Raw genomic sequence first — 57,671 nt, forward strand, 5'->3', positions numbered from 1 at the left:
GGGTGACCTCACGTCCACCGGGATGGATGCCGCCGGTCATCCGATGCTCGCGGCGTCGGTCGAGTTGGGTGACGGACGAGGAGCCGTCTTCACCGGAGTGCTCTCACCGATGCGGATTCCGTGGTTGAACGACCACGCGGTCGACGGCACCGTCATTCTGCCAGGGACAGCGTTCGTCGAACTCGCGCTCCACGCCGGGCATCGAATCGGTTCGAACCGGCTGGAAGACTTCGCCATTGCCGTTCCACTGAGAATCCCTGCCGAAGGTGAGACGGCCCTGCAGGTGAGCGTGCTCGACGACGCGGCCACCGGGCGCACGGCCGTCTCGATACATTCGCGTCCTGTCGATGGGTCCTCGGACACGCCCTGGACGGCACACGCGAGTGGAACCCTCACGGCTGCCGAGAGTGTGGACCCGACGATATCGGCGCAGTGGCCACCGGAGGGCTGCGAATCCATCGACGTCGGTGGACTCTACGACGTACTCGACGACGCCGGATACGAGTACGGGCCCACGTTCCGGGGTCTGCGGTCCGCGTGGCGACGCGACGGGGAGTTGTTCGGCGACGTCCGGCTGGAAGCGGACGATCCCGCCGCGGCCGTGGCAGGGTATGGGATCCATCCCGCGTTGCTGGACGCTGCACTGCACCTGATTTCGCTCGGTGCAGCTGATTCCGCGTCACGAGGAATCCAGTTGCCGTTCGCGTGGAGCGGAGTGCAACTGCACACCGAGGGTGCCACTGCTGTCCGGGTCCGTGTCACCGAGGAGCGACCAGGCCGTTACGCGGTGTCGACCTACGACGCCGCAGGCACACCGGTGCTGACCGTCGGCGCCCTCACCTTGCGGCCGCTGGATGCGGCCGATTCCGCCGCCCTCGTGGGCCGCAACCTCTTTCGGGTGGAGTGGATTCCGGTGGGTCTGTCGACGTCGGCGACACAGGAGTTCGTCTCCCTCGCCGACGCGCTCGCAGGCGCGGACATCGGCGATCGGGTAGTGCACGTGCATCTGCGGCCGGCGGAGGAATCGACGATGCCTGCACGCGCGCACGCCGCAGCGACTACTGCGCTCGGCGCGGTGCAATCCTGGATTCGCGACGACCGAATCTCCGACGCTCGGCTGGTCGTCACCACTCGATATGCAGTCGGCGTCCGCGACACCGAACCGATCGACGATCTCGCGGCAACACCGGCCTGGGGACTGATCAGCGCTGTGCAGCACGAACACCCCGACCGAATCACGCTGGTGGATCTGGATTTCGACCTCGACGACACCATCGACGCCCAGCCGTCGACAGATGCGCCGTCGACAGATGCGCCGTCGACCGAAGCGCCGTCGACAGATGCGACGTGGACGGATGTGCTGTCGGCCGCGGTGTCGTGCACCGAGCCTCAGCTCGCGGTCCGAGACGGTGTGCTGCTGGCACCGATGCTGGCCACCGTGCCCCCTGTGCCCCCTGTTGTCCAGAGCAGTGGTCCTGGTGGCGATGTACCTCCGTTCGGTGCTGAGGGGACGGTGCTGATCACGGGCGGGACCGGGACCATCGGCTCGTTGGTCGCCCGTCACCTCGTGGACAGGTACGGCGTGCGGCGGCTCGTGCTGACCGGCCGCCGCGACGTCGACCCGGATCGGGCAGCAGCACTGGCGACGGAATACGCCGCGACCGGAGCGCAGGTACGCCTCGCGGCCTGCGACGTCGCCGACCGCGAGGCACTCGCCGTTCTGCTGGAGACCATCCCGGACCTCGTCGCGGTGATTCACGCGGCAGGGGTGCTCGACGACTCCACCGCGAGCGCACTGACAGCGGATCAACTCGACACCGTGCTGCGTCCGAAAGTGGACGGCGCGTGGAATCTGCACGAGCTGACGGCGGAACGGTCGCTGACCGCATTTGTCCTGTTCTCCTCTGCAGCAGGAGTTCTCGGCGCTGCGGGGCAGTCCAATTATGCTGCCGCGAACGTGTTCCTCGACGCGCTCGCGCAGCACCGGCGCGTGCGCGACCTCCCCGCGACGTCGATCGCGTGGGGATTGTGGGACATCCCCAGCGGAATGACATCGCACCTGAGCGTCGCAGATCTGGACAGACTGCAGCGCAGCGGTATCGAGACCATCGACAAGGAGACCGGACTCGCACTGTTCGATGCGGCAGTCGCCGCCGACCGCGCGGTGGTCGTGCCCGTTCGGTTGTCCAGGCGTCCGGCCGAATCCGAGTCCGCCTCACTGCCGCCGATTCTGAGGCGTGTGCTGGGCGTGCGTCGTCGTCGGGCCGCCCCTGCAGGTTCGACGGGACTGGCCGACGAGCTGCGTGCCCTCGATTCCGACGCCCGCGAGAGCAGAGTGCTCGACATCGTCACGAGCCACATCGCTGCCGTCCTGGGACACGGCGCGGGAGCCGACATCGATCCGGAACGTGCGTTCAAGAATTTGGGCTTCGATTCACTCACCGCGGTCCAACTCCGGAACGATCTGGCATCCGCGACGGGCGTCGCGCTCGCGGCGACAGTGGTGTTCGACCATCCCACGGCGCAGGCACTCGCCCGCGAGTTGCAGACGCGGATACTGGGTACCGACAGGGTTGCCGAGTCCTCGGACACCGTGCGGGTGCGACGGGAGACGGACCCGATCGTCATCGTCGGAATGTCGTGCCGATATCCAGGGCACGTGTCCGATCCGGAGGATCTGTGGCGACTCACGCTCGATGGCAAGGACACCGTCGGCCCGTACCCGGGCAACCGCGGCTGGAATCTCGAGCAGGTGTACGACCCCGATCCGTCCAAGGCCGGTACCACCTACATGAAGCAGGGTGGATTCCTTTACGATGCCGACGAATTCGATGCTGCATTCTTCGGTATCGGCCCGCGCGAGGCCGTTGCGATGGATCCGCAGCACCGGCTGTTGCTCGAACGGGCATGGGAGGCATTGGAGAACGCGGGCATCGCGCCGGATGCGCCTGGTCTGACCGATACCGGTGTGTTCGTCGGAATGATGGGCGGCGACTACGGATTTCACCTGATGGGCCAGCGCAACGTCGACGCCGAAGGTTACCTGATGACCGGTACCAGCAACAGCGTCGCGTCGGGACGGATCTCGTATTCGCTGGGATTCACCGGGCCTGCCGTCACGGTCGACACGGCGTGTTCGTCCTCGCTGGTGGCGATGCATCTGGCGGCGCGAGCGCTGCGCGACGGCGAGTGCACGCTCGCCCTCGCGGGAGGCGCGACGGTGATGGCCACCCCGGGGGTGCTGGTGGAGTTCAGCCGCCAGCGCGGGCTCGCGTCGGACGGGCGGTGCAAGCCGTTCTCCGATCGCGCCGACGGGACAGGGCTGAGCGAGGGTTCGGCAATGGTGGTACTCGAGCGGTTGAGCGACGCCAGACGCCATGGGCACCATGTGCTTGCGGTGGTTCGTGGGTCGGCGGTGAACCAGGACGGCGCGTCCAACGGGTTGACTGCGCCGAACGGGCCGTCGCAGGAGCGAGTGATCCGTCGAGCCCTCGCCGACGCGTCACTGGAACCCGCCGACATCGACGCAGTGGAAGCGCACGGCACCGGCACGACGCTCGGCGACCCGATCGAAGCGCAGGCGCTGCTCGCCACCTACGGCCAGGGTCGTGATGGAAGTCCGCTGTGGCTCGGATCCATCAAATCCAACATCGGCCACACGCAAGCGGCAGCGGGCATCGCCGGTGTCATCAAGATGGTGATGGCGATGCGGCACGGAGTGTTGCCGCCGAGCCTGCACGGAGATGCGCCGACCCGCCACGTCGATTGGACCGCCGGAGACGTCCGGCTGCTCGGAGACGCGGTCGAGTGGCCCGATACCGGCAGGCCGCGGCGCGCAGGGGTGTCGTCGTTCGGCATCAGCGGCACGAACGCGCACATGATTCTGGAGCAACCACCGAGCGAAGCCGTCACGGTGGTACCGACGCGACATCCTCTGGTGTGGGTGGTCTCGGGCAAGACGGATGCCGCGCTGCGGGCTCAGGCCAAGCGACTGGCCGAGTTCCTCGACACCGACGACGCCCGCCTGCCCGAACCGGCCGACGTGGCGTACACGCTGGCGTCGGGCAGGCCCGCATTCGATCACCGGGCGGCAGTGATCGGGGAGAGCCTCGACGACTTGCGCGACGGACTCGGCCGAATCGCAGACGGCCGAACAGGTGAGAACATCGTCGTTGGAACCGTCGTGCGAGGCAGGACGGCGTTTCTGTTCACGGGTCAGGGAGCTCAGCGGGTCGGTATGGCCCGGGGGTTGTACGAGGCGTTCCCGGTGTTCGCCGCAGCGCTGGACGAGGTGAGCGCGGCCCTCGACGAGCATCTCGAAACCCCTGTGCGCGAGGTTCTCTGGGGAGAAACGGACGGACGAATCGACAGTACCGAATACACCCAACCCGCGTTGTTCGCCATCGAGGTCGCGCTCTGTGCGCTACTGCGCGAGTGGGGCATCACCCCGGACTACCTCGCCGGTCATTCGATCGGTGAGCTCACCGCAGCGTACATCGCAGGCGTGTTCAGCCTTCCCGACGCGGCCGCCCTCGTCGCTGCGCGTGGACGCCTCATGCAACAAACCGAGGCGGGTTCGATGATCGCCGTCCAGGCCGGCGAGGAACGTATCAGGGGGATGATCGACGACCGCGTCGACATCGCCGCGGTCAACGGAGCCGAATCGGTTGTACTGTCCGGCAGCGTATCCGAGATTCGAACGCTCGACGCGGAACTGAAGGCAGCAGGACTGCGCACGACGAACCTCCGCGTCGAGCGTGCGTTCCATTCCTCGCTGATGGAGCCCGTTCTCGGCCGTTTCACCGACGTCGTCTCCCGCTCGAATGCCGCGCCGCCGACCAGTCCGATCGTGTCCAATGTCAGCGGAAAACTTGGCACTGCAGACGATTTCACGGCACCCGACTACTGGTCGAGGCACGTGCGTATGCCGGTCAGATTCGCCGACGGTGTGCAGTCTCTGAGCGAGCTCGGCGTCAGCCGTGCTCTCGAGATCGGGCCAGGAGCAGTTCTGGCTGCACTCGCGGCCGAGACCCTTCCGGTCGTCACCCCCTGCCTGCCTTCTCGTGATGGCGCAGTTCCTGGCCGGGATGTTCACGACATCATGGGGGCGCTGGCCTCCGCACACGTGCACGGCACGTCGATCGAGTGGAATCACGTTTATCCCGGGCGTCGTCGAGTGGATCTGCCCACCTACGTATTTCAGCACAGATCGTTCTGGCCTGCGGCTCCGCGACCGCAAGCCGGTGAGCCCGCCGATCTGGGCCTGAGTTCGGCCGAACATCCGCTTCTCGGCGGCGTCCTCGAACTCGACGACTCTGCCATCCTGTTCACCGGGCAACTGTCACTGCTGCGGGACCCATGGCTGGCGGTGAGCTGCGACGACGAGGGCGATCCGGTCGACGAAAGCGTGCTGCTGCCTTCGGTGTTCGTCGAGCTGGCACTGCACGCTGCGCATTACATCGGGCTTCCCCGGATTCGGGAACTCACCCTGTACGACCCACTCGTCTTCCCGCCCGGCGGCGTCGCGGTAGTTCGAATGCTCGTCCACCCTCCCGGCGACGCCGGAGTGCGACGCATCGTTGTGTCGTCGAACACGGCGGGCGCGGACGGGGTCGGGGCATGGACGACGCACGCCTCCGCGGAAATAGCAGATGTAGTGGAACCTACTGTTCTGCAGGGTGATACGAGGATCGAGGACTTCTCCGTCTCGCTGGACGAGGGGATGGATTCGAGTGGGTACGGGATACATCCGATGCTTCTGCACAGGGCCCTCGACCCGATCGTGGGCTCCGGCGATCTTCCGCGAACCTTCACCGGAATCGAGGTGCACGTCGCCGGTTCGTCCGCGATGGGGATCCGCATGGACGACCTCCCCGACGGCAGACGACGGATACTCGCCACGGGTGCCGACGGTGATCCGGTCTTGACCGTGGACGCGGTGGACGTGGTGTCAGGCTCGGTGTCGGGCAGTGGGGTGTCGGGGAGCGGGGTGTCGGGTAGTAGTGGGGCTCTGCATCACACCGTGTGGATCCCGGTTGCCGTGAACGTGCCGGGACAGGAGCCGGAGCCCGGTCGCCGACTCGTCGAGGTCGAGGGCGCAGCACGTGCCACCGAGGGTGCGAAGGCAGTGCACGACACATGTGCGCGCGTGCTGGCCCTGCTGCAGGAATGGTTGGAGGAAGACACTTTTGCCGATGGCCCGCTCGTGATCGTGACACGGGGCGCGGTTGCCGTGAACGGCGGCTCCGCATCGGATCTCGCGTCAGCGGCGGCATGGGGACTGATCGGTTCCGCGCAGAACGAGAACCCGGGTCGCATCGTGTTGATCGACATCGACGAGGGCTCGGCACTCGACCCTGTGCTCGACGCGGCGGTAGCAAGCGGAGAACCGCAACTTGCGCTGAGAGGTGATGCATTGTTCGCGCCGCGGTTGCGCCGGCTGGCCGAAGGCGGTGACGGCGCGCCCGAGACGGCGATCCCGCCGTTCGAACACGGTGGGACCGTGCTCGTCACGGGCGGAACCGGAACGCTCGGCGGACATGTGGCGCGACACCTCGTCGCCCGGCACGGCGTGCGGCATCTACTGCTGGTGAGCAGGCGAGGCGCGGCAGCGGACGGATGCGACGAGCTGCGCCGCGACCTGACGAATGCAGGGGCGAGCGTCGACATCGGTGCATGCGACCTCGCCGACGAAGAGGCAACCGCCGAACTGCTGGCCCGCGTGCCGTCCGAGCATCCGCTGACCGGCGTCGTGCATGCCGCAGGGGTCATCGATGACGGCACCATCGCATCGCTCACCGAGGAGAGGCTGGAGACGGTACTGCGGCCCAAGGTGGACGCGGTGTGGAACCTTCATCGGTTGACGTCGGGGCTGGGGTCGGGGCTGAGGTCCTTCGTGATGTTCTCCTCGCTCGCTGGTGTCCTGGGTGCACCCGGTCAAGGCAACTACGCCGCAGCCAACATGTTTCTCGACGCCTTTGCCCGGCACCGCCGGGGCCTCGGGCTTCCTGCGTCGTCGATCGAATGGGGAATGTGGGCACCGCTCAGCGCCATGACATCGGGCCTCGGTGACATCGACACTGCTCGAACGCGTCGCACCGGAATGATTCCGTTGTCCGCGGCCGAGGGATCGGCGCTGCTCGACGCGGCGTTGGCGAGCAACGAGGCGGTAGTGGTTGCCTCCCGGTTCGAGCGCTCGGTCGCGGCCGTTCCCGCTCCTCTGCGGGGCTTGATGAGAGAGATACGCACCCGTGTTCCGGGACTCGTCGGTGTGCAGGGCGAACGCGGTTCGTCGAGTTGGGCCGAACGCCTTGCCGATCGGTCGATCTCGGAGCAACGACATCTGATGCTCGACCTGGTTCGAACCAGTGCTGCGACCGTGCTCGGATACGACGGGTCGGATTCGGTGGAACCGGATCAGGCATTCAAGGACCTCGGTTTCGATTCGCTCGCTGCGGTCGCCTTACGCAATCAGCTCGGGGCTGCGACCGGACTGCGTTTGCCGCCGACATTGGTGTTCGATCAACCGAATTCCCGTGAGGTTGCGGAGTTCCTGCGTGCCGCACTGATGCCTGATCCGATGTCGGTCGTGATGGCTGATCTGGAGCGGCTGCGCACAGCGGTGGCCGGGATCGGCGACGACGAGGAGTCGCGGGCCGCGATCGCGCAACGGATGTCCACTCTGCTGACCGAGCTCGGACGGCCACGGAACAGCTCGGCTGACACCGTCGACAAGATTCATGCGGCGACCAGTCAGGAAATCCTCGATCTCATCGATCGCGGTCTCTGACACCGCTCGACAGGCTTGCGTACTTCGCGAGTCTGCCTTGCAGATCGCACCACACGATCTTCGTGCGAAGCGTCGCTGCGGTAGTTCGGACTCCTGTTGACTGTCCGGACGTTCATCTTCGCGTCGAGTGATGTTCATCTCGAACGTCACTGTCGACGTTCGCCGAGATCGTCGAGTGAACACCAGGGAGGGCCGGGGTAGATGTCCATGGTCAACACAGCATTGAAGGAGTGGTTTGCTGAGCACATCATCGGCGCGCGTGAGGTCGATCTGTTGTCGGACGTGTCGAAACTTGCGTTCGGGTTCTCCAACGAAACCTTCGTAGTCGGAGTCGGATGGACCGATGACGCGGGTGCGCGGCACGAGAAGGAGTACGTACTGCGTCTTCCGCCGCCGGGGGAGAACGGATTGTTGGCGCCCTACGACATCGGAAAGCAATACCAGATCATGGGGGCGCTGAAGGATTCCCCGATCCCGGTTCCCGCCGTTCTCTGGTACGAGGAGGGGACGGAGATCTTCGGCCGACCGTTCTTCGTCATGGAGAAGCTCGACGGAACCGCGTTCGAGAAAGCAGTCCCCTCCGCCTTCGCGAACTTCGCACCCGACGACGCCCGCGACATGGCGCGTCGAGCAGTCACGATGATCGCCCATGTGGCACAGGTCGATTGGAAGTCGAGCGGAATCGACTGCCTCGGAGACACAGCAGACCCGACCGGCCCGGAGCTCGACCGATGGGTCACGTATTTCGAAGGGTCGAGGGTGGGGGAGATGCCGGCCTTCGGCTTGATCATCGACTGGCTGCGCGCGAACAAGCCGCAACCGAGCGGTCGAATCGGCCTGCTGCACGGGGATGCGAAGTGGGGCAATTTCATGTGGGCCGACGACGGTCAGGTCGTCTCGTTCAACGACTGGGAAATGGCGAGCCTCGGCGACCCGCTGATCGATCTGTCCTATTTTCTCTGCACCACCTTCATCGGTGGAAGCGAGAACCCGTTCCCGATGAAGACCGGGCTGTCGCGTCTGGAGGTGATCGCACTCTATTCGGAACTGACAGGCATCGACGTGAAAGACGACGACCTGCGCTGGTACGAAGTTCTCAACTATTTCAAACTCGCGTCGATCATCTACCGAATGCAGTACCTGTTCGCCATCGGCGCATCCGACGACCTCCGCTTCGCATTCAGCAAGATTGGACTGAATCTATGGCTGGGATCGGCACTTCGGTTGATCGGAGCCGATCCCGCAACCGACCCGGGGATTCCGCCCATCGACTCGGAGAAGCTCTCGGCCGCAGCGCAGAAGACCCTACGAGACAGCGTGATTCCCGCGCTCGACTCGCCGCAGATCGCAGAGCAGGCCGCGCTGGTGGCCGCGGCACTGGGACATCTCACAGTGTCGGTCTGAACAACTGCCGTACCTGAAGCACTGCCGTACCTGAACCACTGCCGTACCTGAACAACTGCCGTACCTGAACCACTGCCGTATTTGAAGCACTGACACAAGTTCGAAAGGAACAACGCATTGGCTATCCACGATATCGGTAACCTCACCGCCGCCGACGAGTCGCTGACCCACCAGATTGTCGATACCTTCGCCGTCGTCCAGCAGTCCGACCGCGGGTGGACCGAGAAGCTGTGGTGCGCGATGGCCAGCAAGGACGGATCGGTGTCGATGGATCTCGGCATCGGAAAATACACCAACCGCAACGTGATGGACGCGTTCGGCGGAGTGTCGCGTGGATACGAGCAGTGGACGGTTCGGGCAAGTCGCGAACTCTCCTCTGCCCCAGACGATACCGAGGTCGGACCGATCAAGTGGGAGGTTCTCGAGCCGCTGAAGAAGGTCCGGTTGACGCTGGAGGAGAACGAGCACCAGCCGATCTCGTTCGACGTCGTGTTCGAGGGACAACTCCAGCCGTTCTTCGAGGAACGCAACCGGCATCGAATCCACTCCCGGATCGAGAACGACGTCATCCGATACCACCAGGGCGGTGGAGTCACCGGTTGGCTGTCACTCGAAGGTGAGCGGATCGAGATCTCGGACTGGATTGCGGTACGAGATCACTCGTGGGGAGTACGTCAGCAGGTCGGTGTGTCGCCATCCGATCTCCAACCGATCCCCCGACCCGACGTCAGGAAGGGATCTTTTCATTGGACGCCATGGCTTTTCACCAATCCCGACGGCTCCAAGTACGAGATCATGCAATTCATCAGCAACAACCCGGTGCAGCCCTTCCATTCGGCACACATCGGCTACGAGGACGGCACACAGGAGAAGATCGTATCGACCGAAGTCACCCCGACCTTCGACCCGGGCACTCGTGAACTACGCACCGCCACACATCGTCTGGTGCTGGAGTCCGGCGAAGTACGCATCATCGAAGAGGAGCTGCTCGGCCACTCCGGATTCCATCTCAGCACTGCAGGCTACGGCGGATGGGCAGGTTCGGTCCACGGATCGTGGAAGGGTGATCTTCACGTCGACGGCGACTACGTGAAGGACTGCCTCAATCATCCCGACATCGGAATGGTGCGCGACCGTCCAACGAAGCTCCGCGACGGCGATGCCATCGGCTACGGCATCCACGAGTCCTTCTACGTCGGTCAATGGCCCGAGTTCGGGATCGACGCGAGCGTCCCCGAGCGCAGGGTCACCTAGAACCCGTCACTCGGCACTCGGCCCCAAGAAAAACCCAGAAAAAAAGACCCCGACCTCGATGTCCCGAGGCCGGGGTCTTTTCTGTGCAACTGTCGGGGTGGCGGGATTCGAACCCACGACCTCTTCGTCCCGAACGAAGCGCGCTACCAAGCTGCGCCACACCCCGTGTACCGCGAGCAGAAGTCTAGCTTACGACTGCCTCGGAACGCGAAACGCCCTCGTCGGAACCTTCCTTCGGGCCTTTTCGGGGTGCCGGAGTGAGCGTCAACAGGGTGGCTTCGGGGCGGCAGCAGAACCGTGCGGGCGCCCACGGCGACGTTCCGATACCCGCGGACACGTGCAGCTGAGTGTGCGCACCCCACTTCGACGGACCCTTCACGCGCGAGCGATCGAGCTCACAATTGGTGACGAGTGCGCCGTAGAACGGCAGGCACAATTGTCCGCCGTGAGTGTGGCCCGCGAGCACGAGGTCGTATCCGTCGCCCGCGAAATTGTCGAGCACACGAGGCTCTGGCGAGTGAGTGATACCGAGCCGCAGATCTGCCAACGGGTTGGGCTGCCCAGCAATGGTGTCGTAGCGGTCGCGTTGGAGATGCGGATCGTCGACGCCCGCTGCTGCGATCCGGACGCCCGCAACCTCCAGTTCCCGGCGCACATGCGTCACATCGAGCCAACCGCGCTCGGTGAACGCCGCGCGGAGGTCACGCCACGGCAGTGACTCGCCCAGGATGCGCTTGTGTTCCTTCTTGAAGTACAGAAGCGGGTTCTTCGGCTTCGGCGCGAAATAGTCGTTGCTTCCGAAGACGAACAAGCCCGGTCGTGACAGCAGGGGCCCGAGCGACTGCACGACGGCAGGTACCGACCGCATGTGCGAAAGGTTGTCTCCGGTGTTGACCACCAGATCGGGTTCGAGACGATCGAGTTCGCGTAGCCAATTCTGTTTCAGCCGCTGCCCCGGCATCATGTGAAGGTCGCTGATGTGCAGCACACGCAGCGACGACGATCCGGGTTCGAGGACGGCCATCGAGGTCTCACGCAGTGTGAATGCATTGCGCTCGATGAGCGTCGCGTACCCAACACCCAACGCCGCGGCGCCCGCTGTGGCCAGGGCCGCGCTTCGTACCGGAGCCCCGGCTGCGGCGTCACGAACGCGTGTTGCTGCATCGAGGATTGTGGAGGTCGAAGCTCTGTTATTCGCGAACACGGATTCAACGATACGTCAGCACACCGAATCGACGTGCGGCGTCGGGGTCGCCCCGCGTAGCGTTCTGTGTCATGTCCGAACTAAAGTCCCAGCTCCGATCCGATCTGACTGCCTCGATGAAGGCAAAGGACAAACTCCGTACGGCGACCATTCGCATGCTCCTCGCCGCGATTCAGACCGAGGAGGTCTCCGGCAAGGAGGCGCACGAGCTCACCGACGAGCAGGTGCTCAAGGTGCTCGCGAAGGAATCCAAGAAGCGCGGCGAATCTGCCGAGATCTACACACAGAACGGGCGAGGTGAACTCGCGGCGACCGAGCATGCGGAAGCGCAGATCATCGACCAGTATCTGCCGACTCCGCTGACCGATGCCGAACTCGCCGATGTCGCGGACACCGCGATCGCGCAGATCGCCGAGCAGCTGGGCGAGCGTCCGGCGATCCGTCAGATGGGCCAGGTCATGAAGGTGGCCACCGAGTTGGCGGCGGGCAAAGCCGATGGCTCACGCATCTCGAAGGCAGTCAAGGATCGTCTGTAGGTGCCTGCGGCGCCCGTGCCCGCGCAGTCACGTTCCGACGTAGCTGCGCGGGCCCCGCGGCCGCCTCTACCGAGGCGCGGTGATACCGGGTATCGCCGGAATCTGAATGTTCGGCGGTAGCGCGGGTATCGGGATGTTCGGCAACGCCGGAATCGCGGGCGCTACCGGGGCTTGGCGTACCGAACCGTCGCTGACGTAGATCGTGATGGTCGAGCCGGGCACCGCCGATCCCGACGGTGACACCGCCGTCACCGTGCCACGGGCAGCGGCGCTCTCGCTCGTCGCGGTGGTCACCTGGAAGCCCGCGCCCTGCAACGTTGCCGTCGCCGAGCTCTGGCTCTGGCCCGTGACGTCGGGGACCTGGCCGTTGGCCGAGCCGCGCACGTATTTCTGATCGATCGGCGGAAGCTCGACCGAACCGAAGTTGTTCGCGACGGGATCGATCGCCCCGTACCAGGTACGGGCAGGCTCGTTACCGCCGTAGAGGTTGCCGGAGCCACACGGACGAAGCGGGAACGAGCAGATCTCGCCGGGCGTCGGCGAGTCACCGTAGGTGTAGACCGCGGCGGCGTATCGGTTGGTGAAACCGAGGAATCCCGAGGACATGTGCGACTCGGTGGTTCCCGTCTTGCCCGACATCGGCAACGTCCAGCCGACCGACCCTGCCGCACCTGCCGAGGTGCCGCCTGCCTGATCGTCCTTGCTCATCGCATTGGCGAGAGTATTGGCCAAACCGGGTTCCACGACCTGCTCGCATGCCTGCTGAGTGACCGGAACCTGCTTGCCCTCGCGGTCGAACACCGAGTCGATCGGAGTCGGCGGGCACCACTTGCCACTCGATGCAAGCGTGGCGGCGACGTTCGACAGTTCGAGCGGATTGACCCACGTGGGTCCGAGCGTGAACGAACCGAGATTCTGCGACTTCTGGAAGTCCGCCATGGACTGCTCGTCGAAGCCGGACGTATTCGGGTCGGCGTACGAGCGCAGCCCGAGCCGCACCGCCATGTCCACCGTCGGCGTGACACCGACGGACTCGATGAGCTTGACGAACGCGGTGTTCGGCGACTGGGCGAGCGCGTCGGTGACCGACAGCGACGCCGGATAGTTTCCTGCGTTCTCGACGCAGTACGTGTTGGCGGGGCACCCGCGGGCACCACCGTCGCCGAGGCCTTTGACCTCAGCGCGTCGTGGCACCTGCAGCGTCGCGCTCGTGCCGAGACCACGCTCCATCGCCGCAGCGGTGGTGAAGACCTTGAAGATCGAGCCTGCGCCGTGTCCGACGAGCGAATAGGGCTGAGCCTGAACGGTCTCGTCGGCGTCGGCGTCGAGGCCGTACGTGCGAGAGCTGCCCATTGCCAGAACCCGGTGATTGTCCTGACCCGGCGCGATGACGTTCATGACCGTCGCGACGCCGTCGAGCGTCGGGCTCGTGTTGGCGGCGAGCGATGCCTTGGTGGAGTTCTGCACGGCGGGATCGAGCGTCGTGCGAATCAGATATCCGCCCTTGTCGAGCTGCTCGCGGCTGATTCCGGCGTTGGCGAGGTATTGCAGCGCGTAGTCGCAGAAGAACCCGCGGTCACCTGCAGCGATGCATCCACGGGGAAGAGTGTTGGGCACCGGGAGCACCCCGAGCGGCTCGGCCTTGGCGGCACGGAACTCGTCGGCGCGTTCGGGGATGTTCTGGATCATCGTGTCCAGCACGGTGTTCCGTCGATCGACGACACCCTGCTCGTTGGTGTACGGGTTCAGCGCCGAACTCGACTGCACCATGCCCGCGAGCATCGCCGATTGTTTGGCGTCGAGCTGGCTGGCGTCGATGCCGAAGTAGGTCTGCGCCGCGTCCTGGATTCCGAAGGAGGCGTTGCCGAACGGCACGAGATTGAGATACCTAGTGAGGATCTCGTCCTTGGTCAGTTCCTTGTCCAGCGTCAGCGCCATCCGGATCTCGCGGATCTTGCGGGCGGGCGTGGTCTCGATGGCGGCGCGGCGCTCGGCGTCGGTCTTGGCCACCACGAGCAGTTGGTAGTTCTTGACGTACTGCTGATCGAGCGTCGACGCACCCTGCTGGACCTGACCGCTCGTGGTGTTGGTCAGGAACGCACGAAGCGTGCCCTGCCAGTCCACACCCTGATGCTCGGCGAAGCGCTTGTCCTCGATCGAGACGATGGCGAGCTTCATCTCGTTGGAGATCTTGTCGCTCGGGACCTCGAAACGCCGCTGCTCGTACAGCCACGCAATCGGATTGCCCGCGGAGTCGACCATGGTCGAGACAGCGGGAACCGCGCCCTCGACCAACTCGGCCGACACGTTGTCGACGGTGTCGGCGGCGCGATTGGACGCGAATCCGAACCCGCCGGCAAGGGGGAACATGACTCCGGCCAACAGCGCACCCGCGAGTGCAGAACATCCGGCGAGCTTCGCCACGGTTTTTCCAACTGACACGAAGCACAGCGTACGTGTGTCCGAGCTCCGGTCCCAGGTGCCGCCCTGTACCGGAGAGCCGGGAGGATCGCGGAAGCCCTGGTCGGGACGCGCGTACCAGAAATTTGCCCCCGTCGTCTTGCGTTCGACGCTGACTTTACCTAAATTATGAGCACGGTGTGATTCACATAACACTTGTATATGAATGTGGGGCAGCTCCCAGATCGGTGTGCTTCGAGCAGTGGAGTCGACGGGTCTAAGAGCTTCTGGAACGTCCAGCAAGGGCGTTCGAACTGCAAAGGGGTATCCGCAAATGCACACGACAGCAGCACCGACGCGGTTGGACGTAGAAGAAGCAGAGGCTCGAATTGCGTGGGTGGCACAGGCCAGGTGCTCCGGAATGGATCCTGACCAGCTTTTCGTGAGGGGGGCCGCGCAGCGTAAAGCTGCGACGATCTGCAGGCATTGTCCTGTACTGATGCAGTGCGGCGCCGACGCACTGGACAATCGTGTGGAGTTCGGCGTCTGGGGTGGGATGACCGAGCGTCAGCGACGTGCATTGCTCAAACAGCACCCCGAGGTCGACTCGTGGTCGGAATTCTTCGAGTCGCAGCGTCAGCAGCAGGCCGCTATCTGACGTCTCAGGCCGATCGGGTGAGTTGATCGGCCACGGCTCGGAGGGCGTGCAGATCCGAGACCTCGAACGGCAGCGACGGAACGCCGACGATCGGGACTCGCGGATGGGCCGAGGTGAACCGTCGAAGCAGACGGAGCTCACGGGAGGCCGTCACCGCACGCGCGGCGTGGATCCGTAGGACCGCAGCAGTCAGTGCCGCGGCCGAGTCGCCTACCTCGTCGAGCTGATCGGCCGCTGTGGCCGCGTGATCGGCAGGCAGTGTTGTCAGCGTGGGATGAGTTCGGTTGAGAACCAACCCGGCCAGCGGCATGCCCTCACCGCTCAAGCGGTCCACGAAGAACGCTGCCTCGCGCAACGCGTCGGGCTCGGCTGCGGCGACCACGATGAAACTCGTGCCGCTCTCGCGCAGCAGCTGGTAGGTGCGCGTCGCACGTTCGCGGAACCCGCCGAACATCGAATCCAGTGATTGCACGAATGCCGACGCGTCGGTGAGCATCTGGCTCCCGATCACCGTCGAGACACCGCGCAGCGCAAGACTCATCGCGCCCGTCACCATGCGGGTCAGACCGCGACCAGGAGCCATCAACAGCCGGATGAACCTGCCGTCGAGGAACGAGCCGAGCCGCTGCGGCGCGTCGAGGAAATCGAGTGCGTTACGCGACGGGGGAGTGTCGACGACGATCAGATCCCACGTCGAATCAGCCGCGAGCTGACCGAGCTTCTCCATCGCCATGTACTCCTGCGTGCCCGAGAACGACGACGCAACAGTCTGATAGAACGGATTGGCCAGCACCTGCTGCGCCTTCTCCGGTGTCGAATGCTCGATCACCATCTCGTCGAACGTCCGGCGCATGTTCAGCATCATCGCGTGCAACTCACCCGTCGCACCCTCGGGCAGTGCGACGGGTTGAGGAGAATTGTCCAACTCGCCGACGCCGAGTGCCTGCGCGAGCCGACGCGCGGGATCGATGGTGAGCACGACGACCTTGCGGCCCTGTTCGGCGGCCCTCAGAGCCATGGAGGCGGCCGTCGTCGTCTTTCCGACGCCGCCTGCTCCGCACACGACGACGATGCGTGAGGACTTGTCGAGCAGGATCTTCTCGATGTCGAGGATCGGCGCCGACTTGGTCGTCGCTCCGCTGGGTCGCGTCATTTCACACCCTGTTCCGTGAGCTCGGCCGCCAATTCGTACAGGCCGCCGAGGTCGACGCCGTCGGCGAGCATGGGTAGCTGCATGCGAGCGGTGTCGAGCTCGTCCAATTGAGCCGCACTGTCCACCTGCGCCGACAGTGTCGACGCGTGTTCGATCGTCTCGGTCAGCAATCCGGCGAAATCGCTGTCCGACAGTGCGATCCCGGTCTTCTCCAGCCCCCTGCGTACAGCGGCTGCGTCGACGGTCCCCGTCGCTGCATCCTGCAGCGCCTCCGCCGGGAGATACGACGGTTCGGTTCGGTTGACGATGACCGTCCCGAGCCGTAGGTCCGCTGCTTCCAGCTCACGAACCGCGTCCGTCGTCTCCTGCACCGGAAGCGCTTCGAGCAATGTGACGAGATGGACGACCGTGTCGGCGGAATGAAGGAGCCGGACGACGCCCTCGCTCTGCGAACGCACCGGACCGCCCTTCGCCAGATCCGCCATTGCCTTGGTCACGTCGAGGAAGTTTCCGATACGACCCGTCGGCGGCGAGTCGACCACGACCTCGTCGTATACCCGCGAGCCCGCCTTGTCGGTACGGACGACGCATTCCTTGACCTTGCCGGTCAGCAGTACGTCGCGCAGGCCGGGGGCAATGGTCGTCGCGAACTCGATGGCGCCGATCTTGCGCATGGCTCGGCCCGCGAAACCGAGGTTGTAGAACATGTCCAGGTATTCGAGGAACGCGGTCTCGATATCGATGGCCAGCGCGAAGACCTCGCCGCCGCCGTCCGCGGACGCAACTCGCGTCTCGACCGGTGGAAGCGGCGGCACGTCGAACAGTTGCGCGATTCCCTGCCTGCCCTCGACCTCGACCAGCAGGACCTTGCGCCCGTCCGAGGCTAGCGCCAACGCGAGCGCTGCCGCTACCGTCGACTTCCCGGTGCCGCCTTTGCCCGAGACGAAGTGCAAGCGTGCAGCGGCTGCCTTCTCCGGCCAACCGTCAAAACTCGAAGTACCCACATCACGACCATATAGAGACCAGTCATCACCCGTTGCTCGGATCGACCTCTCGTGTTGTCGATCCCACTTCGAGGAGAGCATCATGCAGCATCGCGGAATAGGTGTCGAGGTCGCTCACCGAATCGGGGCACACCACCAAGCAGACCGCGATGGTCTCGCCGAGACCGTAGAACCCGTGTGACAGGCAACGGCCGTTGTCGAGGAAAGGAGCTCCGGCGGTGAACACCGATCGACTGCCACAGAGCTCGAGATCGGCAGGGCCTCGGTTGACGCTCACGATGTTGGTGTGGCCGCGGATGGTGTCGATCGACGCCGTGGCACCTGCCGACAATGCACTGCGAATAACGGCCCTGCGGAGCACGGCCTTGCGGATCATGGATCGGGTGATCGGTGCGGGCGAGAGGCTGTGTGCCCTCGGCATGTCGAGCAGGCGTTCGTGGTGTACACGGCGCTTTTCGGCCCGGAGGTCGTCATCGATCAGCGAGGCTCGTTCGCTGGTGTCGGACACGCCCGTGTGCAGATCGATCGCGCCGAGAACCGTGCGGTTGGAGGAGCGCCACCGCGTCGCGGCAGGCAATGCGATCGGCACGAAAGTGCTGATTCGGTCGACCACTTCGCCTTTCGCGCGAAAGTAGCGCCCCAGCGCGAGCCCCATCGCGGTCATCGCGGACGATGTGACCGAGAACCCGTCACGGCGCAGATCGGCGACGGGTACGAGAGTGATCGAGACCGACCGCGCCTCTGTCGGACGGCCGTTCAAGCTGGTCGGCGACACCGGCTGGCATCTCTGCACCGCGATGTCGGGTTGGTCTCGCACATGGCGTCGGTACGCCCGAACCGCGAGAACGGAGAGAATTCGAGATTGCGCCAACCGGTAGGGAGCGGCGGCGCCCGCGATCGCGGCAGAGACCACGCGCCGATGCCTGCGGCCCGAATGTCCGGGGAGTTCGCCTTCGATGTCGGTGGGGTGTGCCGCGTCGGCCGTGAAGAGCGCTCGCATCAAGCGGGATGCGCCGAGGCCATCGGTGACGGCATGTGAAATTTGCAGAATCGTGATCGTCGCGTCGCCGCGCACGCCCGGCACACCGTCGACCCCGGTGACGACGTGCAGGATCCATGGGCGCTTCGATGCGTCGACTCGTTGGGTGACGATGTCGCCGAACAGTTCTTGGAACTCCGCCCAGGAACGGCCGGCGAGGTCGTGCCGGACGATGTGGTCTTTCGGCGCGACGTCCGACGGAACCCATGCCGGGTGCTCGATCCCGAGCGGGCTGTCGCGAAGCCGGCGTGTGAGGGCTGGGATGCGAGGTGCTCGTTCGGACACGTGATCGACGATGTCGGCGAATGCAGGTGCCCCGCCGTCGCCGGAGTCGAACGCGAGGAGCAGGTACTGATCCTGAGGACCGCCGTGCGCGGACGAGTAGTAGAACGACGCATCCACCAGCGCTAGTCCGCCCATGTCGGTAGACAGTAGAGGCGCCATCGGCCCAGCACGCATTCGGGTTAGGCTCACCGGTATGAGCGAAAAGATCATCTGGGAGTACTTCACTGCGCCGGTGCTGATTCATGCGACCAAGCAGATTCTCGACAATTACGGCTCCGAGGGCTGGGAGCTCGTCACCATCATGGCGGGGCCGAACGGCGGCGACACGTTGGTCGCCTACTTCAAGCGTCCGAAGGGCTGATCGGAGATGGCCGACTGGTCCGCGCGACTCGCTGAACTGGGCATCGAGCTGCCCTCGGTGGTGCCGCCGCTCGCGGCATACATTCCCGCCGTCCAGACGGGTTCGCTCGTCTACACCTCCGGACAGTTGCCGCTGGTGTCGGGGAAGCTGACCCACACCGGCAAGGTCGGTGCCGAGGTGTCGGCCGAGGACGCCGCCGATGCAGCGAGAACATGTGCACTCAACGCTCTGGCCGCGATCGACTCGCTCGTCGGAATCGACTCGATCAAGCGGGTCGTCAAGGTCGTCGGGTTCGTCGCGTCGGCGCCAGGGTTCACCGGGCAGCCAGGCGTGGTCAACGGGACGTCGAACGTCCTCGGTGAGATCTTCGGTGAGGCGGGCAGGCACGCCCGCTCTGCTGTCGGCGTCGCCGAGCTGCCGCTCGGTGCGCCCGTCGAGGTCGAGCTGATCGTCGAGATCTGACCCTGCCGGGCGCCGTGCTTGCTAGCGCGCGGCGCCCGACAGGACCTTCTGTAGATGAAGTCCGCGGTGCACCGAGCACTCGTGCTCGGTTCCCGATTCGATCGACCCGAGGAACTCGTCCAGTAGCACCGCGAAGCACGCGGTCGCGGGCGTGGATCGATCGGCCAGCGTCACCACTCCATCACTGCCGCTGAGCTCGATACGGAACAACGACGGCTGCACCGGCGTCCGCAGCGACAACACCGACGTACTCAGCGCGCCGCCTTCGTGTTCGAGAGTGATGGTCCAGGAATCCGAGCGCGTATCGACACGTGACAGCGCGACCCCTGCGATCCGGCCGAGCGTGATGTCGAGTAGGTCGAAGACGTGCGGGCCCACATCGAACAGTGCGCCGTCGCGATGCCGCCACTGGGACAACGAGTACTCCCCGCCCAGAAGAGCGCCCGAGAGCCACGTTCCGGTGCCCGCGCTCCAATTCTTCCCTCGCGCCTCGTCCAGGAATTGCCTCGTTTCCGGAGCGAACCGACGCGTCAACGTCACGATCGAGCCGACCCCGGCATGCCCGACGGCCTCGACCAGGCGCTCGGCGTCGTCGAGCGTCGCCGCGATCGGTTTGTCCAACAGCAGATGCTTACCTGCCTGCGCTGCCGTGAGGGCCAGCACCGACTGCACCTCGGGTGGAACTGCGAACGCGACGGCATCGACGTCGGCAACCAAGTGGTCGTAACTGTCGTACACCGGGGCGCCCATCTCGGCTGCGGCTTCGGGTCGACGCGCCCAGACACCGACGAACTCGACGCCCGGGTGCGCGGCGAGCGCGGGTGCATGCGTCGAACGCGCCCAGGGGCCTGCGCCTACCAGTCCGATTCTCATGCTCCTAAGGTACGACTATGACTCTCGCGCACCCGGCATACGGTCAGCTTCGGCAAGTGACCGAAACGGCGGCAGTTCTGCTCGCCGACAATCCAGGAAAGATGACCCTCGACGGGACGAACACGTGGATCCTGCGTGCGCCCGGCAGCGACGACATCGTCGTCGTCGACCCGGGACCCAAGGATTCCGACCATCTCGACGCGGTTGCCGCGTCAGGGAACGTCGTGCTCGCTCTGGTGACGCATCGCCACGGTGATCACACCGGCGGCCTGAAGCGGTTTCACCGAAAGACCGGCGCTCCGATCAGGGCGCTGTCGGAGAAATACGTCCGCGCCAGCACCGCGTTGGTCGACGGTGAAGTGATCGAGGCTGCGGGATTGGCCATCACGGTCCTCGCGACACCAGGGCACACCGCCGATTCGGTCAGCTTCGTTCTCGACGACGCCGTGCTGACCGGCGACACCATTCTGGGCCGGGGGACGACGGTGCTCGACCCCAAGGACGGCACACTCGCCGACTACTTGGACTCGCTCGACAAACTCGAAGCCGCAGGCGAAGGCCGCGTCGCGCTGCCCGGACACGGCGCCGAAGTTCCCGACACCGCAGAGGTTGCCCGCTTCTACCGGAAACATCGACTGGAGCGCCTCGCGCAGGTCGAGGCCGCTCTCGTCGAGTTGGGGCAGGATGCAAAGCCGATGCAGGTGGTCAAGCACGTGTACTCGGACGTCGACAAGAAACTCTGGCCTGCCGCCCGAATGTCGGTGAAAGCCCAACTGGCGTACGTGCGGAAGAGCTAGCGAGCCCTGCGGGCCAGTCGCTCCGAGTCCGAGATCAGCACGCTCTTTCCTTCGAGGCGCAACCAACCGCGGTGCGCGAAGTCGGCGAGAGCCTTGTTGACGGTCTCGCGTGAGGCACCGACCAGCTGCGCGATCTCTTCCTGCGTCAGGTCGTGCGTGACGCGGAGCGAGCCGGCTTCCTGGGTGCCGAAACGCTGTGCGAGCTGCAACAGAGCCTTGGCGACGCGTCCGGGGACGTCGGTGAAGATCAGGTCGGCGAGGTTGTTGTTGGTGCGGCGCAGTCGCCGCGCCAGCACGCGGAGCAGCTGCTCGGCGATCTCGGGGCGCTGGTCGATCCATGCCTTGAGCGCGTCACGGTCCATGCTGACCGCGCGCACCTCGGTGACCGTCGTCGCGGTGGACGTGCGGGGGCCGGGGTCGAAGATCGACAGCTCGCCGAACATGTCCGACGGGCCCATGATGGTCAGCAGATTTTCACGCCCGTCCGGTGAACGGCGACCGAGCTTGATCTTTCCGGAGACGATGATGTACAGCCGATCACCGGGCTCTCCTTCGTTGAAGACCACATGTCCTCGGGGGAAATCAACCGGCTGCAGCTGCTTGGTCAGCGCTGCTACAGCGGAGGGTTCGACTCCTTGGAAGATGCCGGCCCGTGCCAGGACGTCGTCCACTTGCGCTCCTTTAGGGATGTCGTCGGCTCGGTCGCCCGTGCCGATGAAAACGTTTCACGCGGCATGGATTCGTTGGCCTCGCGACTGCCCGGATCCATGCCAGTAATCAAACATGACAATTATCTCGGTGAAGTCTACTTCGCCGAACACAGAAGCGAGTGATCGGCGCCACCGGAACCTCGTGAACGATGTGAACGAAAGTACGGATGCGCCGAAATTGCGACTTTTCGGGAGGGCGGTCCGGGCGTCAGCTTGCGCGCTGATCGGCCAGATCTTCGGACGTCGAGGCGACGGGGGCTCGGCGCTTGCGGCTGTTGAAGCGAGCCAGTGCGTGCGGAAACCCTTCGTTCGCGAGAGTCGCGACCTCGGACGTGCTTGCCTGATCGAGGAATTCTTGTACTTCTTGTTCGTGAACTCCCAGCTTGCTCAGTCTGAACTCCACACGCTCCATGGCGAGCGCGAACATCATGAGGAGCACTGGAAAGAGCACCACGGCGAGTCCTTGCATACCGAGCAGTAAACACCCGAAAGGTCTCGAAAAGAACACAGGGTGAATTCGATGCCGATTCTTGTCCGTACAGTTGTGGAGTGGATTCGACAGCCCCGAAAGCCTTCGACGTGCGCAAACGCGAAGAGACACGATTGGGGCTCGTACGACGCGCTCGGCGGATGAATCGCGAGCTGGCACGCGCATTCCCGCACGTGTACTGCGAACTCGACTTCACCAACCCGCTCGAACTCGCTGTCGCGACCATCCTGTCGGCGCAATGCACCGACAAGCGCGTCAACATGGTGACGCCCGCATTGTTTATGAGATATCGCACTGCCCGCGACTACGCCGAAGCGGACCGAACGGAGCTCGAGGAGTACATCCGGACGACGGGTTTCTATCGGAACAAGACGAACTCGTTGATCGGCCTCGGCGCGGCGCTACTCGAAAAATTCGACGGCGAAGTTCCCGCGAACCTGAAAGACCTCGTGACGCTGCCGGGTATCGGCCGCAAAACGGCCAACGTCGTGCTCGGCAACGCCTTCGACATCCCCGGCATCACCGTCGACACGCACTTCGGCAGACTCGTCCGGCGCTGGCAGTGGACCGAGGAAGAGGACCCCGTCAAGGTGGAACACGCAGTCGGCTCACTCATCGAGCGCAAGGAATGGACCTTGCTGTCCCATCGCGTGATCTTCCACGGTCGGCGCGTCTGCCACGCACGTAAGCCTGCCTGTGGCGTCTGCATCCTGGCCAAGGACTGCCCGTCGTACGGTCTCGGACCCGTCGACGCGGTGGCAGCGGCGGCGTTGGTGAAGGGGCCGGAAACCGAACACCTCCTCCAGTTGGCAGGAGTGGAGCCTGCGGAACGACCGGAAAAGACAGGAGTGGAGCCTGCGGAACGACCGGAGGTGGCAGGAGTGGAGCCTGCGGAACGACCGGAAGAGGCAGGAGTGGAGCCTGCGGAACGACCGGAAAAGACAGGAGTGGAGCCTGCGGAACGAGCAGAAGCAACAGGAGTGTCGGGGATCGAGTCGTGAATGGATCTGCTGCACGGTGGTCGCTGGCTGCGCTGCTTGTCGTCGTCGCACTCGTATTCGCGATCTGGCCGCGCGGAGACGACGCAGGGCAACCGACGGCAGGTCAGGGGACAGCGGGTCAGGGGACAGCAGGACAGGGGACAGGGGTTCAACAGGATCGACGTGACGCCGACACCGCGGAGGCGCTCGCGCCACTCCGGGAGCGGGCGTCGCTCGATGCGTGCCCGACGCCCGCGGCAGGAACGGCGTCCGGACCGTTGGCTGGGATCGTGCTCGAATGCATCGGCGACGGCAGCGAAGTCGACCTCGGTCAGGCGCTCGGCGGCAAACCCGCCTTGATCAACCTGTGGGCGTACTGGTGTGGGCCGTGCGCCGAAGAATTGCCGCACCTGCAGGAGTACGCCGACAGCGTCGCAGGCGAGATCAACGTTGTGACCGTGCACCAGGACCGCAACGAGGCAAATGGCCTGACCAAGCTGGCGGATTACGGCGTTCGGCTTCCCGGTGTCCAGGACGGAACGGCACGCATAGCAGCAGCAGTCGGCGCGCCGAGTGTCCTACCGGTTTCGGTTCTCATCGATGCAGATGGCAATGTCGCCAAGGTGTTGCCACAACCTTTCCGCAGCGTCGACGAGATCGACGACGCTGTCCGCGCCGAACTCGGGATCGCGCGATGACCACACCGCCCTGGCTCGATGCGGTCGTCGAGGCCGCCGGAGGAGCACACGGCCTCGCCGACTCGACCGGCACCAACCCGGTGCTGCAGCGCAAAGCCCCACGTGCCGAACCGACCCGGCCCGCATCGGTTCTCGTGCTGTTCGGGGGATCTGCCGACGCCGATCCCACTGCGCTCGGTGGGCTGCCCGCCGACGCGGACGTGCTTCTGACACAGCGGGCATCGACCCTTCGCCAACACAGCGGCCAGGTCGCATTCCCGGGCGGAGCCACCGACCCCGGTGACGACTCACCGATAGCCACCGCGTTGCGCGAGGCCCAAGAAGAGACAGGCCTCGACCCGGCCGGCGTCCAACCACTGGCCACCATGCCCGGCATCTACGTACCGCCGTCGAGATTCGACGTAGTCCCCGTGCTCGCGTACTGGCGGACACCGAGTCACGTCGGAGTCGTGGACACCGCCGAAGCAGAGCGCGTCGTGCGCGTGCCGCTGCGCGAACTGCTCGATCCCGACAACCGGTTCCAAGTCCGACACCCCGCCGGATATCAAGGCCCGGCCTTCGCCGTCGACGGAATGCTCGTATGGGGCTTCACCGGCGGTATCCTTGCGGGTCTTCTGGCTGTGTCCGGCTGGGAAACCGACTGGGACACATCCGACATCCGAGACCTGGAGGCGAGCTTGGCGGCCCTCGAACTACCTGCCTCTTCTGGTCATTCCGCGGGCTCCACTCCTGCCACCTCTGGTCATTCCGCGGGCTCCACTCCTGCCTCTTCTGGTCGTTCCGCGGGCTCCACTCCTGCCACCGGGGGGAAGCGGTGACCGGCTCCACCTGGGTGGACATCGTCGTCATCGGTGTTGCGCTGCTCGCAGCCACGTCGGGATGGCGACAGGGCGCGGTGGCGTCGGCGCTCGCTTTTCTGGGCGTCGTGCTGGGCGCCGTCGCCGGAATCCTGATAGCTCCGCATGTTCTGTTGCACGTGGACGGCGCGCGGCTACGGGTCTTCGTCGGGATCGCGCTGATCGTGGTGCTGGTCATCATCGGTGAGGTGTCCGGCATGGTCCTCGGGCGCGCATTGCGCAGTGGAATGCACTCGCGCGGTGCCCGTTCCGTCGACAGCGTCGTCGGCGCAGGTCTCCAGGCCGTCGCGGTACTCGGTGCGGCGTGGTTGCTGGCGATCCCGCTGACGTCGTCGTCGCAGCCCGAAGTCGCCACGGCCGTACGTGGTTCGCAGGTACTCGGCAAGGTCGACGAAGTTGCGCCGCAGTGGCTCCGGGAAATTCCGAAGGAGTTCTCCGCGCTCCTCGATACCTCAGGACTGCCCGACGTCCTCGGGCCGTTCGGTCGCACGCCCGTGGCGAACGTCGACGCACCTGATCCGGCGCTGCAGGCCAGCCCGCTGGTCGGTCAGCTCCAGTCGAGTGTGCTCAAGATCAGCGGCCTGGCGCCGAGCTGCCAGAAAGCCCTCGAAGGGTCGGGTTTCGTCGTCGCCCCGGAAACTGTGATGACCAACGCGCACGTCGTCGCCGGGACCGAAGGGGTGACCGTCGACTCGCTCGGCACGGTCCTCGACGCCGAAGTGGTGCTGTTCGACCCGGAGGAAGACGTCGCGATCCTGCGGGTGCCCGGACTCGACGCGCCCGTCCTCGGACTCTCGGCGCAGCCCGCACGCTCCGGTGAGAGCGCGATCGTTCTCGGCTACCCGGGCGGTGGTCCGTACACGGCCAGCCCCGCACGCATCCGAGAGATGCTGAACCTCGAGGGACCCGATATCTATCGGACCGGGACCGTCGAGCGGCAGGTATACACCGTTCGAGGCTCGGTCAGGCAAGGCAACTCGGGCGGTCCGCTCGTAGCCGAGGACGGCCAGGTACTCGGGTTGGTGTTCGGCGCTGCCGTCGACGATCCCGATACCGGTTTCGTCCTGACCGCCGGCGAGATCTCCGACGAACTCGCCCGAGGTGTGAACAGTCCCGTCGCCGTCGGAACCGGGGCCTGCATCGTCTAGCGCTACTCGCGGCAGAGCATCAGCAGTTGTCCGGTCACCTCGCCGGGTGCCTCCTGATGCGTGTAGTGACCCGCGCCGAGGACGGTGTGCAGACGACGCTGCGGAACCCACTCGGTGTCGGCGCCGACGGTACGGGCGAGCACGTACGGGTCGAGCTCGCCGTGGATCTGCAGCACAGGAATGCCGAGCTCGACGTTCATCGCCTGCATGAACCGTCGACCGTCGGAGCGGAACTGACTGCGGAACGCCCAGCGCTGGTACTCCAACGCGCAATGCGCGGCGCCCGCGATGCGGATCGCCGAGCGCATCTGAGCGGCGGTGTCGGCGAACTCCTCCGACCGTTGCCACGTGTCGCTGCTGCGCTCGCGAAGAAGCTGTTCGACGGCCGCGCCGTCACTCTTGGTCAGCGCACGCTCGGGAACCATCGGAACCTGGTATCGCAGGAAATACGGCAGCAGAGCCCGCCGTTGTGCGCTGTTGCGTCGTACCGCCCGGCGCAACGCGATGGGATGCGGCGACCCGACGAGTCCGATCGAGCGCACCATCCGCGGATGCAGCGCTGCGGTGGCCCAACAGACCAGACCGCCATCGGCATGTCCGACGAGTGTGGCCTCGGCGTACCCGAGCGCGCGAATCAGGCCGACGACGTCGCCGGCGAGAGTCCACCCGTCGTAACCGCGAGGCGGCTTGTCCGAATCGCCGTAGCCTCGCAGGTCGATGGCCACCGCACGGTAACCGGCTTCGGTCAGCTCCGTCAGCTGGTGACGCCACGACCACCAGAAATCCGCGAAGCCGTGCAGCAGCACCACGAGCGGCGCGTCGGACGGCGCACCTGCCGCCTCGACGACGTGGAATCGAATGCCGTTCGCATGCACGTCGCGGTGCGTCCACGGCCCACCGAATCGGACGGTGGACGGATCAGGCTGAATCATCGGCGAGGCCGCGGGCGGGTGCCGCTACTTCTTGTAACCGGGAATACCGGGCACCGATTCGTGCTGGCCCGGTAGAACGGTCGACGCCTGCTTGAGAGAGCCGATGGTCTTCTCGGGCTTGCGCAGCTTCTTGACCCGTAGATATCCGAGGAAGCCGAGCAACCCGGCGACGAGAAGCATGAAGACGAACACGATCAGGAACGCAGCCCAGCGAGGCAGCCAGATGTCCAGAGTCTCGGCCAGGAAGAAAAAGAAGAAGAACGCGCTGAACACGGCCACGGCGAGCGCCAGGATGAAGAACAGGCTGCCCTGCAGGCCCTTCTTGATCTCACCGGTCACCTCGGCCTTGGCGAGTTCTACTTCGGCCCGCACCAGGGTGGACACCTGCGTCGTCGCATCCTTGACGAGGTTGCCGATGCTGCCGGTACCGGGCGCGCGATGGTCGACGTCCGTCAGCGGAATCGACGAGATCGTGTTCGGTACGCCCTCCGGGTATGCAATTCCATTGCCGCGATTGGTCTCGCTCAACTTCTCGACCCCTCCACTTGCTGGTGGTGATGTTTCTCGTTCATGGCAGCAGACGGCGCGGTCTCGGCCGTTCCTGCCGTAACACTAGTGCCGAACTGCGCAGCAGTGCCTCGCGGCCGTAACTCTCGAGCTGCATTTCGGCATTGCCGCGATTTTTTCAGGTTGTCATCAGGTAATTTGCATTCGTACATACCCCGCTCGTTCGAGCGCAATAGCAGGAGCACAACCGTGAGTACTACCTCCGCCGTCCCCGGTGACGGCACCACAGCGGCAGCCCCGGAGGTACCTCGGTCTCGCATCGTCGTGGCCTCCATGGTGGGCACGTCCATCGAATTCTTCGACTTCTACATCTACGCGACGGCCGCCGTCCTCGTGTTCCCCAAACTGTTCTTCCCCGCAGGTAACGACACGACGGCTCTGCTGGCATCGTTCGCGACATTCGGCCTCGCGTTCGTCGCACGTCCGATCGGCTCGATCGTGTTCGGACATTTCGGCGACCGGATCGGTCGCAAGGCGACGCTCGTCGGCTCGTTGCTGACGATGGGTCTCGCGACGTTCCTGATCGGCCTGCTGCCGACGTACGCCGCCGTCGGACTGTGGGCGCCCGCATTGCTCGCGCTGATGCGTTTCACCCAGGGCGTCGGCCTCGGGGGCGAGTGGAGTGGCGCCGCACTGCTGGCGACCGAGACCGCGAAGCCGGGCAAACGTGCATGGGCGGCGATGTACCCGCAGCTCGGTGCCCCCATCGGCTTCTTCTTCGCCAACGGCATTTTCCTGTTGATCGTCATGATCACCGGGTACGACTCGGCGAACTCCGCGACCGATCACGACTTCCTGACGTGGGGCTGGCGCATCCCGTTCCTGCTCAGCGCGATCATGGTCATCATCGGCCTGTACGTCCGCCTGAAGTTGGAGGAGACGCCGGTGTTCAAGCTGGCCGTCGAACGTGGCCAGAAGGTCAAGACGCCACTCGCCGAGGTCTTCAAGACCAGCTGGAAGCAGTTGATCATCGGCACGTTCGTGATGCTCGCGACGTACACGCTCTTCTACATCATGACGACGTGGGTGGTCAGCTACGGAACCGGCAAGGTCTCCGACGTGAACGGCCCGAAGATCACCATCGCGTACACCGACTTCCTCGAACTTCAGTTGATCGCGGTGCTGTTCTTCGCGGCGCTGATTCCCGTGGCAGGGTTGCTCGCCGACAAGTACGGCCGACGCCCCACGCTGATCGTCATCACCGCGGCGATCGTGCTGTTCGGTTTGTCGTTCAACTGGTTCGCCGCCCCCGAGACCGCCACCGCCGGACGCATGCTGGTGTTCATGTGCGTCGGTCTCGGTTTGATGGGCCTGACGTTCGGGCCGATGAGTGCCGTTCTGCCCGAACTCTTTCCGACCAACGTGCGGTACACGGGCTCGGGGATCTCGTACAACACCTCCAGCATCCTCGGAGCCGCAGTCGCTCCGTTCATCGCGACGTGGCTCGTCAGCAGCTACGGCGTCGGATGGGTCGGTGTGTATCTCGCGATCGTGGCTGTACTGACACTGATCGCGCTGATCGTCATGAAAGAAACCAGGGATCAGCAGCTCGAAAACGTGTAGAGCGGCTTCGCCGCCCGTGCGTGCACAGTTACAGCCGAACGTAACTCTGCGCGCACGGGGCGCGAAGCGAACCCTGGGGTCAGCGACCCTTCTTGATCGACTCGAACACGGCCGGATCGACGAGGGTCGAGGTGTCGCCCAGGTCGCGGCCTTCGGCGACGTCGCGGAGCAGGCGTCGCATGATCTTGCCGGAGCGAGTTTTGGGCAGCTCGGGGACGATCGAGATCTCGCGGGGACGGGCGATCGGCGAGATTTCCGTCGACACCTGAGCCTTGAGTTCCTTGATGAGCTCGTCGCCGGTGTTCTCCACTCCCGCACGCAGGATGACGAACGCGACGATCCCCTGTCCGGTGGTCTCATCGGCTGCTCCGACGACGGCGGCTTCGGCGACACCGTGATGGCTCACCAGTGCCGATTCCACTTCGCTGGTGGAGATGCGGTGGCCGGAGACGTTCATGACGTCGTCGACGCGGCCGAGGACCCACAGGTCACCGTCGTCGTCGAACTTGGCGCCGTCGCCTGCGAAGTACCAGCCCTGTTCGGGGTACCGGGACCAGTAGGTCTCCTTGTAGCGCTCCTGATCGCCCCAGATGCCGCGGAGCATCGACGGCCACGGCTCGTCGAGCACGAGGTAGCCGTTGCCGCCCGGGCCGAGTGGCTGAGCGTCGTCGTCGACGATCTTCGCCGAGATACCGGGTAGCGCACGCTGGGCCGATCCTGGCTTGGTGGCGGTGACGCCGGGCAACGGGGACACCATGATCGCGCCGGTCTCGGTCTGCCACCAGGTGTCGACGATCGGAGCCTTACCGCCGCCGACGACGTCGCGGAACCACCGCCACGCTTCGGGGTTGATCGGTTCACCGACCGAGCCGAGCAGACGGATCGAGGTCAGGTCGTGTGCCTCGGGAATCTCGTTGCCCCACTTCATGAATGTGCGCACGAGGGTGGGGGAGGTGTAGTAGATCGAGACCTTGTACTTCTCGATGATGTTCCAATGCCGGTGCTCGTCAGGGGAATTGGGGGTTCCCTCGTAGACGACCTGTGTTGCACGGTTCGAGAGCGGTCCGTAGACGATGTAGGAATGCCCTGTCACCCAACCGATGTCGGCGGTGCACCAGTAGACGTCCTTGCCGGGCTTGTGATCGAAGACGTTGTGGTGGGTGTACGAGGTCTGCGTCAGGTAACCGCCGGAGGTGTGGATGATGCCCTTGGGCTTACCCGTCGTGCCGGAGGTGTAGAGGATGAACAGTGGGTGCTCGGCGTCGAACGGCTGCGCCTCGTGAGTTGTCGACGCCTGCGCGACGGTCTCGTGCCACCACAGGTCACGTCCTTCGGCCCAGGTGACCTCGGAGTCGGTGCGTTTGACGACGAGCACGTTCTGGATCGAGGCGGCCCCGTCGACGGCGGTGTCGACGGTGTCCTTGATCGGGGCGGGCTTGCCGCGACGCCACTGGCCGTCGGTGGTGATGACGAGTTTGGCTTCGGCGTCGTCGATGCGCGAGCGCAGTGCGGTGGCGGAGAAGCCGGCGAAGACGACCGAGTGGGTCAGGCCGAGGCGTGCGCACGCGAGGATGGAGACGATGGCCTCGGGGATCATCGGCATGTAGATCGCGACGCGGTCGCCTGCGACGAGACCGAGGTCGGTGAGGGTGTTGGCGGCCTGGGAGACCTCGGCGAGCAGGTCGTCGTAGGTGACGTCGCGGCTGTCGCCGGGTTCGCCCTCCCAATGGATCGCGACCTGGTCGCCGTATCCATCGATGACGTGGCGGTCGACGCAGTTGTAGGCGACGTTGAGCTTGCCGTCGCCGAACCACCTGGCGACGGGGGCGTCGGACCAGTCGAGGACCTCGGTGAACGGGGTGTGCCAGTGCAGTCGGCGGGCCTGCTCGGCCCAGAACGCGAGCCGGTCCCTGTCCGCCTCGGCGTACAGGTCCGCACTCGCGTTGGCCTGAGCGGCGAATTCGGCGGTCGGCGGGTACGTGTCCTCGGCGGCAGTGTCGTGGGTACCGGAGGTACTGGTGGTCATCTCGAATGGCTCTCTTTCGTTGTGTTCCAACTTCGCGCTCGTGCGGCTTCTCACACCATCACGCTCTGCACCGAATGCCCTTGTGAGGGTAGTCACATGTGACTACCGTCGCATCGTTGCAGCGGCCTGCAACCCTCTGATCTGCGGTGATCGGTAGGTTCTGCGCGCTGGGCGGTACCGAAGACTGTTCGGTCGGACAGGTATCTCGCGAGGGTTCTCCCGCGCCCGAAAATCAGTTGCGCAAACGTTTCGTCCATGTTTCGTAGTTACTCGTGAGTCAGCAGATTCTGGGGGAGTTCACATGTTCGTTTCAGGGTGTGTCTAAAGTCCTCGGTATTGAGATCGTTGTCGCGACGTACTTCCGTCGTGGCCGGCGGTCGCCCCACATGACCCCGTGGGCGTGACGCCCGCGGGGATAGATCACGGCGAACCCGTGATCGACCGAAGAGAGGATTTGTTTTGCGTAGAACACGCATTACGACGGCAGCAATCGCTGTTGTCGTAGGAGCGGCGCTGGTCACAGCGTGCTCATCGAGCGACTCGTCCACGAGCGGAGGATCCGGAGACGGCTCCGCGATCATCAACGCCTGGAGCGGCGAGCCCCAGAATCCGCTTGTTCCTACCAACACCAGCGAGAACACCGGCGGACGAGTCGTCGACTCGATCTTCGCCGGTCTGGTGTCCTACACGCCCGAGGGCGGTGTGCAGAACGAGGTCGCCGAGTCGATCGACACCACCGACGGCCAGAACTACACGATCACCTTGAAGGACGGCTGGACGTTCACCGACGGCACACCCGTCACGTCCAACTCCTTCGTCGACGCCTGGAACTACGGCGCGTTGTCGACCAACGCGCAGCTGCAGGGCTCGTTCTTCGACCCGATTCAGGGTTACGACGAGGTCGCCGCCGAGAACCCGACGGTCCAGACCATGTCCGGACTGAAGGTCGTCGACGACAAGACGTTCACCATCGAGCTCAAGCAGCCCGAGGCAGCATTCCCCGATCGTCTCGGCTTCGCCGCGTACTACCCGTTGCCCGAGGTCGCCTACGCCGACATCGCAGCGTTCGGCGAGAACCCGATCGGCAACGGACCGTACAAGTTCGCCTCCGACGGTGCATGGCAGCACAACGTGCGCATCGATCTGATCACCAACCCGGACTACGACGGCAACCGTAAGCCGGCCAACGGCGGCGTCAGCTTCATCCTGTACAGCAACCTCGACACCGCGTACACGGATCTGCTGTCCAACAACGTCGACGTGCTCGACAACGTGCCGTCCTCGGCCGTGACCACGTTCGAGACCGATCTGCCCGGACGCACGGTCAACCAGCCGTCCGCCAGCATCGAAACCTTCACCATCCCCGGGCGCCTCGCGCACTTCGGCGGCGAAGAAGGCGTTCTGCGTCGTCAGGCGATCTCGAAGGCGATCAACCGCGACCAGATCACCGAACAGATCTTCAACAAGACCCGTACGCCGGCGAAGGACTTCACCAGCCCCGCCATCGAAGGCTGGACCGGAGATCTCAGTGACGTCGCCAACGTCGAGTACGACCCCGAGGGTGCGAAGGCACTGTGGGCTCAGGCCGACGCCATCGCGCCGTGGACGGGCACGTTCGCCATCGCATACAACTCCGACGGCGGACATCAGGAGTGGGTCGACGCGGTCACCAACAGCATCCGCAACACCCTCGGCATCGAGGCGCAGGGCGCTCCGTACCCGACCTTCGCGCAGCTGCGTACCGAAGCCACCAACCGCACCATCCCGACGGCGTTCCGCTCGGGCTGGCAGGGTGACTACCCACAGCAGTACGGCTTCCTGGCGCAGAACTACCAGACCGGCGGCAGCTCCAACGACGGTGAGTACTCCAACCCCGAGTTCGACCGTCTGCTCCGCGAGTCCGCAGGCGAGACGGACAAGGACAAGGCACAGGACCTGGTCAACCAGGCGCAGGAGATCCTGCTGAGCGACCTGCCCGCGGTTCCGACCTGGTACCGCAACGCAGCCAGCGGCTGGTCGGAGAACGTGACAGGCGTGAAGATCGGTTGGGATGGCATCCCGATCTACAATGAGATCGAGAAGAACTGATCTTCTCTCCATCTTCTCAGTAAGACCGAGCAGGGCGGTAGGTCTTTTCACCTACCGCCCTGCTCGTGTGCGTTACCCCTAAGTCTTGTCTACGACGCCCCGACCTCTCGGTGACGTCCACCTTCCTCCAAAGGAGGTGATCCGATGCTCTGGTACATCGGACGCCGATTACTTCAGATGATCCCCGTTTTCATCGGGGCGACATTCTTGATCTACGCCATGGTCTTCCTGCTCCCGGGAGATCCGATCGCAGCACTCGCAGGAGACAAGGCAATCAGCCCGGCCGTCGCCGACCAGCTGCGTGCTCGCTACAACCTCGACCAACCGTTCATCGTGCAATACCTGCTCTATCTCAAGGGCATCTTCACATTCGATTTCGGAATGTCGTTCTCGGGCCGTCCTGTCAGTGAAGTTCTCCTGCAGGCATTTCCGATCACCGCCAAGCTCGCCGCAATGGCCTTGGTCATCGAAGCGGTCTTCGGAATCGGCTTCGGTCTGATCGCGGGCCTGCGCAAGGGCAAGCTGTTCGACAGCTCGGTTCTGATCGTCAGCCTCGTCATCATCGCGGTACCGATCTTCGTCATCGGTTTCCTTGCACAGTTCTTCATCGGCATCAAATGGGGGATAGTTCCGCCGACGGTCGGTGGCAACACCAGCTTCAAGAATCTGCTGTTGCCCGCGTTCGTACTCGGCGCGGTCTCGTTCGCGTACGTCGTGCGGTTGACCAGAACGTCGGTCGCCGAGAATCTGAGCGCAGACTTCGTACGGACGTCGACGGCCAAGGGGCTCTCTCGCAGCCGAGTGGTGAGTGTGCACGTATTGCGTAACTCGCTCATCCCGGTTGTGACGTTCCTCGGTGCCGACCTCGCTGCCCTGATGGGCGGCGCGATCATCACCGAGGGAATCTTCAACATCAACGGCGTCGGTGGCACCATCTACCAGGCTGTCATCCGCGGCGAGGCCCCCACGGTCGTGTCCTTCGTGACGGTCCTGATCGTGGTCTACCTCATCGCGAACCTCGTCGTCGATCTCCTGTACGCCGCGCTCGACCCAAGGATCCGTTATGCCTGAGCCGATTTCACCCAGTGCCGGACGCAAGGTTCGGCAAGCTCGTTTCGTCGAGGCCGACGAGGTCATCGACGTGAGCCAGACAGATGCCGTGAACATCGACGAAGCACCTGCCAGTATCTGGTCCGATGCGTGGAAGAGTCTTCGGACACGGCCGATCTTCATCGTCTCGGCGATCATCATCTTCGTGGTGATAGTCGTCGCCGCCGTGCCGAGCCTGTTCACCAGCACCGACCCGAGGTACTGCGACCTGGCCTTCAGCATGCAGGGGCCTGGATCGGGGCACATCTTCGGATTCGACCGGCAAGGATGTGACATCTATTCGCGCGTCATCTTCGGCGCCCGCGCATCGGTCGTCACCGGCGTCGGCGTGACGCTCCTCGTGCTGATCATCGGGGTGCTGTTCGGTGCGTTCGCCGGTTTCTACGGCGGCTGGGCCGACTCGCTGCTGTCACGCCTGACGGACATCTTCTTCGGCGTTCCTCTGATCCTCGCGGCGATCGTGCTCATGCAGCTGTTCACCGACCGGACCATCTGGACCGTCATCGTCGTCCTCGCGTTGTTCGGTTGGCCGCAGATGGCTCGCATCACCCGTGGTGCGGTGTTGTCGGCGAAGAACAACGACTACGTCATGGCTTCCCGGGCGCTGGGAGTTTCGAAGACTCGCACTCTGATTCGGCACGTGCTGCCCAATTCGATGGCACCGATCATCGTCATCACCACCATCTCGCTCGGCACGTTCATCGTCGCCGAAGCGACACTGTCGTTCCTCGGTATCGGCCTTCCGCCGACCGAGGTGTCATGGGGCGGAGACATCAGTGCCGCGCAGGTGACCCTGCGTCAGGGATCGACCATCCTGTTCTATCCCGCTGCGGCACTGGCGATCACGGTGCTCGGCTTCATCATGATGGGTGACGCGCTGCGCGACGCCCTCGATCCGAAGGCGCGTAAGCGATGAGTGAAACCACAAGGGAAGATGCAACGGGCATCGATTCCGACAAGGTCGAACAACCGCTGCTCGACATCAGGAATCTCGAGGTGTCGTTTCAGTCGAATTCCGGTCCGGTGCCGGCAGTTCGAGGTGTCAGCCTGACCGTCTACCCGGGTCAGACCGTCGCGATCGTCGGCGAATCGGGCTCGGGAAAGTCCACGACGGCCCACTCGATCATCAATCTGTTGCCCGGAACCGGCACCGTGACGGCAGGAGAGATCTGGTTCGAGGGCAAGAACCTCGCGCAGGCCAAGGAAAAAGACTTCGTCGACATCCGCGGAAGCCAGATCGGTCTCGTCCCGCAGGACCCGATGTCCAACCTCAATCCGGTATGGAAGATCGGTTTCCAGATCGAAGAGGCGTTGGCCGCCAACGGTATCGCCAAGGGTAAGGCCGCCAAGGCTCGGGCGATCGAACTGCTCGACGAGGCGGGTCTGACCGATTCGGCGAAGCGGGTCAACCAGTATCCGCACGAGTTCTCCGGCGGTATGCGTCAGCGTGCGCTGATCGCGATCGGTCTGGCCGCGCGTCCGAAGCTGCTGATCGCCGACGAGCCGACATCGGCTCTCGACGTGACGGTGCAACGCCAGATTCTCGATCACCTCGAAGGGTTGACCAAGGAGCTCGGTACGGCCGTTCTCCTGATCACCCACGATCTCGGTCTCGCGGCCGAACGTGCCGAGCATCTCGTCGTCATGAGCAAGGGTCGCATCGTCGAATCCGGTCCGGCACTGGAGATTCTGCAGGACCCGCAGCATCCGTACACCAAGAAGTTGGTCTCGGCTGCGCCGTCGTTGGCCTCGCAGCGGTTGACGTCCTCGGTTGCGCGCAAGGAGATCGTCGCGCATGCCAAGGAGGTCGCCGTCGAGGTTGTCGCGGAGGAGGCTCGGGAGGGCGCGGAAGCATTCGAACCCGCCAAGGACACCGTGCTCGTCGTCGACAAGCTGACCAAGCAGTTCAAGCTGCGCGGTGGTAGCCCGTTCAAGTCCACGACGTTCACCGCAGTCAAGGATGTGTCCTTCACCGTCGAGCGCGGTACCACCACCGCGATCGTGGGCGAGTCCGGATCCGGCAAGTCGACTGTGGCGCAGATGGTTCTGGGTCTGCTCGAACCTACCGAGGGATCGGTTCGGTTCGACGGCCGCGACGTCGCGGGTCTGAACAACAAGGACGCCTTCGCATTTCGTCGTCGAGTGCAGCCGATCTTCCAGAACCCCTACGGGTCCCTCGATCCGATGTATTCCATCTTCCGGACCATCGAGGAGCCGCTGCGTACCCACGGGGTCGGAAGCAAGTCCGAACGCGAGTCGCGGGTACGAGACCTTCTCGACAAGGTGTCGTTGCCGTCCTCGGTGATGCGACGATTCCCCAACGAGCTGTCCGGCGGTCAGCGTCAGCGTGTGGCGATCGCGCGCGCACTGGCGTTGCAGCCCGAAATGGTCATCTGCGACGAGGCCGTCTCCGCCCTGGACGTCCTCGTCCAGGCACAGATCCTCGCGCTGCTCAACGACCTGCAGGCCGAGCTGGGACTGACGTATCTGTTCATCACCCACGACCTCGCCGTCGTTCGGCAGATCGCCGACGACGTCCTGGTCATGCGTTCGGGTGAAATCGTCGAAGCCGCGAAGACCGACGAGGTGTTCGACGACCCGAAGCAGGAATACACCCAGCGACTGCTCGCCGCGATCCCCGGCGGTTCGGTCCAGCTGGGAGTCTGAGCAGGTTCCTACAACACCACCGTTCGCTCACAACCGGTACCTCGGGTGTGGACGAGCGGTGGTGTTGCAAGGAGTGCCCGGCGGTCCGGGTAGCGTCGTGATTCGTGACGGACCCCCTCGCGCCCCTACTCGAACTACCCGGCGTCGTCGATGCCGCCGAACGTGCGCGAGAGGCGCTCGGCGCAGTGCATCGTCACAAAGCCAATCGGCGAGGCTGGCCGGCGAACGCAGCCGAAGCAGCAGTTCGAGCCGCACGCTCCTCGTCGTCGCTCGAGGGTGGATCGATGGATTTCCCTCGCGAAGGGGAAGACGGTGATCCGATTCTTGCCGGGTCGTTACGCGTCGCATCCGCGCTCGACGGAGACGCGCTCGGCATCATGCTCTCGACGTGGAAGAGTGCACCGCTGCAAGCGCTCGCGCGGCTGCACCTTCTCGCCGCCGCCGACCTCGTCGACGACGAAGCATTGCTCGGCCGTCCCAGGTCCGACGCCGGAGTCGGTGAACGGCTCGATCTCCTGGCGCAGCTCGTCACCGGTGGAACCTCCGCTCCCGCCCCCGTCGTCGCAGCCATCGTGCACGGGGAACTATTGACGCTGAAGCCCTTCGGAGCAGCCGATGGGCTCGTAGCGCGCGCCGCGTCGAGGTTGGTAGCGACGGCCTCCGGCCTCGATCCGCACAACCTCGGTGTCCCCGAGGTCAGTTGGATGCGTAGATCCAACGTGTATCGAGACGGTGCTACCGGTTTTGCGTCGGGCACAGCCACCGGAGTCGGCAGTTGGATCATCTTGTGCTGCGGCGCCATGGAAGCAGGCGCGGCGGAAGCCACCTCGATCGCCGAGGCAGCGGGCTGAGCCCCAGCGCACCGTCCCCCGCCCCAGCATCCCCGTCGCCGCCCCCGCCCCGCCATCCCGCTCACGCCATCCCCCTTCACGCAAACGCACGTGCATTTGCGCGGGAGGGTGGGTCGGGCCGCTGGATCTACGCAAACGCACGTGCGTTTGCGGGGGAGGGTGGGGTGGGCCCCTGGATCTACGCAAACGCATATGCATTTGCGTGGGAGGGTGAGGGTGGGCTGGCGCTGGATACGTACGGCGCTGGATACGTACGACCCTGGACACGTACAAGGGCGGCGCCGCCGATGTGAGTCGACTTCGCCGCCCGTTAGCACGGACTACCCGGTTACCAAGCGTGCATTGGTGGGCTGTGGCGATCTGCACGATCGCGTGGCCTCGGCGATGGTCCGGTGAGGTAGGAGGTCATCCCTGCAACCGGTGCAGGGTTCTTGCTGCTACATCCCGAATCTCGCAGGCCCACAGCGCTTCTGCCATGTCAGCGGCGAGCTCCGCGTGGGTGCCTGATGTCCGTGCTGGGAATCGCGGTCGGGAGAGGAAACCTTCTCTTCCGGTTCAATCTTGGCCTTCCGTTCTTCCGTAAGTCATTTGTACCCCGTAGCGCGGCTCACATCAAGGGGTAGTTACCGATTTCTTCTGAGCAGGCCGTACGTCACCGCTCCAGCGACCAGAGCGCTGAAACCTACTGCGGCACTTGCGGCAACGGCAGTTCCGGACGGCGTCTGAATGCGCGACCGTAACGAGACCGGATTGGAGAAGGTCAGGATCGGCCAGCCCAGTGCGGCAGCTTCCTTGCGGAGTGTACGGTCGGGATTGACGGCTGTCGGATGCCCGACGGCGCGCAGCATCGGCAGGTCGGTGATGGAGTCCGAATATGCGAAACACTGTGACAGGTCATAGTTCTGGGAGTCGGCGAGCTCTTTCATCGCCTCCACCTTTCCCTCGCCGTAGCAGTAGAACTCCACTTTCCCGTTGTATCGGCCGTCCTCGACCTCCATTCGGGTCGCGGTGCTGATGTCGGCTCCGAGGGCTTCGGCGATGGGACGCACGATCTCCTCGCCCGACGCGGATACGACCACGACGTCGTGTCCTCTGAGTTTGTGATCTGCGATCAGCTCGGCGGCCTCGGCGAACACCAACGGATCGACTATGTCGTGCAACGTTTCTGCAACTATGGACCGAATCTGTTCCACGTCCCACCCCGCGCTCATTCCCGCAATGTGGACACGCATCCGTTCCATCTGGTCGTGATCGGCACCGGAGAGCAAGAAAAGAAACTGGGCGTAGCTGCTTTTCAGTACCGATCGCCGGTTTATCAACCCCTGATCGAAGAACGGTCTGCTGAATGCGAGGGTGCTGGACTTGGCGATGATGGTCTTGTCCAGGTCGAAGAACGCCGCAATTCTTCCGACGGGCCGAGGTGATTCGGCGTCGTCGACGCCGTCGCTGGTGGTCACGTCCTCACAATAGAGTGCGCAGATGTCCCGGTGATGTCTCGGTCGAAACGAACCGTAGAAAACCCGAATGTTGAACTTGCAAACAGCGCACTAGCCGGGTGTAGTATCGATGCAGTCCGATTCGGTTCGGACGAGTTCAGCCCGACCCCCCGGGGCTGAACTAGACGACCCTCGCCTCCTCCCCCCCTGGCGAGGGTCGTCCTCTATTCAGGGGTGCCCCGTTTCGAAGACCTTCGTGAGTCGCCGAGATACCTGCCGGACGACCGGAATGTGTTGTCGGGTAATGAGACTTACCAGTCGGTAGCTCCGTCTCGGCAGAATGGTACGAGCGTCCAACAATTCATCCACACCCCCCTGATTCATCCACAATCGCGGAACAGGGGCTTGGCGTCGTCGTGCAGGCGGCGCAGGATCGTGCCTCATGAAACTCGATACGACGCCGACCGACGGCGTCAGGACGGTCTTGCTTCTCACTGCAGATCAGGCGCTGGCCGCGGACGCCACTCGGGTCGTGGCGGCGACGGATTGTGTGCTGCTGGAGAGAAACTCGGAATCAGCCGGCGCACCGACGCGCATCGAATGGGACGAGGCGCACGCAGTCCTGCTGGACCACCCACACGTCTCGGACGTGCTCGCTCGCAGGTTGCCGCGGCGTGACGGCGTGGTGGTACTCGCTCGCGGCACACCAGGCCTCGAACATTGGCGTGCTGCAACGACCGTCGGCGCGGCACATGTAATAGGACTGCCCGAGAACGAGCACGAACTCGTGCGCGTACTCGCCGCGAACACACGGTCGCCCGGCGGCGACGGCGGTGTCATCGCGGTGATCGGGGGCCGCGGCGGTGCGGGCGCGTCGACGTTTGCGACCGCGGTGGCATCGGTGTCGGCCGCGGACGGGCGACGAACGCTCCTCGTCGACGGCGACGGTTTCGGCGCAGGCCTGGATCTGATGCTGGGCTGGGAGGATCGGCCGGGACTTCGGTGGTCGGGACTTGTGGTCGAAGCCGGCCGCGTCTCCGCCGACGCACTGCATGCGGCGCTCCCCTCCGATGGCGCTCTGTCGGTCCTGTCCACCGCCCGTGGCTCGACCCATGTGGACCGCACCGCGTGCGAAGCCGTCGTCGATGCGGGAAGAACTGCAGGCGATCTCGTCGTCTGCGATGTGCCGCGACATCCCGGGGTCGAAAGCGGAGTACTCGTAGACGGTGCCGACCTGGTGCTTCTCCTCGTCCCGGCGGAAGTCGGTGCCGTCGCGAGCGCGGATGCAGTGGCGAGGTACGTCGTCTCCCGTAACTCCAACGTCGGTGTCGTCGTGCGGGGACCGTCACCGGGCGGCATCCGGGCCGTCGACGTGGCCAGATCGCTCGAACTTCCGCTGCTGGCGTCGATGCGTCCCGAACCGAGGCTTGCCTCGCGATCCGAGCGCGGCGGACTCACCCTGCGGCGCCGGTCGCCGCTGCACACTGCCGCGTCGGAAATTCTCGAGACGTTCGGCCGCAGGCCGCGCCACCGGCAGTGGGCAGCATGACCGCGGTGGTGACGGCGGATCTGCTGGACCGCGTCCGCGAGCGTCTCGCGCGATCGACCGAGGAACCCACGCCGACTCTGGTGGCAGGCGCTATTCGTGTCGAAGCAGGGGGAGTGCTCAGCGATACCGATCTGCTCGCCGCGCTCCGAGTGCTGCAGACCGAATTGACCGGGGCGGGGCCTCTCGAATCTCTTCTGATGGATCCGCGGGTCGCCGACGTCCTGGTCACCGCACCGGACGAAGTGTGGGTGGACCGAGGTGCGGGGCTCGAACGCACCACCGTCCGATTCGTCGACGATGCCGCCGTGCGACGACTCGCGCAACGGCTGGCGCTCTCGGCGGGACGACGACTGGACGACGCCCAACCCTGGGTCGACGGGCAACTGCCGGGTGCGGGTGACGGCACATTCGGTGTGCGCCTGCATGCAGTGCTGGCGCCGATCTCGCGCGGCGGAACGTGCCTGTCGCTACGGGTGCTGCGGCCGACGACCCAGGGCCTGGACGCACTCGCCGAACGCGGCGCGATCGCTCCCGACGCTCTGGTTCTCCTCCGCGCCGTGGTCGCCGCACGTCTTGCATTTCTGGTCGTCGGCGGCACCGGCGCAGGAAAAACCACACTCCTGGCAGCGCTGCTCGGGGAGGTCTCGCCCACCGAGCGGATCGTCTGCGTGGAGGATGCGGCCGAGCTGAACCCCGCGCACCCACACGTTGTCAGGATGGTCGCCCGTGCTCCGAACGTCGAGGGGATCGGCGAGGTCACCGTCCGGCAATTGGTACGCCAGGCGCTGCGGATGCGGCCGGACCGCTTGGTGGTCGGCGAGGTTCGCGGAGCAGAGGTGGTAGATCTGCTGACCGCGCTCAACACGGGTCACGACGGTGGGGCGGGGACGATCCACGCCAATTCGCCCGCCGAGGTACCCCCGCGCCTCGAAGCGTTGGCAGCGCTCGGCGGGATGGACCGCGCGGCGCTGCACAGTCAGCTCGGAGCGGCGGTCCAGGTGGTGCTGCACGTGCATCGCTCGCACGACGGCGTGCGCAGACTGCGCGAGATCGCCGTCGTCGTTGCTGATCGGCACGGCACGGTGGACATCGTCTCGGCCTGGACCGTGGACGGTGGACCCGACAGGGGACACGCCGTCCTCGACGCACTCCTCGAACGAAGAGCGAGGGGACTGTGATCGCGATAGGCATGATGCTGTGCACGGCGGCACTGCTGGTGTGGCCGGGGAGCCGCGAACGAGTGCCGATGGCACGCCCGGCGCCGGTACCAGGACGGTTCACCGTGCACTCGCGTGCCGTGATTCCCGTGGTCGGTGCGGTGACGGCGTGCAGCGTCGGAGTGGTCGTCGGAGGTGTGCATGCCGCGTGCGCAGCTGCGGTGATCGGCGCGACGGTGTGGACGCGTCACCGCAGGGCGTCGCGAGGGCGTGCTCACGACGCCGAGATCGAGTTCCTCACGGCAGGTCTGGATGTCGTCATCGGCGAACTCGGTGTCGGCACCCACCCGGCACTCGCATGTGCGACGGCAGCATCCGAGGGCGGCGGTAGTGCAGCCGTGGCGTTCGGGCGTGCGGCGGGTCGAGCGCGGTTGGGCGGCGATGCGCACGCGGGGCTCGCGTTACCGGATTCGGTTGTCTCCGCCGAGCTGTCGAGGGTGTCGGCAGCGTGGAAGGTCTCCGACGAATACGGGCTCGGGCTCGTCGAACCGCTCACGGCGGCACGCGCGGACGTGCTGTCACGCAGGCAGTTTCGGGATCGAACGCGGGCATCGCTTGCCGGGGCGCGTGCAACCGGTACCGTGCTCGCCTGCCTGCCGGTTCTCGGGATACTGCTCGGCCAACTGATGGGCGCGAATCCTCTCGCGGTGTTGCTCGGCGGCGGGATCGGCGGGGTGCTCCTGGTTGTCGGCTCGGTACTGGTCTGCGCCGGGCTGGCATGGACAGACGCCATCACGGAACGAGTGACTCGATGAGCTGGCTCGCGTTGGCGTGTGTCGCGGGGGCAATGGTGATCGTGCCTGCACTTCCGTCCTCGCTCGGGCGTGTCTCGGGCCCCCACGTGGAAGACACCAACTCGACTGGACCAGAACCTGATTCGGACGATCACTCGGCCGCTGCGGTCCTCGATCTTCTGGCCGCATGTCTGCGAGGCGGACTACCTGCGGGGATCGCTGCTGCCGCGGTCGCAGGCGTGGCGCCCCCGTCGATCGGGAAGGCGCTGAAGACGACGTCGGATCTGCTCGTGCTCGGAGCCGATGCGCACACCGCGTGGGCCCCGATCGCAGCAGACCCGGAAATGGAGCCGCTGGCACGGATGGCCCGCCGGTCCGCACGGTCAGGATCGTCCCTGGCCGACGGTATTGCGGAACTGGCGCGGCAAAAACGCGTGCACGCCGAAGATGCCGCTGCCGCTGCCGCCGAACGCGCGGGAGTTCTGATCAGTGGGCCTCTCGGGCTGTGCTTCCTTCCGGCATTCGTGTGCCTGGGGATCGTTCCTGTCGTAGCAGGTCTCGCCGGCAGCGTGCTGGGCGGAGGACTGCTGTGACGGGGGTGTTGGAGTTCCGGGGCGGGGCCGCCGTACCGGATGACGAGGAGGGGAAACATGATGATGGACAGAGTATTTCGAGAACTTCGGACGAGGGTTGTGCTGGCTGCCGTGGCCGACGATGGGATGTCGACCGCGGAGTACGCGATCGGAACCATCGCAGCCGCGGCGTTCGGTGCAATCCTCTACACCGTGGTGACCGGCGATTCGATCGTCGGCGCCTTGACCGGAATCATCGACAGGGCACTGAACACGGCCGTCTAGCGCGCGACGACGGCGGCGCGACGGTGGAGGCGGCGATCGCCATCGCCTCCATCGTCGCAGTCGTCGTGACATGTATCGGTGCCGTATCGGCTGTCTCCGTGCATGTTCGGTGCGTGGACGCTGCGCGCGAGGCGGCACGGTTGGTGGCCCGAGGCGATGACGCGATCACGGATATCGCACCGAAGAACGCGCGGATCAGCGTGTCGGAGAAAGACGGATTCGTCACCGCGCGAGTGGAGGCGGACACCGCCCTTCCCGGGCTGACGGTCGCAGCCGAGGCTGTCGCCGCCCTGGAGACGGTGAGCGAAGAATGACCGGACGCGACGACGGCGGCGCGACCGTGCTCGCCGCCTGCGCGCTTGCTGCCCTGGTGGTGGTGGTGATTGCCATCGTGCATGTCGGAGCTGCGGTGAGTGGCCGGCACACAGCTCAGTCCGCAGCCGATCTGTCGGCGCTCGCCGCGGCCGGTGCGCTGGACAGAGGCGTCGTCGATGCGTGCGCCACGGCCAGGACCCTGGTGGACCGGATGGGCGGCACGGTCGTCGACTGCGTCGTGGACGGGTGGGACGTACTGGTCGAGGTCGAGGTCTCCTTGCCGCTCGGCCGGTTCGGCGTACGTGAGGCGGTGGCACGTGCGCGGGCAGGACCGATCCAGTGAGATGCGGTCAGCCTGCTCTGCGCATGATCGCCGACAATGCGTACCCCAGCGCTGCGCCGTCGGGATTTCCTCCGGTGCGGGCAACGAATGTGGTCTTGGTCGTCGCGACGAGTTCGCCTGCAGCATCGGTCATGTCGTTTGCGGTGACCATGATGTCGCTGCCCGAGGACTGTCGGAAGGATTCGAGGCAGAGATCGCTGCGGAGAACATCGCCGATTCGAATGGGCCGATGCAGGTGCATCTGTTGATCCGAATGCAGAATGTCGCCGATACCGTAGCCCAACAGTAGGTTTGCGAACAGTTCGGGAAGGATCGCGGTGCCGATCACGCTGACGAACGTAACGGGTGCGATAGCGCCCCCATGGCCGAGTTCGTGGCCGGCGGAGTCGTCGAAATGTGCCGGATGATCATCGTGCACCGCCTTTGCGAATTCCCTGACCTTCTCGCGACCGATCTCGTAGGTGAACGGTACGAGGTGGTGTGCACCGACCATGTCCCAGATGGTTCTGGTGACGACGTCGGCAGGGTTCACGGATATCGTCGACACTTCGTTCCCCTTCGGTTCGGTCTCGCGGTTGCCTCAGTGCACCACCACATGTCGCTGTCCGCGAGCCGTCCCGCTCAGAGTTCGCAAATGTCCAATTGTGCGCCCGATTCGATGTGCTCGGTCATCACAGCTGCCGCATCGCTCAGCTCGATCGCGCCACCGCATCGAGTACCGCCTGCAACACGAGAACCGCCCCGGCCTTGTCGAGCGGGTCGTTTCCGTTACCGCATTTCGGCGACTGCACGCACGAGGGGCATCCGGTCGGGCACTCGCACGAATCGATTGCATCGCGCGTCGCCTCCAGCCAGCTCTCGATGGCGAGGTGCCCTCGATCGGCGAATCCCGCGCCGCCGTCGTAGCCGTCGTAGACGAAGACCGTCGGCAGACCGGTGTCGGGATGCAGGGCCGTCGACACGCCGCCGATGTCCCAGCGATCGCACGTCGCGACGAGGGGAAGCAACCCGATGGCGGCGTGTTCGGCGGCATGAAGGGAACCGGGGAAGCGCTCGGGCGGGATGCCTCGTTCGATGAGTAGCTCCGGGGTGACGGTGTACATGACGGCACGGGTGTCGAGCGTGTGTTCGGGCATGTCGAGCTCGATGGAATCGAGTACCTCACCCGAATGAAGTCGCCGCAGATATCCGACTACCTGGTGCGTGACGTCGACCTGAACGAGCGCAATGGAGACCTCGCCGAGCGTTCGTCGGGAATGGACCTCGGTGATGACGATGTCGGTGGTCTCGCGGGCAGATGTGTTCCAGTCGGGTTGTTCGGGGTGCACGAGCGCGAGGCCGTCGTCGAGATTCAACTCGTCGACGACGAACGATTCACCCTGATGTATGTGCACGGCGCCGGGATGGACTGTGGCAGGGGCACGTCCGGCATCGACGGTACCGAGCATGCGGCCGGACCCGCCGTCGACGATCGCGATCTGGGTTCCGCTGCCGCCGCGGATGTTCACCGCGGCATGAGGTGCGAATTTCTGGCCCTCGGGCGTGATGAACCATCCGTGTGGACGCTTCCTGACGAGCCCCTCGGCGGCGAGATCGCCCAGTATCGACTCGGCTCTCAGTTCTGCTGCTTCCTCCGCGGTGATCGGTAGTTCGGCTGCAGCACACAACAGTTGGGGACGCAGTAGATATGGGTTCGTCGGATCGGTGACCGTCGCCTCGATCGGTTTGTCGAGCAGCGCAGCGGGATGATGGACGAGGTAGGTGTCGAGTGGGTCGTCCCTGGCGACGAGTGCGACGAGTGAGCCCTCACCGCGTCTGCCCGACCGCCCCGCCTGCTGCCAGAACGACGCGACGGTGCCGGGGAAGCCGGCCACGACGACGGCGTCGAGTCCCGCTATGTCGACTCCCAATTCGAGGGCGTTGGTCGTCGCGACACCGAGCAGTGTGCCGTCGGAGAGGTCGGATTCGAGCTTGCGACGGTCCTCGGCGAGGTAACCGGCGCGATAGGCGGCAACCCGTCCGGGCAGATCACGGTCGACGTCGGCGAGCAAGCGCTGAGTGCCGAGTGCCGTCACCTCGGCGCCGCGTCTCGACCGGACGAAAGTCAGTGTGCGAGCGCCCTCGACCATCAGATCGGCCATGATGCGCGACGCCTCGGCGCCGGCCGAGCGGCGTACCGGTGCGCCGTTCTCCCCGATGATCTCCTTCAGCAACGGCGGTTCCCAGAGCGCGACGGTCCGCGGCCCGTGCGGGGACCCGTCCTCGGTGACCTCCTCGCACGGGGCCCCGACCAGTCGCGTGGCGGCGATTCCTGGGTTCGACGTCGTGGCGCTGGCGAGGACGAATGTCGGATCCGCGCCGTAGCGCGCGCAGATGCGCCGAAGGCGCCGAAGTATCAGTGCGACATTGGAGCCGAAGACTCCGCGGTAGTAGTGGCACTCGTCGACGACGACGTATCGCAAGTTGCGCAGAAAGCGTGCCCAGCGCTCGTGCGCACCGAGGATGCCGATGTGGATCATGTCGGGGTTGGTGAAGATCCACCGCGCGTTGGCTCGTGCCCACTGCCTGATCTCGATCGGGGTGTCGCCGTCGTATGCGCTCGGAAAGACCTCCGCCAGTTGCGCTGCATCAGCACGCAACTCGTCCGTCATCGATATGGTGCTGCGGAGTTGATCCGCGCCGAGTGCTTTGGTCGGAGCTAGGTAGAGGGCGGTCGCTCGGGCATCGCCCAGCAGTGTCGACAGAATCGGCATCTGGTATGCGAGAGACTTTCCCGACGCTGTGCCAGTTGACAGGACAACGTGAACACCGTCGTTGGCAAGTGTGGCCGCACGCGCCTGATGGCTCCACGGCTGTGGGATGCCGCGAGCGCGAAGGACACGGCCTACTTCCGGCTTCAACCACGTTGGCCAGTCGACGAATTGGGCCGCCCGGCCGGGCAGCTCGGCGACGTGGGTGAGGGGGCGTTCGCCTGCGGGTGTACCCGCGAGGACGCGGTCGAGAAGCATTTGCCCATAGCTGGGTTCGATCGAGCCGGCAACGACTTGGTTCGAATGACCCTCGTTCGTCGGATCCGGTTGGGTCACTGATGCTCTCCATGCTCACTCGAACCAAGTTCACTCGAACCATGCTCACTCGAAAAACTGCCTGCCGCGTCGACCAGGCCCACGACCTGCGGTTTTCATCGTATCGCTCGGCCGGCGCGCGGCTCCCGGCGGCCATGCATCGGTGCTGGTGAGAGGGCCTAAACGATGCAACGAACATTGTCACGATGCTCAAGATCAACAAATTGTGCGAAAACTGCCCTTTTCGACTGTTGCAAAAGGTCAAGTCGTGGTTGACTTGAACTGGTCGCAGCTTCTGTGTTCGTTTTCACGCTCGCAGGATCGATGTTGCGGGCGCTGTGCTTTTGGAGCGTTTCCTGAGGGGGTCTCTGTTCTTGCGGAGGTTCTGCTGAGGGGGAAAATCAGGAAGTACAACGGTCGGAACCGGCCCGGTGGACTGTAAGTGCTGCCCACCGCATCCGGTGTTAGAAAGAGAAGGAAAAGCATGGCACAGGGAACTGTGAAGTGGTTCAACGCCGAAAAAGGCTTTGGATTCATCGCACCAGAAGACGGCTCCGCTGACGTTTTCGTTCACTACTCCGAGATTCAGGGCAGCGGTTTCCGCACCCTCGAGGAGAACCAGCGCGTCGAGTTCGAGGTCGGCCAGGGAACCAAGGGGCCCCAGGCGACCGGAGTTCGCGCGGTCTGATCAGATCCGCTCGCCGTAAGGCGAGACGAATCGACAACACATCATCCCCCTTTTGCGTCCGGGTTTTCCCGATCGCAAAAGGGGGATGAGTTGTTTCGTAGCGTCCAAGTCTTTCACTGCGTGGTCTCAATGCATGCGGGGTCTTATGCGCTTGCGTGGTCTTGCGCGCATGCGCAGATTTCGTGTGTGCGTCCGAGGCGTCGCACGAGTCTTCGGTCGGCTGACACGTACGTATCGCGCGTCGGTGCACCTATCGATGTCCTATCGTCCTTTCTGTGAACCAGCTGTCCTTTTTCTCGGCCGAGTCGTTGCCGCCGTCGGTGACCGACTTGAGTGGGCTGCTGGCGTCGGTCGGTCAGGTGGTGCTGTCGGCAGCCGGTGCACGCATCTCGGCCGTCGTCGACGACGAGTGGCGTGCCGAAGCGATCTCGGATCTGATGGCCGAGTGTGGGCTCGTGGCGGAGATCGGTCGGTCTGAGGAAGACCGTCCGCTCGTTCGGACGGCGGCGGTGGCCGAGTTGTCTGCGCTTGCGTCTCAATGGACGAAGGGTGCAGTGAAGTCGATGCCGCCAGGGTGGGTGCCTGGTCCACGTGAGTTGAGGGCATGGGTTCTCGTCGGCGGCCGTCCCGAGGCGGGCGGTGAGCGGTACGTACTCGGGCTCGACCCGCATGCTCCCGAGTCCCATGCGCCGCTCGCGCAGGCGCTGATGCGTGCAGGAATCGCACCGACCCTGATCGGTACACGCGGTGCGTCGCCTGGACTGCGGATCACTGGTCGGAGGCGACTGTCGAGGCTGGTGGAGAACGTCGGAATGCCGCCGGGAAACGGGGACGCGCGTACCAGTTGGCCGCAGGCAAGGTAAGAAGATGAATAGCTGATCTGCGAGTATTTTGGCGGCGTATGCCACTCTGTTACCAGGCGGACCGGCGAAATTGTCGGTTTCAAGGGGTAAGAGTTACCCGCAGGGTGCCGATTGGGCACGTAACGACGGAAGGTTCGGCAGCAAGGTGGCAGCACGGAATAACGGCACGGGGGACTCCACCACCGGCAGCTCTGCTGAGCCGCGCCGCCTTGTCATCGTCGAGTCCCCGACCAAGGCGAAGAAGATTGCCCCGTACCTGGGGAAGAACTATGTCGTCGAGGCTTCGGTCGGTCATATCCGCGACCTCCCTCGCGGCGCTGCCGACGTGCCGGCGAAGTACAAGGGCGAGTCGTGGGCACGCCTCGGTGTCGACGTCGACCACGATTTCGAGGCGCTCTACGTCGTGTCGCCGGAGAAGAAGGGCAAGGTCGCCGAGCTCAAGAGCCTGCTCAAGGACGCCGACGAACTCTTCCTCGCCACCGACCCCGACCGCGAGGGTGAGGCCATCGCCTGGCATCTCCTCGAGACCCTGAACCCCAAGATCCCTGTTCGACGCATGGTCTTCCACGAGATCACCAAACCGGCGATCCTTGCTGCCGCCGCGGACACACGCGAGTTGGACAAGGACCTCGTCGACGCGCAGGAGACGAGGCGCATCCTCGACCGCCTCTACGGCTACGAGGTCAGTCCCGTGCTGTGGAAGAAGGTCATGCCGAAGTTGTCGGCGGGCCGCGTGCAGTCCGTCGCGACCAGGATCATCGTCCAGCGTGAGCGCGACCGGATGGCGTTCCGGACCGCGGAGTACTGGGACATCTCCGCAACGCTCGACGCCGGAGCGGACCAGACGCCTCGCAGCTTCGGGGCACGCCTGGTCAACGTCGACGGTGCACGCGTCGCCTCGGGCCGTGATTTCGGATCCGACGGAAAGCTGAAGTCCGACGCCGTCACCGTCCTCGACGAACCGAGAGCTCGTCGCCTTGCCGCGTCGCTCGAAGGCGTCGACCTGACCGTTGCGTCGGCCGAGGACAAGCCGTACACGCGCAAGCCGTACCCGCCGTTCATGACGTCGACGCTGCAGCAGGAAGCGGGCCGCAAGCTGCGCTTCAGCTCGGAGCGGACCATGCGCGTCGCGCAGCGTCTGTACGAGAACGGCTACATCACCTACATGCGTACCGACTCCACGACGCTGTCGGAGTCGGCCATCGCCGCGGCACGGTCACAGGCAACGGAGCTGTACGGCCCCGAGTACGTCCATCCGACGCCGCGGCAGTACACACGCAAGGTCAAGAACGCGCAGGAGGCCCACGAGGCCATCAGACCCGCGGGCGATGTCTTCCAGACTCCGGGCCAGCTGCATTCTGCGTTGCAGACCGACGAGTACCGGCTGTACGAGCTCATCTGGCAGCGAACCGTCGCCTCCCAGATGGCCGATCTGCGCGGAACGACGCTGACGTTGCGCATCAACGGCACGGCGACCACCGGCGAGGAGTGCACGTTCTCTGCATCCGGTCGGACCATCACCTTCGCCGGCTTCCTCAAGGCGTACGTCGAGAGTGTCGACGACGAGGCAGGCGGCCAGTCCGACGACGCCGAATCGCGCCTTCCGGCGCTGAAGGCGGGCCACGCCGTCACGGCCACCAAGCTCGATCCGGACGGTCACACCACCAACCCGCCCGCGCGGTACACCGAGGCGTCGCTCATCAAGACGCTCGAAGAGTTGGGTATCGGCCGGCCGTCGACGTACGCGTCGATCATCAAGACCATCCTCGACCGCGGTTACGTCTACAAACGCGGAAGTGCGCTGGTCCCGTCGTGGGTGGCGTTCTCGGTGATCGGACTGCTGGAGGCGCACTTCGGTCGTCTCGTGGACTTCGACTTCACGGCAGGTATGGAGGACGATCTCGACGCCATAGCCGGTGGGCGCGAACGCCGCGGAGACTGGCTCACCAGCTTCTACTTCGGCGGCGAGACCGGTGCCGAGGGGTCCGTCGCTCGCTCGGGCGGACTGAAGAAGATGGTCGGCACCAATCTGGAGGACATCGACGCACGCGAGATCAACTCGATCAGGCTGTTCGACGACGACCAGGGCCGTGAAGTGCACGTCCGGGTCGGCCGTTACGGGCCTTACCTCGAGCGAATGATCCGCAGCGACGACGATCCCGATGGGGATCCGATCTCGCAGCGCGCCAACCTCCCCGACGATCTGCCGCCGGACGAGTTGACGCTCGATTTCGCCGAGAAGCTGTTCGCGACCCCGCAGGAGGGACGCAAGCTCGGCGCCGATCCGTTGACCGGTCACGAGATCGTCGCCAAGGAAGGCCGTTTCGGGCCGTACGTCACCGAGCTGCTGCCGGAGCCCGCGCCGGAACCTGTGGCACCCGAGCCGGACATCGTGCCGATTCCCACCGACAACGACGGCGGTGGCGGCACCAAGACTGCGGTCAAGAAGGCTGCCGCGAAGAAGGCGCCAGCCAAGAAAGCAGCGAAGAAGGCAACCGGCCCCAAGCCGCGTACCGGTTCGCTGCTCAAATCGATGGACCTTGCCACCATCACGCTCGAGGATGCACTCAAGCTGTTGTCGCTGCCACGCGTCATCGGCGTCGACCCCGAGTCGAAGGAAGAGATCACCGCACAGAACGGCCGCTACGGGCCGTATCTGAAGAAGGGCACCGACTCTCGCTCGCTGACCGACGAGGAGCAGTTGTTCACCGTCTCCCTCGAAGAGGCGCTGAAGATCTACTCCGAACCGAAGCGTCGTGGACGTCAGGGCGAGGCCAAGCCGCCGTTGCGTGAGCTCGGTGTCGACCCGGTCAGTGAAGCGCCGATGGTGATCAAGGACGGACGATTCGGTCCGTACGTCACCGACGGTGAGACCAACGCGAGCCTGCAGAAGGACGACGACGTCGCCACCATCGACGACGGCCGCGCGTCGGAACTGCTGGCCAACAGGCGCGCTCGTGGCCCGGTGAAGAAGAAGGCCACCAAGAAGGCGGCCACGAAGAAGGCCACTGCGACCAAGACGGCGACCAAGAAGGCGCCCGCGAAGAAGGCTGCAGCGAAGAAGACGGCGGCGAAGAAGACTCCGGCCAAGAAGGCGCCTGCGAAGAAGGCTGCGGCGAAGAAGGCTGCGGCGAAGAAAGTGCCGCCGACCGAATCCTGATCGCTTGAATGGTTCATTCATGTTGTCTGTCAACATGAATGAACCATTCAAGCAGCGGACTCGGTGCCGTGGAACCGTTTCCCCTCGGGATGCGTCGAAACTTATGTGAAGCAATTTCTGGCCATCGCATGCGGACTGCTCGTCCTCGCCGCCTGTTCTCGTACCGTTCAGGGCATTGCGGTTGTCGAAGCAGCCGGCGTGATTTCGGTGACGAGTGTGGCGCCCGCCCGGACTGCAAGCGGCATCGACGTCTCGACGAAAATGCGATCCGCATGTACGGAGTGAAATCGGTAGTCGGAAGTGTGGTCTGTGTAGTGGCCCTTTGCGGTTGCGGCCACACGATCGAGGGAAATGCCGTCGCCGAGGATGCGTGGCGCGGCCAGGGCGTGGAGCGGGGCCAGTTGCCGTCGTCGTCCGAGAGTTCTCCGTCTGCCCAGCCGGCCGAGTTCGATCCATGCGGGTTGGACGACGATGAACTGAAAATCCTCGGTGTGGACCCTGCGACGAAGATCGAGATACCGGCGATCGGCGCATGCAGTTGGAGCGGAGACGGCATCGGGTTCTCGGTCTCGCTCGCAGGCCCGCTGCCACTCGACTCGATCGCGACGACGACCGGTGTGACCGATCTGCGCGAAGTCGTCGTCGGCGGCCGGATCGTCAAGGTGTTCGTCTATTCGGGCGATACCTGCGCCGCGTTTGCCGAAGTCGAGGGCGGAACAGTGGAATTCACCATGATCGACGCCGAGTTCGATTCTTCGTGTTCCAGACTGGAAGTAGCAGTCGAGCTCTTTCTCGAGCATCCGTAGCACGAGGGTGCCGCACCGCGGGTTCTCGACGCGTCGGTGGCGACGACTAAGCTGCCAGCCATGGCGGGAGTATTCGATCGGCTGATAGGCCAAGAGGACGTCGAAGCAGAGTTGACGGCGGCTGCCATCGGAGCTCGCTCGGGTGATACCGGATCGGCAATGACACATGCGTGGCTGTTCACCGGGCCGCCGGGGTCCGGACGCTCCATTGCTGCGGTGTGCTTCGCGGCTGCACTGCAGTGCACCACGGAAGGCTCACCCGGTTGCGGCGAGTGCCATGCCTGTTCGACGACGATGGCAGGCACCCACGGAGATGTTCGACGCATCATCCCGCAGGGGCTGAGCATCAGCGTCAAGGAGATGCGAGACATCGTCTCCATCGCGGCCAGGCGGCCCAGCACGGGTCGGTGGCAGATCGTCGTCATCGAGGACGCGGATCGTCTGAGCGAGGCCGCTGCCAACGCATTGCTGAAGGTCGTCGAGGAGCCGCCTGCCCGTACGGTCGTTCTGCTGTGCGCGCCGTCGACCGACCCCGAGGACATGTCGGTGACTCTTCGTTCGCGGTGCAGGCACGTTCCGTTGACCACCCCGACCAACTCGGCCATCGCCCGGGTGCTGCAGACTCGCGACAAACTCGACGTCGAGACGGCGGAGTGGGCCGCGTCGATCAGTGGTGGACATGTGGGTCGCGCTCGGCGGCTCGCCAAGGACGAGGACGCTCGCGCACGACGCAAGCGGGCGCTGGGTCTGGCATCGGCGGCCGCTCGGCCGAACCAGGCGTATCTCGCGGCCGAGGAGATGGTCAAGGCCGCCGAAACCGAGGCGGCAGAGATCAGCGAGGCGCTCGACGGCGTCGAAATGGAGGAGCTGCGAACAGCTTTGGGTGCAGGCGGTACCGGAAAAGGTGCCGCCGGTGCACTCCGGGGGTCTGCCGGCGTCATCAAGGAACTCGAAGCGCGGCAGAAGTCGAGGCGCACCCGGAACGTGCGCGATTCCTACGACCGAGCGCTCATCGACCTCGCCGGCCTCTATCGTGACGCGCTTGCGCGGTCGTACGGATCGACCGCCACGCTCAATCATCCAGACATGGCCGAGCAGATCGAGCGCATGGCCAAGGGCGCCTCACGCGAAGCATTGCTCCAGAGCATCGAAGCCATCCTGCTGTGCCGCGAATCCCTTGCCCTCAATGCGAAGCCGAAGTTCGCGGTATATGCAATGGTGGCGTCGTTGGGTGCAGCGCTGCGCTGATTTCGCGGCTACTCATCGCTTGAATGGACCATTCATACGATCAGATAGCTTGAATCGTTCATTCAAGCGGAGCAACAACGCTATTCGGACTTCCGCCGCGCCCGTGATGCGCGCAGGTTCGCGATGTTGCCGCATGTCTTGACATCGTGCCAGACGCCGCTGTTGTTGCGAGAGCGGTCGTAGAAAGCCGAGCCGCAGACCTCGTTTCGACATCGCTTCAGGCGTCGCCAGGTATCCGCGCGCTGGGCCAGGAGAACCTCCGACCACACATACGACGCAATGTGCGCCGAGCCCGTCCCGGACGGATGTAGCTGCACCGTCCCGGAGTCGTCGACGCTCAATGACACGGCAACGGGTGAAATCGTGGGGGCTTCGCCGTCGACGAGGGCCTCGAGCGCTGTGCGTAGTTCGCGAAGAGCGGCTGCGTCCGCGTCGGACAGATCGAGCCCGAAGGTTGCGGACGCGACAGCGCCGTCGGACAGGAGGTCGGAAAAGCCCTTCACCTCGATCGAGCGGGTGTTGAGGAGGTCCTGAACGCGATACAGGCCGTCTGGGGCTGGATCGAGGTGAAACCTCTGCGTCGGACTCGGGGACATATCCAAAGACTATTTGACTATGTCGCGGCGAGCAAGTAGTACTGACATAGTCAAAAGCATTTCAGTTATGTCGAGAGGTGAGTTCGATGGTGGCAATCGAGGGCGCAGTCGTAGTGGTGACCGGTGGACAGCGTGGATTGGGCAAGTCGATCGTCGACGAGTTGTTGGCGCGTGGTGCCGCGAAGGTCTATGCGACGGCGCGATCACCGAAGCCGTCGGACGACCAGCGTGTGGTGGCGAAGTCGCTCGACGTCACCGACGCCGATTCTGTAGCAGCACTGGCGGAGGAACTGACGGATGTGACCATCGTCGTCAACAATGCAGGTACGGCAGGGGCAGGTCCGCTGCTCGGTGCGTCGATCGAGCACGTTCGCGGCGTGTTCGAGACCAACTTCTTCGGAGCACTGCGCATCGCGCAGGCGTTCGCGCCGACCCTCGGCCGCAACGGCGGCGGAGCGCTCGTCGACGTTCACTCGGTGCTGTCGTGGGTCGGTGGGGCAGGGGCGTACGGCGCGTCCAAAGCCGCACTGTGGTCTGCGACCAACTCGCTGCGACTCGAACTCGCACCGCAGGGAACCCTGGTCACCGGTGTGCACCTCGGCTACACCGATACCGACATGATCGCCGATCTGGATGTGCCCAAGAACGACCCGAAGGATGTGGCGGGCGCCATCCTCGACGCCGTCGAATCGGGTGAGACCGAGGTGCTGGCTGACGACGTGACCAGGTATTTCAAGTCCGTCCTCGCAGGTCCGGTGGAGGGTCTCGCGATCACCGGCTAGAGGCGATTTCAGTTTCGGCGGGATGCTCCGTTAGACTCACCAACGCCGAAAGGCACGCCGCCTTAGCTCAGTCGGTAGAGCATTTCACTCGTAATGAAAAGGTCAAGAGTTCGATTCTCTTAGGCGGCTCAGAGAACGAAAGCCCCTCGCCAGCAGGAAGCTGTGAGGGGCTTTTTGGTATGTCAGTACAAGCGCGGAGATCGAGGCTCATGTGGTCGCATCATGCACCCGGGCCTCTGATTTGTCTCCGCAGTCGCGGCATCTGAAGCAGATCCGATGACCAGTCGTGGTTGAAAGATCTTCCACAACGCGAATCCCCACAAGTTCGCCGTCGAGGAACATTACGGAAACCGAAGCCATCAGCGGGAGATGAAGTAAATGACAGCTACCGACAAAGGAGGCCGCGTTCCTTTGCATTATGCGGCACTCGACGGCGAGATCGACAAGGTACGGAGACTTCTGGGCGACAGCAACGATCCCGACCCCCGTGATCTGGAGGGCTGGACGCCCCTGCTGTTCGCATCCCGTGCGGCACACACGGGCATCATCGCGCTCCTCCTCGACGCGGGCGCACGGGTAGATGCGGTCACCGACAAGGGCTACCCCGCTCTCTACTGGGCAATCGTCGGCGCAGGAAAAGACCCAGTTGGCACTATCCGCCTCCTGAGGGCGCGCGGCGCAGACCCAGAAGCGAAAACCATGAAGGGGACTTTCGGCTTGAAAAGTCCCCTTGATCATCTGCGCAAGTTCAGAGGCAAACCCGAGATCTGTGCCGAGTTCGCCGACCTACTGTGAGCGCTGATCCGGATTTCACCGATACGATCGCCGAGATCCAGTCATGAGCGCGCCGGATCCAGGAACAACTCGCAGCAGTGCAAGGCATCGGATACGCCACCAACCGTCTACTCAGCGCAACCAGCATCGTGCACGCAGGGATCCAGTACGACACCGACAAATGCGACCGCGAAAATGAGTCCTCGCCCTGGCGTCGGACCAACCCACCCGCGATGACGATCAACGCGGCTTGGACCCGCCCACTCAGGACCATCTCCGGACTCCACTCCGCATAGCTTCCGGACTTTCCAGCCGAGTTCGGCTGTCAGGTTCGGAGGTGTCTGCTCGCTGTTCGGTGAGGATCAAGGCACGGCGCCCAATCGACCGTGTTGCATCCCCCAACCAGGCAACTTCGTGATGGAAGACTGCGCAGAAGTGGAATGCTTCGCTGTCGGACCTAATTCGCGGTCTCGTTGCGCTGGGCCCACGCAGCGTGGAACATCAAGCTCATGCCAGTCTCCGAACTCATCCGCCTGGGCACCGCGCAACCGATCATTCGCTGGGGTATCCCTGTCCTTCATACGCCAGCTCGACCGGTGATCGATTTCGACTGCGACCTCCAAGAACTACTCGCAGACATGTTCGCTACCAACGCCGCTGCAGATGGCGCTGGACTCGCAGCTCAACAGATCGGTGTTGATCTTGCGGTGTTCATATACGACTGCACCGACGAGGAAGGGGTGCAGCGCGCCGGCGTCGTCTGCAATCCGGTCGTCGACATTCCTGGGGGACGCGACCGACAGCTCGTCGACTACGGCGAAGGATGCCTGTCCCTTCCAGGCGCCTACACCGACATCGCACGACCCGCGTTCTCCATATGTCGCGGACACGATCAGTACGGCAACCCGATCGAAATCACCGCAGGTGGCATTCTCGGGCGCTGCTTCCAACACGAGACCGACCACATCAACGGCATCGTCTTCGGCGACCGCCTCTCGACGCGCAAACGCAAGCAGCTCTATCGCGACCACGAAGAAGTCTCGAATCGATACGCGGCCGGTTGGCCGGCCCAATAGGTCAGAGATCAGGGCCGAGAGTGAGTCCACGGGACGGATGACGCATAGCGTGTAGAGGTGCCACCTGGTGATGGCAAGTCGGTCTCCTTGCCATGGAGTCATTCATCCCACCGTTCGACTCAGGGTTGTCGTGGCAGTGTCGCGGAAGTCCAGGAATGTCCGTCGAACCAGCGTTGCAACGTCGGATCACCCATGTCCGGGTACCAGCCTGGAGGCATCGGCCCCGTCGGCTGGGTGGGCGTAGTCGCCTGCATCA

Annotated in this window: 48 protein-coding genes, 2 tRNA genes and 1 pseudogene (2 of these 51 cut by a window edge); 34 read left to right on the forward strand and 17 right to left on the reverse strand. The window is 64.6% G+C overall.

Translation table 11 applies throughout. From position 1 onward, the window contains the following. The 3 genes from RY1_RS07455 to RY1_RS07465 all read left to right on the forward strand — a co-directional run. Positions 1–7,789: the 3' portion of a type I polyketide synthase gene (locus tag RY1_RS07455; protein WP_072802904.1), read on the forward strand. 2,771 nt of this gene lie to the left of the window's left edge; the window shows 7,789 of its 10,560 coding nt (coding positions 2,772–10,560); its start codon lies beyond the left edge, outside the window; its stop codon occupies positions 7,787–7,789. Between the two features lie 201 nt (positions 7,790–7,990). Continuing rightward, positions 7,991–9,193, forward strand: a complete 1,203-nt coding sequence (locus RY1_RS07460; RefSeq protein ID WP_072802905.1) for a phosphotransferase family protein — start codon at positions 7,991–7,993, stop codon at positions 9,191–9,193. Positions 9,194–9,310: 117 nt separating this feature from the next. Beyond that, on the forward strand, positions 9,311–10,447 hold the full coding sequence (locus RY1_RS07465) for an Rv3169 family protein (protein ID WP_072802906.1): 1,137 nt from the start codon (positions 9,311–9,313) through the stop codon (positions 10,445–10,447). A 92-nt stretch (positions 10,448–10,539) separates the two neighbouring features. Here RY1_RS07465 and RY1_RS07470 read toward each other — a convergent pair. Together RY1_RS07470 and RY1_RS07475 are read right to left on the reverse strand one after the other, a co-directional pair. Further along, positions 10,540–10,613, reverse strand: a tRNA-Pro gene (locus RY1_RS07470). Positions 10,614–10,631: 18 nt separating this feature from the next. Then, on the reverse strand, positions 10,632–11,618 hold the full coding sequence (locus tag RY1_RS07475) for a metallophosphoesterase (RefSeq protein ID WP_072803067.1): 987 nt from the start codon (positions 11,616–11,618) through the stop codon (positions 10,632–10,634). A gap of 104 nt (positions 11,619–11,722) precedes the next feature. Between RY1_RS07475 and RY1_RS07480 the strand changes: the two genes are divergently transcribed. Further along, positions 11,723–12,187 (forward strand): GatB/YqeY domain-containing protein, encoded by a 465-nt coding sequence (locus tag RY1_RS07480; RefSeq protein ID WP_072802907.1) that lies wholly within the window; start codon positions 11,723–11,725, stop codon positions 12,185–12,187. Positions 12,188–12,253: 66 nt separating this feature from the next. Here the strand turns inward: RY1_RS07480 and RY1_RS07485 are convergent, their stop codons facing one another. Continuing rightward, a complete protein-coding gene (locus RY1_RS07485; protein ID WP_072802908.1) occupies positions 12,254–14,611 on the reverse strand; it encodes a penicillin-binding protein in 2,358 nt (785 codons plus the stop codon). A 310-nt stretch (positions 14,612–14,921) separates the two neighbouring features. Here RY1_RS07485 and RY1_RS07490 point away from each other — a divergent pair, with 310 nt between their 5' ends. Then, entirely contained in the window at positions 14,922–15,245 is a 324-nt protein-coding gene (locus tag RY1_RS07490) for a WhiB family transcriptional regulator (protein ID WP_072802909.1), read from the forward strand. Between the two features lie 4 nt (positions 15,246–15,249). Here RY1_RS07490 and bagB read toward each other — a convergent pair whose 3' ends face one another. Genes bagB through RY1_RS07505 form a run of 3 tightly spaced genes read right to left on the reverse strand, consistent with a single transcriptional unit; the run spans position 15,250 to position 18,861 of the window. Then, positions 15,250–16,398, reverse strand: coding sequence for an ATPase BagB (gene bagB, locus RY1_RS07495; protein WP_072802910.1), 1,149 nt, complete (start codon positions 16,396–16,398; stop codon positions 15,250–15,252). Then, positions 16,395–17,402, reverse strand: coding sequence for an ATPase BagA (gene bagA, locus RY1_RS07500; protein ID WP_072802911.1), 1,008 nt, complete (start codon positions 17,400–17,402; stop codon positions 16,395–16,397). Before bagA ends, bagB begins: the two co-directional genes overlap by 4 nt. A gap of 25 nt (positions 17,403–17,427) precedes the next feature. Further along, positions 17,428–18,861: a wax ester/triacylglycerol synthase domain-containing protein gene (locus RY1_RS07505; RefSeq protein WP_072802912.1), complete on the reverse strand. Its 1,434-nt coding sequence runs from the start codon at positions 18,859–18,861 to the stop codon at positions 17,428–17,430. 58 nt (positions 18,862–18,919) lie between these two features. Between RY1_RS07505 and sp36 the strand changes: the two genes are divergently transcribed. Then, a complete protein-coding gene (gene sp36, locus RY1_RS29570) occupies positions 18,920–19,087 on the forward strand; it encodes a Sp36 family protein (protein ID WP_072691993.1) in 168 nt (55 codons plus the stop codon). Positions 19,088–19,093: 6 nt separating this feature from the next. Next, positions 19,094–19,549 carry a RidA family protein gene (locus RY1_RS07515; RefSeq protein WP_072802913.1) on the forward strand — a complete coding sequence of 152 codons (456 nt, stop codon included), beginning with the start codon at positions 19,094–19,096 and terminating at the stop codon, positions 19,547–19,549. A gap of 21 nt (positions 19,550–19,570) precedes the next feature. On the opposite strand, the gene RY1_RS07520 is transcribed toward RY1_RS07515, so the two are convergent. Further along, positions 19,571–20,422 carry a Gfo/Idh/MocA family protein gene (locus RY1_RS07520; RefSeq protein WP_072802914.1) on the reverse strand — a complete coding sequence of 284 codons (852 nt, stop codon included), beginning with the start codon at positions 20,420–20,422 and terminating at the stop codon, positions 19,571–19,573. Between the two features lie 17 nt (positions 20,423–20,439). On the opposite strand from RY1_RS07520, the gene RY1_RS07525 reads away from it, so the two are divergent. Continuing rightward, positions 20,440–21,219 (forward strand): MBL fold metallo-hydrolase, encoded by a 780-nt coding sequence (locus tag RY1_RS07525; protein WP_072802915.1) that lies wholly within the window; start codon positions 20,440–20,442, stop codon positions 21,217–21,219. Here RY1_RS07525 and RY1_RS07530 read toward each other — a convergent pair. Together RY1_RS07530 and RY1_RS07535 are read right to left on the reverse strand one after the other, a co-directional pair. Further along, complete coding sequence (locus RY1_RS07530) at positions 21,216–21,890, reverse strand: Crp/Fnr family transcriptional regulator (protein WP_019662947.1); 675 nt, start codon at positions 21,888–21,890, stop codon at positions 21,216–21,218. The genes RY1_RS07525 and RY1_RS07530 overlap by 4 nt on opposite strands. Before the next feature lie 247 nt (positions 21,891–22,137). Next, positions 22,138–22,398: a hypothetical protein gene (locus RY1_RS07535; RefSeq protein ID WP_072802916.1), complete on the reverse strand. Its 261-nt coding sequence runs from the start codon at positions 22,396–22,398 to the stop codon at positions 22,138–22,140. A gap of 161 nt (positions 22,399–22,559) precedes the next feature. Here RY1_RS07535 and nth point away from each other — a divergent pair. The 4 genes and pseudogenes from nth to marP all read left to right on the forward strand — a co-directional run. Then, positions 22,560–23,237 (forward strand): annotated as a pseudogene (nth, locus tag RY1_RS07540) (endonuclease III); the annotation flags it as partial. A 179-nt stretch (positions 23,238–23,416) separates the two neighbouring features. Continuing rightward, positions 23,417–24,097 (forward strand): TlpA family protein disulfide reductase, encoded by a 681-nt coding sequence (locus RY1_RS07545; protein ID WP_072802917.1) that lies wholly within the window; start codon positions 23,417–23,419, stop codon positions 24,095–24,097. Then, a complete protein-coding gene (locus tag RY1_RS07550) occupies positions 24,094–24,915 on the forward strand; it encodes an NUDIX hydrolase (RefSeq protein ID WP_084727240.1) in 822 nt (273 codons plus the stop codon). The genes RY1_RS07545 and RY1_RS07550 overlap by 4 nt, the downstream gene beginning before the upstream one ends. Beyond that, on the forward strand, positions 24,912–26,102 hold the full coding sequence (marP, locus tag RY1_RS07555) for an acid resistance serine protease MarP (RefSeq protein ID WP_072802918.1): 1,191 nt from the start codon (positions 24,912–24,914) through the stop codon (positions 26,100–26,102). Before RY1_RS07550 ends, marP begins: the two co-directional genes overlap by 4 nt. A 2-nt stretch (positions 26,103–26,104) precedes the next feature. Here the strand turns inward: marP and RY1_RS07560 are convergent, their stop codons facing one another. Together RY1_RS07560 and RY1_RS07565 are read right to left on the reverse strand one after the other, a co-directional pair. Continuing rightward, positions 26,105–27,034: an alpha/beta fold hydrolase gene (locus RY1_RS07560; RefSeq protein ID WP_072802919.1), complete on the reverse strand. Its 930-nt coding sequence runs from the start codon at positions 27,032–27,034 to the stop codon at positions 26,105–26,107. Positions 27,035–27,058: 24 nt separating this feature from the next. After that, positions 27,059–27,562 carry a phage holin family protein gene (locus RY1_RS07565; RefSeq protein WP_072802920.1) on the reverse strand — a complete coding sequence of 168 codons (504 nt, stop codon included), beginning with the start codon at positions 27,560–27,562 and terminating at the stop codon, positions 27,059–27,061. Positions 27,563–27,790: 228 nt separating this feature from the next. Between RY1_RS07565 and RY1_RS07570 the strand changes: the two genes are divergently transcribed. After that, positions 27,791–29,164 carry an MFS transporter gene (locus RY1_RS07570; RefSeq protein WP_072802921.1) on the forward strand — a complete coding sequence of 458 codons (1,374 nt, stop codon included), beginning with the start codon at positions 27,791–27,793 and terminating at the stop codon, positions 29,162–29,164. Between the two features lie 79 nt (positions 29,165–29,243). On the opposite strand, the gene acs is transcribed toward RY1_RS07570, so the two are convergent. Continuing rightward, the gene (gene acs / locus RY1_RS07575; RefSeq protein ID WP_072802922.1) at positions 29,244–31,190 is read right to left on the reverse strand and encodes an acetate--CoA ligase; all 1,947 of its coding nucleotides are present in this window, start codon (positions 31,188–31,190) and stop codon (positions 29,244–29,246) included. A gap of 459 nt (positions 31,191–31,649) precedes the next feature. Between acs and RY1_RS07580 the strand changes: the two genes are divergently transcribed. The 5 genes from RY1_RS07580 to RY1_RS07600 all read left to right on the forward strand — a co-directional run bounded on the left by RY1_RS07580 (position 31,650) and on the right by RY1_RS07600 (position 37,906). Further along, positions 31,650–33,278 carry a peptide ABC transporter substrate-binding protein gene (locus tag RY1_RS07580; RefSeq protein WP_072802923.1) on the forward strand — a complete coding sequence of 543 codons (1,629 nt, stop codon included), beginning with the start codon at positions 31,650–31,652 and terminating at the stop codon, positions 33,276–33,278. 144 nt (positions 33,279–33,422) lie between these two features. Then, positions 33,423–34,349 carry an ABC transporter permease gene (locus RY1_RS07585; protein WP_072802924.1) on the forward strand — a complete coding sequence of 309 codons (927 nt, stop codon included), beginning with the start codon at positions 33,423–33,425 and terminating at the stop codon, positions 34,347–34,349. Then, positions 34,342–35,304, forward strand: coding sequence for an ABC transporter permease (locus tag RY1_RS07590; RefSeq protein ID WP_072802925.1), 963 nt, complete (start codon positions 34,342–34,344; stop codon positions 35,302–35,304). The genes RY1_RS07585 and RY1_RS07590 overlap by 8 nt, the downstream gene beginning before the upstream one ends. Continuing rightward, on the forward strand, positions 35,301–37,055 hold the full coding sequence (locus tag RY1_RS07595; RefSeq protein ID WP_072802926.1) for a dipeptide ABC transporter ATP-binding protein: 1,755 nt from the start codon (positions 35,301–35,303) through the stop codon (positions 37,053–37,055). Before RY1_RS07590 ends, RY1_RS07595 begins: the two co-directional genes overlap by 4 nt. Positions 37,056–37,159: 104 nt before the next feature. After that, positions 37,160–37,906 carry an oxidoreductase gene (locus RY1_RS07600; RefSeq protein ID WP_072802927.1) on the forward strand — a complete coding sequence of 249 codons (747 nt, stop codon included), beginning with the start codon at positions 37,160–37,162 and terminating at the stop codon, positions 37,904–37,906. A gap of 623 nt (positions 37,907–38,529) precedes the next feature. Here the strand turns inward: RY1_RS07600 and RY1_RS07605 are convergent. Next, entirely contained in the window at positions 38,530–39,363 is an 834-nt protein-coding gene (locus tag RY1_RS07605; protein ID WP_072802928.1) for an HAD-IB family hydrolase, read from the reverse strand. A gap of 421 nt (positions 39,364–39,784) precedes the next feature. Between RY1_RS07605 and ssd the strand changes: the two genes are divergently transcribed. The 7 genes from ssd to RY1_RS07640 are packed head-to-tail and all read left to right on the forward strand — an operon-like array spanning position 39,785 to position 44,357. After that, positions 39,785–40,891, forward strand: a complete 1,107-nt coding sequence (gene ssd / locus RY1_RS07610; RefSeq protein ID WP_072802929.1) for a septum site-determining protein Ssd — start codon at positions 39,785–39,787, stop codon at positions 40,889–40,891. Further along, positions 40,888–42,069: a TadA family conjugal transfer-associated ATPase gene (locus tag RY1_RS07615; RefSeq protein WP_174565349.1), complete on the forward strand. Its 1,182-nt coding sequence runs from the start codon at positions 40,888–40,890 to the stop codon at positions 42,067–42,069. Before ssd ends, RY1_RS07615 begins: the two co-directional genes overlap by 4 nt. Further along, entirely contained in the window at positions 42,066–42,863 is a 798-nt protein-coding gene (locus RY1_RS07620) for a type II secretion system F family protein (protein ID WP_072802931.1), read from the forward strand. Before RY1_RS07615 ends, RY1_RS07620 begins: the two co-directional genes overlap by 4 nt. Further along, positions 42,860–43,435, forward strand: a complete 576-nt coding sequence (locus tag RY1_RS07625; RefSeq protein ID WP_072802932.1) for a type II secretion system F family protein — start codon at positions 42,860–42,862, stop codon at positions 43,433–43,435. Before RY1_RS07620 ends, RY1_RS07625 begins: the two co-directional genes overlap by 4 nt. Positions 43,436–43,495: 60 nt before the next feature. Next, positions 43,496–43,699 (forward strand): DUF4244 domain-containing protein, encoded by a 204-nt coding sequence (locus RY1_RS07630; protein ID WP_245819547.1) that lies wholly within the window; start codon positions 43,496–43,498, stop codon positions 43,697–43,699. 23 nt (positions 43,700–43,722) lie between these two features. Next, the gene (locus tag RY1_RS07635) at positions 43,723–44,013 is read left to right on the forward strand and encodes a TadE family type IV pilus minor pilin (RefSeq protein WP_072802933.1); all 291 of its coding nucleotides are present in this window, start codon (positions 43,723–43,725) and stop codon (positions 44,011–44,013) included. Further along, positions 44,010–44,357, forward strand: coding sequence for an Rv3654c family TadE-like protein (locus RY1_RS07640; protein WP_072802934.1), 348 nt, complete (start codon positions 44,010–44,012; stop codon positions 44,355–44,357). Before RY1_RS07635 ends, RY1_RS07640 begins: the two co-directional genes overlap by 4 nt. A 7-nt stretch (positions 44,358–44,364) precedes the next feature. On the opposite strand, the gene RY1_RS07645 is transcribed toward RY1_RS07640, so the two are convergent. Together RY1_RS07645 and RY1_RS07650 are read right to left on the reverse strand one after the other, a co-directional pair. After that, a complete protein-coding gene (locus RY1_RS07645) occupies positions 44,365–44,850 on the reverse strand; it encodes an FAS1-like dehydratase domain-containing protein (protein WP_072803069.1) in 486 nt (161 codons plus the stop codon). Between the two features lie 196 nt (positions 44,851–45,046). Continuing rightward, complete coding sequence (locus RY1_RS07650) at positions 45,047–47,365, reverse strand: DEAD/DEAH box helicase (RefSeq protein WP_072803070.1); 2,319 nt, start codon at positions 47,363–47,365, stop codon at positions 45,047–45,049. Between the two features lie 541 nt (positions 47,366–47,906). Between RY1_RS07650 and RY1_RS07655 the strand changes: the two genes are divergently transcribed. From RY1_RS07655 to RY1_RS07680, 5 genes are all read left to right on the forward strand, one after another. After that, positions 47,907–48,110, forward strand: coding sequence for a cold-shock protein (locus RY1_RS07655; protein ID WP_005248460.1), 204 nt, complete (start codon positions 47,907–47,909; stop codon positions 48,108–48,110). 275 nt (positions 48,111–48,385) lie between these two features. After that, on the forward strand, positions 48,386–48,973 hold the full coding sequence (locus RY1_RS07660; RefSeq protein ID WP_072802935.1) for a hypothetical protein: 588 nt from the start codon (positions 48,386–48,388) through the stop codon (positions 48,971–48,973). 145 nt (positions 48,974–49,118) lie between these two features. Next, positions 49,119–52,133: a type I DNA topoisomerase gene (gene topA, locus RY1_RS07665; protein ID WP_072802936.1), complete on the forward strand. Its 3,015-nt coding sequence runs from the start codon at positions 49,119–49,121 to the stop codon at positions 52,131–52,133. A 314-nt stretch (positions 52,134–52,447) separates the two neighbouring features. Then, positions 52,448–52,939, forward strand: coding sequence for a DUF3558 family protein (locus RY1_RS30070; RefSeq protein ID WP_169914589.1), 492 nt, complete (start codon positions 52,448–52,450; stop codon positions 52,937–52,939). A 60-nt stretch (positions 52,940–52,999) separates the two neighbouring features. Continuing rightward, positions 53,000–54,187 carry a DNA polymerase III subunit delta' gene (locus RY1_RS07680; protein ID WP_072802939.1) on the forward strand — a complete coding sequence of 396 codons (1,188 nt, stop codon included), beginning with the start codon at positions 53,000–53,002 and terminating at the stop codon, positions 54,185–54,187. An 80-nt stretch (positions 54,188–54,267) separates the two neighbouring features. Here RY1_RS07680 and RY1_RS07685 read toward each other — a convergent pair whose 3' ends face one another. Further along, positions 54,268–54,783 (reverse strand): CGNR zinc finger domain-containing protein, encoded by a 516-nt coding sequence (locus tag RY1_RS07685; RefSeq protein WP_072802940.1) that lies wholly within the window; start codon positions 54,781–54,783, stop codon positions 54,268–54,270. 86 nt (positions 54,784–54,869) lie between these two features. On the opposite strand from RY1_RS07685, the gene RY1_RS07690 reads away from it, so the two are divergent. From RY1_RS07690 to def, 4 genes are all read left to right on the forward strand, one after another. After that, complete coding sequence (locus RY1_RS07690) at positions 54,870–55,565, forward strand: SDR family oxidoreductase (protein ID WP_072803071.1); 696 nt, start codon at positions 54,870–54,872, stop codon at positions 55,563–55,565. A 56-nt stretch (positions 55,566–55,621) separates the two neighbouring features. Then, positions 55,622–55,694, forward strand: a tRNA-Thr gene (locus RY1_RS07695). A gap of 249 nt (positions 55,695–55,943) precedes the next feature. Beyond that, entirely contained in the window at positions 55,944–56,360 is a 417-nt protein-coding gene (locus RY1_RS07700; protein ID WP_072802941.1) for an ankyrin repeat domain-containing protein, read from the forward strand. Positions 56,361–56,848: 488 nt separating this feature from the next. Next, positions 56,849–57,415, forward strand: coding sequence for a peptide deformylase (def, locus tag RY1_RS07710; RefSeq protein WP_072802943.1), 567 nt, complete (start codon positions 56,849–56,851; stop codon positions 57,413–57,415). 119 nt (positions 57,416–57,534) lie between these two features. Here the strand turns inward: def and RY1_RS30520 are convergent, their stop codons facing one another. Beyond that, positions 57,535–57,671: the 3' end of a DUF2510 domain-containing protein gene (locus RY1_RS30520; protein WP_245819533.1), read on the reverse strand. Its footprint extends 301 nt past the window's final position; the window shows 137 of its 438 coding nt (coding positions 302–438); its start codon lies beyond the right edge, outside the window; the stop codon is at positions 57,535–57,537.

The sequence above is a fragment of the Rhodococcus yunnanensis NBRC 103083 genome (assembly GCF_001895005.1).
In the GTDB taxonomy this organism is placed as follows: Bacteria; Actinomycetota; Actinomycetes; order Mycobacteriales; family Mycobacteriaceae; genus Rhodococcoides; species Rhodococcoides yunnanense.

Bases quoted from the DNA above. Each gene is read 5' to 3' on its own strand.
- RY1_RS07460 (WP_072802905.1), top strand. From the start codon at position 7,991: ATGTCCATGGTCAACACAGCATTGAAGGAGTGGTTTGCTGAGCACATC.
- RY1_RS07480 (WP_072802907.1), top strand. From the start codon at position 11,723: ATGTCCGAACTAAAGTCCCAGCTCCGATCCGATCTGACTGCCTCGATG.
- RY1_RS07490 (WP_072802909.1), top strand. From the start codon at position 14,922: ATGCACACGACAGCAGCACCGACGCGGTTGGACGTAGAAGAAGCAGAG.
- bagB (WP_072802910.1), bottom strand. From the start codon at position 16,398: ATGACGCGACCCAGCGGAGCGACGACCAAGTCGGCGCCGATCCTCGAC.
- RY1_RS07505 (WP_072802912.1), bottom strand. From the start codon at position 18,861: ATGGGCGGACTAGCGCTGGTGGATGCGTCGTTCTACTACTCGTCCGCG.
- sp36 (WP_072691993.1), top strand. From the start codon at position 18,920: ATGAGCGAAAAGATCATCTGGGAGTACTTCACTGCGCCGGTGCTGATT.
- RY1_RS07515 (WP_072802913.1), top strand. From the start codon at position 19,094: ATGGCCGACTGGTCCGCGCGACTCGCTGAACTGGGCATCGAGCTGCCC.
- RY1_RS07520 (WP_072802914.1), bottom strand. From the start codon at position 20,422: ATGAGAATCGGACTGGTAGGCGCAGGCCCCTGGGCGCGTTCGACGCAT.
- RY1_RS07525 (WP_072802915.1), top strand. From the start codon at position 20,440: ATGACTCTCGCGCACCCGGCATACGGTCAGCTTCGGCAAGTGACCGAA.
- RY1_RS07535 (WP_072802916.1), bottom strand. From the start codon at position 22,398: ATGCAAGGACTCGCCGTGGTGCTCTTTCCAGTGCTCCTCATGATGTTC.
- RY1_RS07550 (WP_084727240.1), top strand. From the start codon at position 24,094: ATGACCACACCGCCCTGGCTCGATGCGGTCGTCGAGGCCGCCGGAGGA.
- RY1_RS07560 (WP_072802919.1), bottom strand. From the start codon at position 27,034: ATGATTCAGCCTGATCCGTCCACCGTCCGATTCGGTGGGCCGTGGACG.
- acs (WP_072802922.1), bottom strand. From the start codon at position 31,190: ATGACCACCAGTACCTCCGGTACCCACGACACTGCCGCCGAGGACACG.
- RY1_RS07585 (WP_072802924.1), top strand. From the start codon at position 33,423: ATGCTCTGGTACATCGGACGCCGATTACTTCAGATGATCCCCGTTTTC.
- RY1_RS07590 (WP_072802925.1), top strand. From the start codon at position 34,342: ATGCCTGAGCCGATTTCACCCAGTGCCGGACGCAAGGTTCGGCAAGCT.
- RY1_RS07595 (WP_072802926.1), top strand. From the start codon at position 35,301: ATGAGTGAAACCACAAGGGAAGATGCAACGGGCATCGATTCCGACAAG.
- ssd (WP_072802929.1), top strand. From the start codon at position 39,785: ATGAAACTCGATACGACGCCGACCGACGGCGTCAGGACGGTCTTGCTT.
- RY1_RS07615 (WP_174565349.1), top strand. From the start codon at position 40,888: ATGACCGCGGTGGTGACGGCGGATCTGCTGGACCGCGTCCGCGAGCGT.
- RY1_RS07625 (WP_072802932.1), top strand. From the start codon at position 42,860: ATGAGCTGGCTCGCGTTGGCGTGTGTCGCGGGGGCAATGGTGATCGTG.
- RY1_RS07630 (WP_245819547.1), top strand. From the start codon at position 43,496: ATGATGGACAGAGTATTTCGAGAACTTCGGACGAGGGTTGTGCTGGCT.
- RY1_RS07640 (WP_072802934.1), top strand. From the start codon at position 44,010: ATGACCGGACGCGACGACGGCGGCGCGACCGTGCTCGCCGCCTGCGCG.
- RY1_RS07645 (WP_072803069.1), bottom strand. From the start codon at position 44,850: ATGGTCGGTGCACACCACCTCGTACCGTTCACCTACGAGATCGGTCGC.
- RY1_RS07650 (WP_072803070.1), bottom strand. From the start codon at position 47,365: ATGCTTCTCGACCGCGTCCTCGCGGGTACACCCGCAGGCGAACGCCCC.
- RY1_RS07655 (WP_005248460.1), top strand. From the start codon at position 47,907: ATGGCACAGGGAACTGTGAAGTGGTTCAACGCCGAAAAAGGCTTTGGA.
- RY1_RS07680 (WP_072802939.1), top strand. From the start codon at position 53,000: ATGGCGGGAGTATTCGATCGGCTGATAGGCCAAGAGGACGTCGAAGCA.
- RY1_RS07685 (WP_072802940.1), bottom strand. From the start codon at position 54,783: ATGTCCCCGAGTCCGACGCAGAGGTTTCACCTCGATCCAGCCCCAGAC.
- RY1_RS07690 (WP_072803071.1), top strand. From the start codon at position 54,870: ATGGTGGCAATCGAGGGCGCAGTCGTAGTGGTGACCGGTGGACAGCGT.
- RY1_RS07700 (WP_072802941.1), top strand. From the start codon at position 55,944: ATGACAGCTACCGACAAAGGAGGCCGCGTTCCTTTGCATTATGCGGCA.
- def (WP_072802943.1), top strand. From the start codon at position 56,849: ATGCCAGTCTCCGAACTCATCCGCCTGGGCACCGCGCAACCGATCATT.